Genomic DNA, 57,671 nt, shown 5'->3' with positions numbered 1-57,671 from the left:
TGGGCACGTTCTTGACGCAATTCACGGGCATTGAGTGCAGTAAAATCTTTTTGATGAATGATGACTTGCCCAGCATTTGGACGCTCCAACAAATTGATCAAGCGGATTAACGTACTTTTACCTGCACCACTATAGCCAATAATGCCAAAAATACTGCCTGTTGGAATTTGTAGATTAATTTGATCCAACGCACGCAGTGTTTGACCTTTGAGCTGATAGTGCTTTGAAATGTTTTTAAATTCAATCATATCGTCAAGAAATGTCCATAAATGAAAAAACAGGCAAAGTTCGCTTTGCCTGTTTTGTTTAACGCATTATATTACTATTTTGCTGCTTCAGTGAAATAGCTGACAGGTTTATTTACCGCAACTTTTGTTCCGCCAAAGTGCTGATCAATATATTGCTTCACCGCTTCGGTATGATACAACGCACCTACTTTTTGCAAGATTGGGTCATTTTGACGATCTGCAGCAGTCGCGAGAATATTGACATTCATTTTTGTGCTTTGGTCAATTGGTTCGTAATAAATTGAATCTTTCAGTACGTTCAAACCACCTTCCATTGCAAGGGTGTTGCCCAAGACAATTGCATCGACTTCATCTTTTACACGTACAGCCGTTGCCATTTGAATTGGTTTGATTTGAATTTGCTTAGCATTTTCTACGATGTCTGCAGGCGTGCCTTGAACATTGTCAAAACCATCTTTCAGTTTAACCAAACCAGCCGATTGAAGTAATAACAGTGCACGTGATTCATTGGCACCATCATTTGGAATAGCAATGGTTGCACCTGTTTTGAACTCATCCAACTTTTTCACTTTGCTTGAGTAAATACCCATTGGCTCTAAGTAAGTTGTTGCGACCGGTGCAATTTGATCTTTATTGTTGGCATTAAATGCCACCATATAGGCATAAGATTGGAATGCGTTAAGATCAATTTCTTTATTTGCTACCGCCGTGTTCATTGACACGTAATCGGTGAAGTTTTTCACTTCAAGTTGAATACCTGCTGCTTTGGTTTCAGGTAAGTCGGCAATAAAACGCCAAATATCTGCATCTGAACCAGTCGATGCCATAGTGACAGTGTGTAGAGCAGAAGAATCTTTTTGTGCCGCGTCAGTCGCAGGCGCTTCTTGTTTGCCACAGCCAGCCAAGCCAACTGAAAGACCAAGTACAAGACCAAGGAGCTTTTTCATGAATATATCCCGAGCAAGTTTAAGCAGTGCCTAAAGTTGCCAATGATTGAGAAGAATCAAATCAGCACGATGGATGGAATCGCATGATGATGATTTTGTATGTTTCTCAAATATGTTGTAGGTATTGTTTGAGTACTGAAAAAGTCAGCCCACAGCTCAATCAATAATTTTGAGATGGATGGGCAATTCACTTTTTCAAAAGATGCACCATCATAACAATAAAAAATAATTCTATATAGTGCTGTGTATGTTATGCATATCACTGTTTTTACAACAGAAAGCGAATAAGTCAAAATAAGTTCTTATAAATAAATATATTCTGTAAAGATTAAGGATTTGAACAAGTGTTTAAATATTTAGGTGCTTTAAAATTTATTCTGCAATCGATAGTAAAAAACGAGATATGAAATTGTCGGTATGAAATCGGCTTAGTTACAAGAATCAGAACATGGCTGTAAATACATAAAAGAAGTTATGAATGATTTTTCCAACGATAATATATCGCCCATATATAAGGCAAACAGAGTAACAATGAACCTATCCCTATAAAAACATAAGCCAAATATATTAATCCTGCAAAAATAAAAAGTATTTGCAATGTAAACTCAACGAATATTGAAATTAAAAATTCTTTGAAGCTTTTTATTTTTTGCATGTTTATTGATCTAAAGTATTTTATAAACGTAGATTACCACAATGTACATGAGTTACAACCTGATAAACAAAAAGCTCGTACAGTGACGAGCTTTTTGATGGGCTTAAATTTTTAGACTAAACTAAAAACATTAAGCATTTTCACGCGCAACGGCACGATAGCCAATATCTTTACGATATTGCACACCATCAAAGGTAACTTTTTCGCACAGTTCAAGGGCTTTAGCTTGCGCTTCGCCAATGGTATTACCGAGCGCAGTTACACACAGTACACGACCACCATTGGTCACAATCTCACCATCGGCATTGCTTGCTGTACCTGCGTGGAATACTTTCGCATCTGCCATTTGTGTTTCTAAACCAGAAATCACATCACCTTTGCCTGAAGTTTCAGGGTAACCCGCAGTCGCCAATACAATCCCGACAGTTTTGCGTTCATCCCAGTCTGCTTCGGCAGGTAAGTTGCCAGCAATACCTGCTTCAACCAAATCTACCAAAGATGACTTTAAGCGCATCATAATTGGTTGTGTTTCTGGGTCACCAAAACGGCAGTTAAACTCGATCACTTTTGGTTGACCTTTGTCGTCAATCATTAAGCCTGCGTATAAGAAACCTGTATAAACATGACCGTCTTTTTTCATACCTTCAACAGTAGGACGCATCACTTCATTCATGGTTTTTTCAAATACGTCTGCAGTCACGACAGGGGCAGGAGAGTATGCACCCATACCACCAGTATTTGGACCTTGGTCGCCTTCAAAAATACGCTTGTGGTCTTGTGAAGTTGCCATAGGAAGGATGTTGTCGCCATCAATCATACAAATGAAAGAAGCTTCTTCACCTGCAAGGAATTCTTCAATGACTACACGTGAACCTGCATCACCAAATTTGTTGCCTGCTAGCATGTCATCAATTGCATCAAATGCTTCTTGATTGGTCATCGCCACGATCACGCCTTTACCTGCAGCAAGACCGTCCGCCTTGATCACGATTGGAGCACCATTTTTTTCAACAAATGCTTTTGCCGCATCAACTTCGGTGAATACGTCATAGAATGCAGTTGGAATGTTGTGACGTTTTAAAAAGTGCTTGGCAAAGGCTTTAGAACCTTCAAGCTGTGCAGCAAACTGGGTTGGGCCCCAAATTTTTAAACCCGCTTCACGGCAGGCATCTACTACACCATTGACCAGTGGTGCTTCAGGGCCAACAATGATTAAATCAACAGCATTATTTTTGGCAAAGTCGATGATTGCAGGGTTATTTTGAATATCTAACGCTACATTCTCGCATTTGTTTTCTGTTGCCGTACCTGCATTACCCGGTGCAACGAAGACTTTAGCGACTTTGTCATCTTGTGCGATTTTCCATGCCAACGCATGTTCACGACCGCCGCTACCTAAAACTAAAATATTCATCTAAAAATCCCTCAAAGAATAAAATCCCCCTAGCGAAGCTATGCTTTTCACCCTTGAAAAGGAAGGAGATTGTGCATAAAAACACAGTTCCCTTACGTGAAAAGTCCCCCTTTTATAAAAAAGGGGGATTTCGGAGGATTATTAAATACGACTTCTAATTAATGAGTTTAATTAGTGACGGAAATGACGCATGCCAGTGAAGACCATTGCAATACCAGCTTCATCTGCTGCTGCAATCGTTTCTTCATCACGCATAGAACCACCCGGTTGAATAATGCATTTGATACCAGCTTTAGCTGCGTTATCAATACCATCACGGAATGGGAAGAATGCGTCAGATGCCATTACTGCACCTTCAACCACTAAACCTGCATGTTCTGCTTTAATGGCAGCAATACGAGCAGAGTTTACACGGCTCATTTGACCTGCACCAACACCAATGGTCTGACGGTTTTTTGCATAAACAATTGCGTTCGATTTTACGTATTTCGCAACTTTCCAAGCAAAGATCATGTCGTCAATTTCTTGTTCAGTTGGTGCACGTTTGGTCACAACTTTTAAGTCATCTTTAGTGATCATGCCCAAGTCTTGATCTTGAACCAATAAACCGCCGTTGACACGTTTGTAATCCATTTGTGGAGCGCGTGCATCAATCGCAGGAAGTTCGCCACATACCAGTACACGTACGTTTTTCTTCGCGCCAGTCACTTCAAGTACGCCATCAGCAATGCTTGGTGCAATGATCACTTCAACGAATTGACGGTCTACAATCGCTTGTGCAGTGGCAACGTCTAACTCACGGTTAAACGCAATGATGCCACCAAATGCAGATTCAGGGTCAGTTGCATAAGCAAGGTCATAAGCCGCTTGAATACCGTCTAAAGATACAGCAACACCACATGGGTTCGCGTGTTTTACGATCACACAAGCAGGTTTTGCAAATGATTTCACACATTCAAGTGCGGCATCAGTATCTGCAATGTTGTTATAAGATAATTCTTTACCTTGAAGCTGTTTCGCTGTAGAAACAGAAGCTTCAGTTGCAGCAGGGTCTACATAGAACGCTGCAGATTGATGCGGGTTTTCGCCGTAACGTAAATCTTGCGCTTTGTTCAATTGTGTATTGAATGTACGTGCAAATTGGTCAGCAGTACCTTCTTCTTTACCTACACGTGCACCTAAGTAAGAGGCGATCATGCCGTCATATTGTGCAGTGTGTTCAAATGCTTTCACTGCCAAATCAAAACGAGTTTCGTAAGACAATGCACCGTTGCTTTTCATTTCTGCAATAACAGTCGCATAGTCAGAAGCATTTACTACAATACCTACAGAAGCATGGTTTTTCGCTGCAGCGCGAACCATAGTAGGGCCACCAATGTCGATGTTCTCAATCGCATCTGCAAGTGAACAATTTGGTTTTGCAACAGTCGCAGCAAATGGATAAAGGTTAACAACAACCAAGTCGATGGCATCAATATTGTGTTCTGCCATGACTGCTTCGTCTAGACCACGACGAGCCAAGATACCGCCATGAATTTTTGGGTGTAACGTTTTTACACGACCATCCATCATTTCAGGGAAACCAGTATGCTCTGATACTTCTACGACAGCAATATTGTTGTCTTTAAGCAACTTATAAGTACCGCCAGTAGATAAAATTTCTACCCCAAGAGCAGCAAGGTCTTGTGCAAATTCAACAATACCTGTTTTGTCAGAAACAGAGATTAAAGCGCGTTTAATAGTCATGATCTTCGTCACAGTTTTCAATTACAGATTAAAACAAACTAGCAAAATGCAGGTAAAAAAAATGCCTGCGGAGGTCGCAAGCATTTTATCACTTATTCACTCATTAAACCGTGAGCTTTTAACTTTTTACGTAAAGTACCACGGTTTAGTCCAAGAATTTCAGCAGCGCGTGTTTGGTTACCGCGAGTGTATTCAAGAACAACAGATAAAAGAGGTTTCTCCATTTCTGCTAACACCATGTCATACACTTGTGAAGGTTGTTCACCTTGTAGTTGTGCAAAATAATGGCGAACTGCGCGATCTACGTGAATACGTAAAGCAACATCAGATTGTGCAGTAAAAATAGGAGATTTGCTATTCATGCGAATTAATCCGAAAATCAGATATCACTGGGATAAAGTGATATATCAATGTGGTCTATAAATTAAATGAACTCCGTTTTAGATCCTAAAACGGGAAGTTCTAAAACTGGAACATTTAGCTTGCCACAACTCTAGGCATTGGTCGAAATTTAAGCGTAACAATACATTAATAATTGTTACAGACCAAAATCAAAACAAAAAATCTACTCTGTACGCGATATATAAAAATAAAGCGCATTAGACAGATCTATATTTGTTGTGAATCTTGCGAGGAGTTTGCAGCACAAAGCTTTCGTGGCGCGTATGATACCATTGTATGAGAAAAAGTGAGCAAGAAAACTGCAATTTTTTTAATTTTTTTCGCTATTTTTTCACTATTTTTTTGTGAATTAAGGCTTGATAATTTCTAAAGTATAGGCATCGAAGTCGTTTCGTGATATTGGAACTAAAATGTCAAACTTAAATGGACTGTTTTTAGGAATACGTTGAATGCTCGAAAGACTTTCGACCAAATACTCCTGTGGGGAATAGATGTAAGTCGATAATGTTTGTTGTTTTTCTTTTAAAGTGACTTTGATATTAGGCAAAGCCAAGCTTTTATCATAGTAATTGATCAGCTCACCCGTAAATTGTGTATTCATACGATCTACACGTTTAACCTTCACGCGATTTGCTGAAATTAAGCTATAGCGTTCTTCTAAACTGCTACAGTTAAAAAATTGACAGACTTGGGTAAACACAGAATTCAGTGCAGGGCTGCTGTTTAAAAACTTTGGGTTAAACCACAAAATTTGGAAGATCAACAAGCCAATCAATAAAAGATTAATAATTCCCCAAAGTAAGTAGTAACCATTGCCATGCTTTTTTTCACTTTCAAGATCAGGCGCAGACAACTTCATGGCAGGAATGTTGCCAATCGGTTCAGTACTGAAATAATTGAGGTTATTCAGATAGGTTTTCAGATCAATATTGGAATGTTCAACTTTACGCTGAAAAATATCTAAAATATGTTGCGGTTGCGCAAGTTCAGCAGTTGCCTGCATAAAACTGCGGTTTTGAATGTGATGTAATTGTGATGTGACTGAGTTTTTATTTTGAGGAAAGGCAAATACCAAATGCGAAAGAGCATTAAAGGTATTGTCGCATTTAGGACAACAAACCATCCCTTGCGCAACGGTCAGCTGCGCAACGGATACTTTATAAACAGTTTGGCATTCAGGGCACTTGGTTTGCTTGTCACTCATAACTCAAAAATTACAGTTAGTGGGGATGGCGTTTCCCAGAAATTCGACACCAGTTTTCTTCACGTTTTTCGACTTGTACTATATCAAAAAATTCAGAATAAACACTAGAAACTTCAGCAACTTGCTCTTCAATTACACCTGCAAGTGCGAACTCGCCCTCAGATTTAATTAAAGTTGCAAACTCTGGCGCAAGCATCATTAATGGGCCTGCCAAAATATTGGCAACCAAAATGTCTGCTTTTTCATTGCCAATGGTTTCATTGAACTCTTCTGGAAGTCCAACATATAAGTTTTTAAGTACACCGTTGAGTTCAGCATTTTGTTTGGTCGCTAAAACTGCTTGCGGGTCAATATCAGTCGCATAGACTTTTTTTGCACCGAGCAACAAAGCCGCTACTCCTAAAATACCTGAACCACAACCGTAGTCGATCACGACTTTATCTTTTACATTGGTTTTACCTAACCATTGCAGGCACAGGAACGTACTGGCATGGTTACCTGTACCAAAAGCCAAACCTGGGTCAAGTTTAATATTGACTGCATCTGCCTCAGGTGGTTCTAACCATTCAGGTACAATCCAGAATTTCTCTGCAATCTGGATTGGCTCGTAGTAATCCATCCATGAGCGTTCCCAAACCTGATCTTCCAAAAATTCACTGCGTAAAGGGGCATCTGGCATTTGCGCACGAATAAAGGTTTCTAAGGCTGCAACATCAATTTCTTCACCTTCGTCTTGTGCATAAATACCTGTCACAATGACTTTGTTCCAAAGTGGTGTTTCACCTGGCAGTGGCTCAAGTAAGTCCTGATTTTCCGCATCATCTAAGGTTACGCTGACTGCACCCAATGAACTGAGCAGGGTTTCAGTAAAATCGACTTGCGCTTGATCAACAGTAATATGTATTTGTAACCACTTCACGGAGATAACCTAAAATTTAATGCGAAAGCGCTATTGTAACTGAACTGGTGCAGACGCTGTTATTTTTTATTCGGATTGCGAAAGGGAAAACTCTATACGATTGGAAGTTTCAAATTCGCTTTATGCTTATAGTCGAATAATGTGACAAAAATATAACTCTAAAAAATATAAGTTAAGAATTTGTTTGAACCATCATCGCTCAATCATCCCCAAAACAGTCAAATTGCTGGATTGGGGATGATTGAGAGACTTGTTTAGGATGCAGATTGCTCCGATGCAGGTGTCGGCACAAATTTATTTAGTAATGTGCCTAAAATTGCGGCAAAAATATACATGAAAATAGAATAAACCGCAGCAGGCATGGCAATGGTTGAGCTTGACATAACGGTTAGGGCGATAGTCATTGCAAGGGTACTGTTGTGAATGCCAATTTCAAAGGCGCAGGCTCGGGCTTGTTGGCTATTTACGCCAAAGAAACGCGGGACAAAATAACCAATCAATAAACTGCAGGCACAGAACAGGGCAGTGGCAAGTCCTACATCTGCCAAATAAAGCATGATGTTGTTTCGCTCTTTGGCAATTGCGCCAATAATAATCACAATTAGAAAAACCACAGCAAAAATACGCACAGGTTTGTTTAAGCGGTCTGCCGTTTGAGGGCTAAAATGGCGTACTAACATCCCTAAAGTGACAGGGATAATAATAATTAAAAACACCTGCAATACTTTGGCAAATTGTAAGCCAACTTGTTGCCCATCCTGCATAAAATGCTGAATGGCAAAGTTGACAATCAGTGGTAAGGTAAATGCTGCAATCACGGAATTGACGGCAGTAAGGGTGATGTTTAGGGCAATATCGCCCTTATATAAGTAGCTAAACAAGTTGGCTGTTGGCCCGCCAGGAGATGCTGCCAGTAGCATGAGTCCGACTGCAAGCAATGGTGGTAAATTCAGCAGTTTACAAATAAAAAATGCAATTGCTGTCAGGACGACCAATTGACAAAATAAAGCAATAAACACTGCTTTGGGGTGTTTGCTCACCCGTTTAAAGTCGTTAGGAGTGAGTTCTAAGCCAAGTCCAGCCATGACCACGGCCAAAGCCAGCGGCAAAAATATTGTGATTAATCCTGAATCCATAAACACTCCTTTGTTTTTACATCTACAATAATTTATTTGATATTTAACTGTTTGTTTAATATGTAGTTAATTTTGCTCACGTTTTAAATTGTATTTTTATTGTGGTTTAAACTCTGCTCCTGTTTGTGTTGATGGGCAAGTTTGGCAGATTGTCTAGCTAACATACTCCCTAAAATAAAGCTGAACATATACATAAAAATGGTGTAAATCGCAGAAGGAATGGCAATTTCAGTGCTTTGCAAAACTGATAGTGCAATGGTTAAAGCAACGGCAGTGTTATGAATGCCAATTTCAAAACAACAGGAGCGTGCTTGTTGATCAGGCACACCCGCCAAATACGGCACCAGATAACCAATAAGTAAACTTAAAAAGCAAAATAGTGCAGTTGCGATGCCAATTGCACTGAAATAGTCAAAGACATTGGCGCGTTCGCGGAAAAGCGCATAAAAGAATAAAGCGAAAATGAAATAAATGGACATCAAACGCATAGGTTTGCCCAACTGTAATGCAATTTGTGGCATCGCATTACGCACCGCCATTCCTACACATACAGGCACAATAATCAGTAAAAAAACCTGTGCCATTTTTTCAATAGGCATGCCAATTTGTTGTTGATCGGTCATAAAATATAGAAAAGACAAATTAACAATAAAAGGCAGGGTAAAGGTTGCCATCACAGAGTTCATTGCGGTTAGGGTAATATTTAGGGCAACGTCACCTTTATAGACATAGCTAAATAAGTTCGCAGTAGGCCCCCCTGGTGAGGCAGCAAGCAGCATTAAGCCAATTGCCAATAGCGGTGGCAATTCTAAAAATAAACAAATTGAAAATGCTAAAACAGGCAAAATGACCAATTGTGAAAAAAGCGTTAAAAAAATGACTTTAGGAAATTGATTGACCCGAATAAAGTCTTTAGGCGTGAGTTGTAAGCCTAAGCCCATCATCATCACAGCCAAGGTCAGTGGTAGAAAAAAGGTAAAAAAGCCTGAATCCATAGCACATCCTTTATTTTTTTCTTATGGGTATAATTTTCCCTCTCTTTGCAGTGTAATTGTTTTTTGAGCTTGTGCAATAAACAAAGCAGTCACTTCTTATAAATGACTGCTTTGGTGTTATTTTCATGCTTTCAGTTTGAATGAATACAAGCCGATCTGTTCATGAAAATATAGATTAAGTGATTGATCACATGGCAGCAGGGCGTGGTGGCGTAAAGCCTAAGGCACATTTGCCTTTTAACTCAGTACCATTGACTGTAATGACGGTACTTTGCGCATCTGCCATACAAGAACGGTATAATTCAGGCTCATTGCCTTGTAATTGCACTGCTTTAGATGAACTAAAGAATTGTGGTTCACAGGTACCATTCCAGATAATCCCACGATAAGCAAAGCTTACTGGTGCGCCCTGAGTTTTACCTTTACAGACTTGCTGGAATTTTTGCGCGTTATAGACGGTTTCTACTTTATCATTTGCCTGCACTGCAAATGGACTGAAAAATAAGCCACAAAGCATAGAGGACAGCAAAATTTTCTTATTCATGATGTTTCCCTTTGTTTCTCATATCTGTGCTTTTAGGATAAAAAATAGACAAATTAAAACAACGGTGATCTGGTTAATTTTTAGGTCTAAATGTTTTTATGTACAGTAAAAATGCAAATTTGGATTACAAAATATTAATTTTGTAGCGCGGTTAAGCCAATAAAATCGACTGAATCTGTCAACTTATGCCACAAGTTTTGCTATAATATTCCGTCTTTATTTTTTATCTCTCATTGACCATTATGCACTATCCTAAAGTTTACGATGTCATTGTTATTGGTGGCGGTCACGCAGGCACCGAAGCGGCGCTTGCAGCAGCACGTATGGGTCGTCAAACCTTACTCTTAACTCATAACATTGAGACTTTAGGGCAGATGAGCTGTAACCCTGCAATTGGCGGGATTGGTAAGTCACATTTGGTACGTGAGATTGATGCCTTAGGCGGCGCAATGGCATTGGCTGCCGATAAAAGCGGGATTCAATTCCGTATTTTAAACTCGCGTAAAGGTGCTGCTGTTCGTGCAACACGTGCGCAGGCAGACCGAGTTCGCTTTAAAGCTGCGATTCGCGCCACTTTAGAAAACCAAGCCAATTTAGATATTTTCCAACAAGCAGCCGATGACCTGATTGTAGAAGGCGATACTGTAAAAGGTGTAGTCACTCAAATGGGGATTCGTTTTGATGCGAAAACCGTGGTATTGACCACAGGTACATTCTTGGGTGGTGTGATTCACATCGGTTTAGAAAAATCGAGCGGTGGTCGTGCAGGCGATCCTCCATCAATTGCTTTGGCGGCACGTTTACGTGAATTAAATTTGCCTGTAGGGCGTTTAAAAACAGGTACGCCACCACGTATTGATGCACGCTCAGTCGATTTTTCGGTCATGATTCCGCAGCCAGGTGATTTCCCATCACCAACCATGTCATTCATGGGTGATGTGTCGATGCACCCTGAACAAGTGAACTGCTATATCACCCATACCAATGAACGTACTCACGAAATTATTCGTGGTGGTTTAGATCGTTCACCGATGTATACAGGTGTGATTGAAGGTGTTGGCCCACGTTACTGCCCATCGATTGAAGATAAAATTCACCGTTTTTCTGATAAAGACTCGCATCAGGTATTTTTGGAGCCTGAAGGTTTAGATACACATGAATTGTATCCAAACGGGATTTCAACCTCTTTACCGTTTGATGTGCAGTTCGAGTTAGTTCGTTCAATTCGTGGTATGGAAAATGCGCATATTTTGCGTCCAGGTTATGCGATTGAATATGATTACTTCAATCCACAAGCCTTGAAATTCACTTTGGAAACCAAAGCCATTAATAACTTGTATTTTGCAGGTCAAATTAATGGTACGACTGGCTATGAAGAAGCGGGTGCGCAAGGTATGTTAGCTGGTTTGAATGCGGCACGTCGCGCTTGGGATCAGGAACAATGGACACCAAAACGTGACGAAGCTTATATTGGTGTATTGGTTGATGATTTGATCACGCTAGGTACCAAAGAACCGTACCGCATGTTTACCTCACGTGCGGAATACCGTTTGATGTTGCGTGAAGATAATGCCGATCAGCGTTTGACGCCAATTGGTCGTGAGCTTGGTTTGGTGGATGACACTCGTTGGGCAGCTTACTGTGAAAAAATGGAAGCAGTAGAACGTGAAACAGGGCGTTTACAACATTTGTGGGCTGCACCAAACAACCCAATGGGTAAAAAATTTGTTGAAATGACAGGTGCAGATTTATCCAAAGAATGTTCTGCGATTGATCTGTTAAAACGTCCAAATATCAGTTTTGCGCAAATCGCAGAATTAACGGGTTCAGACGTTTCTGCACAAGTGGGCGATCAAATTGAAATTGCAGTGAAATATGCAGGTTATATCAACCGTCAGCATGAAGATGTCGCACAATTAAAACGCTTGGAAGAAACCAAAATCCCTGCCGATTTTGATTATGATGCAGTGTCAGGTTTATCGCGTGAAATCACGCTAAAATTGAAGCATGTTTTGCCTGAAACTTTGGCACAAGCCAGTCGTATTCCAGGTGTGACACCTGCCGCAGTTCAATTGGTGATGATCACCATTCGTAAAAATGCACAGTCACGTAAATCTGCTTAAGGTTTGATGGATTGATGAAGAAGCCCACAATTTAAATTGCGGGCTTTTTTATGCGCCAAAGTAAATCAGATGCTAAGCAAAGAAGAAGTTGCGTATAAGAATAAATCTGATTTCGACTGCATATCTTATGATTTCACAGCTAGATCAGGAGCATTTAAAGTGACACTTATCAACACAGATAGGAGCAAAATATGACTTTAAAAACCATTCGTTATAATACAGCCGAGCTAGCATGCCTACGTTGTATGATGCCGAGTCAATTTTAATTTTAACTTCAATCAGCAATCACAATAATTTGATTTAAAAGAGAACGATAATGCTATCGCCCCAATATATTTGGGGCTTTTTTATTCCTGAGTTTGATGCACCACATTGGCAACTTCTACAGGTTCAATCTGAATTAGCTTTTTACCAAAACTACGCAACCACCAAACCAATTGTGAGGTAAACGGCACAGTGGCAGTCACCAACACATTACCATTTTCCAGTGTTTCCATAGTTTGATCTTTGCTTAATTGGCTTTCATCGAAGTATATGGCATCAGCTTTTTGCATGGTAAGTTTGAGCTGAATATTTTCAGTAGCTTTACTGAAATCGACTCTAAAACCTAATTCGCCAGATTCAATATAGGCATCAATATCAAAATTAACAGGATGCAAGGCGCGTGAATCTAAAACTTTGGCTGCTTTAAAACGATGCAGGGCAAAGGTTTGAATGTCGGTTTTGTCAAATCGAGTACAGATTAAATAAATCACCGCACCTTTTTGCACCAAAGCCAAAGGATTCAGCACATAAGTTTTTTCTTCGCCTGAATTGCTGCGTGATTGATAAATACATTCTAGTTGTTTGTCTTGGAGCAAGCCTTCATATATCGCCTGTTGTGCATTGCGGTCTACGACTGGTGGAATTAAAGGTTGTGTTGCAGGCACAATTCGCACACGATTAATCCATTGGCGGACATTGTTTTGGGTCGATAGACTGCGTCGTGCCAAATCAAACCATGGGTTCATTTCTTCAATCAAACTTGGCGGCAGCAGATGTTTTAAATGTTCCTCGACCATCATAAACGTTACCGCTTGAGAGCTGGTCATGTGCGGTAAACTTTGAATCGGTGCATCTGAACGCCAGCGCCAACCTTGTGGTACGGTACCATTACTTTCAATTGGAAAGCGCTGAGAAATTTGATTTAAGTCACGTTGAATCGTACGCAAACTAATGTCGATACCTTCACGTTGCAGGACATCGTGTAATTCACGTGTGCCCATCCATTTACCTGTAGAAAGGCGCGATAAAATTTGCCATTGGCGATATAAACTATTCGATGTTTCTTTTTCTTGTATAGACATATTCAATATTTACTAGGTCAATTCATACGGATGAAAACTTGTTCTTCCACACAATAAGAAAACTCGGAATGATTAGCAAGTTTTTTACTGAAAAAGGGCAAAATATAACCGCAGATTTTGCAGTAAATATCACAAAATTTGGACGGGCAAAGTTAATCAAATAATAGAAGTGAATCAGAAACTATGACCTCAAGCCATACTTGGATCAATTAGAAAAGCAAGATTGAATAGTTGTGTTTAAGTGAAAACCTGTCATTGTTTTGTATGGTAGATACAGGTTTATGTAAATAAAAGCGGTCTGAGTGGATGAGTGCTGTAGGTTAATTGGGCAAGGCGATTGAGGTGCTTTATCGCGATGAATTATCAACAGACCTTAGAGTTAGGAGGATGAAACAACCGTGAATTTATCTAGCAGCGATGCGCGAGAAATTTTTTGGTTAGCCCGATATTTAACCCGTATTCAATATGTATGTCAGCAATTTCCATTTAAACAAAATGATGCTGCTTTGACTTATGCACATGCCTTTTGTTTGCCTGCATTTGATGCAGCTTCTTTAAATGAATTGATTTTAAACGAAGAACAGCCTGCTTCATTTGCGATGCAGTTTGAGCAAACACGGACAAAAATTCAAAACTTGGCACAGGTGTTTTCTAAAGCTACTTATGTTGAATTACAGCAATGTATTCAAAATGCGTGCGATAACGCGAGTTATATTTGTGATGTGGTACAAGACTGCGAAGCACTATTAGATGCAGAACCACAGCAGATATATTTATTTTTCCAATTGGGGCAAAAAATTGAACAATTAGACCGACAAATTCGGTTAAAACAATCGACTGAAAAGACTTTGTCGCAATTGGAAATGATTGTGCAATGCCTAAAAGATTTAGGTTGGACGTCGTTTGTAGACGCATGGCAACAGCTGAAACAGCAACCCGATACCATGCATTTTTATCACTTTAGTGATCATATTCAGCACTTACTTTCGGTGGATTAAGCAGAACTTGTCATGTCAAATTAATCGACAACAATATTATTTTAAGCTCTGTGTAGTTAAAAAAATAGTGGAAGCTGAAGCTCCCATTATGTCTTAACTTATTACTGGCTTTGAACAGCTATCAAATTCAATAGCTTTGACTCGTGCAGTACTTTCGGCTCGGTTACTTAGTCGCGTTCAACCGCAAGTGCAACACCCATACCACCGCCTACGCAAAGCGTTGCGATGCCTTTTTTCGCATCACGGCGTTGCATTTCGTGTAGTAACGTCACGAGGATACGGCAACCTGAAGCACCAATCGGGTGACCGAGGGCAATTGCGCCACCATTCACGTTTACTTTATCTAGGTCTAAGCCTAATTCTTTGGCAACACCTAGTGCTTGTGCGGCAAAGGCTTCGTTGGCTTCAATTAAATCGACCTGATCTAAGCTCCAGCCTGCTTTATTCAGGGTTTTCTTTACCGCTTCAACAGGGCCAAGACCCATAATTTCAGGCTCAATACCCGACATTGCATAGGCTTTAATACGTGCTAAAGGTTGTAGACCTAAGGCTGCAGCTTTGTCTGCACTCATCATCAACACTGCTGCTGCACCATCGTTGATACCAGAAGCATTACCTGCGGTTACGCTGCCATCTTTTTTGAACGCAGGGCGCAATTTATTCAAGCTTTCAAGGGTGGTATTGGCTTTGATGTATTCATCTTCAGCAAATACAATTGGGTCGCCTTTACGCTGTGGAATGCTTACAGCTGCAATTTCATCTTTAAATTTACCAGCCGCTTGTGCTGCAGCCGCGCGTTGTTGTGAAGTCAGTGCCAATTGGTCTTGTTCTTCACGGTTTAAACCAAGCTTTTCTACAATATTTTCTGCAGTAATACCCATGTGATATTGGTTATAGGCATCGGTTAAACCATCAGCCACCATACTGTCGATCAACTGGGCATTCCCCATTTTTTGACCGTTACGCAACTGCATATAGTGTGCGCTTTGTGACATTGATTCTTGACCACCAGCAACTACAATTTCTGCTTCATCACACTGAATCGCTTGTGCAGCCAAATGTACGGCACGTAAACCTGAACCACACACCACGTTAAGCGTTGATGCAGGTACTTGTACAGGAATACCTGCAGCAATTGCGGCTTGACGTGCAGGGTTTTGTCCTACACCTGTAGTGAGTACGTTACCCATAATCACCTGATCGACTTGTTCAGGCTGTACTTTAGCACTGTCTAAGACTGCACGAATTGCTGTTTGCCCCAATTGTGGTGCAGATAAAGAAGCGAGACTACCTAAAAAGCTACCAATTGCAGTACGTTTTGCAGCAACAATGACAACATCTTTCATTTTATATCCTTAAATTTTATGTTTACGTTTCTGTGGATGCACATGATATATAGCATGTGCATTGCTGATGTTATATGACTGATTAAAATAAATTTACCAAAACATAGCGACCTGGTGCTGCTTCTATCATTGGATATTGCGCATTACCTAAGGCGCGGGCAGGGACTTGTTCGCCTGCATACGGTGTGACCCAAGCCTGCCAGCGTAGCCACCAAGACTCAGGATGATACTCTGCACCATCTAGCCATTGCTTGGTATTTTCAAACTTGGCAGAGTTGGTATAGCAGCCGTATTTATTACGACTTGGCGGATTCACAATGCCTGCCACGTGTCCAGATTCACCAAGTACCAGTGTAGATTCACCGCCTAAGTAATCTGCACCACGGAAGCTTGTATCCCAAAGTGCGATATGATCTTCCTGCGTTGCAATAAAGAAGCTTGGTGTTTTGACACGAGAAAGGTTGAGTCCAACACCGTTTACTTTCACTGCGTTTGGTGAAATCAATTCATTATTCAAATACAAATTACGCAATAAGAAATTATGAATTTTGGCAGGAATATTGGTGCCGTCGCTGTTCCAATACAAAATATCGAAATCTGAAGGCTCTTTGCCTTTTAAATAGTTCTCGATGTAGTAGTTCCAGTACAGGGTATTTTCACGTAACAAACTGAACGTAACTGCCAATTGGCGACCATCAAAATAACCGAATTGATTATTTAAGGTTTCTAAACCATTAATCACAGGTTCATTAATAAATACGCCTAAGCTGCCTGGGTTTTCAAAGTCGATAATGGTTGCCATATACGTGGCAGATTTCACATGACTTTTCAGGCGTTTTGCCACGTAATAAGCCTGCGTTGCAGCAAGTAAAGTACCACCAATACAATAGCCGATACAGTTGGCTTCTTTTTCTCCTGTAATTTCTTCAATAACACGCAAAGCTTCAACCGCACCTGCGGTGATCAGATCAGCGAAAGTGAGTTCTTTTTGTTCAGCATTTGGGTTACGCCAAGACATTAAAAAGACCGTATGACCTTGCTGACGTAACCAGTTCACCAATGAGTTTTGTTCGCGTAAATCCAGCACATAATATTTATTAATAAATGGCGGCACGATTAGAATCGGGGTTTGATATACATTTTCTGTCGTTGCTTCATATTGCAACAACTGGAAAATTTCATTTTCAAAGACCACTGCGCCTGGTGTATAGGCTAAATCTTTACCCAAGCTAAAAGAGTCACTATTGACTATGCGAATAGATAAATATTTTCCGCTATTGACCACATCATCATGGAAAATTTGCATACCACGGACAAGGTTTTCGCCTTGTTCGGTAATGGTTTGCTGAATCACTTCAGGGTTAGTCCAAAGAAAATTGCTTGGTGATAAAGCATTAATCATTTGACGGGTAAAAAAGTGAATGCGGTAACGCACTTTGTCTGGAATGCCTTCTACGACATCCACCATATTTTGTACCAGTTGGCTAAACAGCAAATAAGACTGCGATAACAGGTCAAAATTGGGTTGTTCTTGCCATAATGGGCTGTTAAAACGACGATCACCACTTTCAGGTTGAATGAATGGTTCGATGTCTTTTGCCACACTGCGCATCATCACATTTTGGTAGATTTGCATTTGACCTTGCCACCAGCTCCATTGCATTTCCATCAAGCGTGCTGGATTTTTAGACAAAGCTTCAAAGAACATAGACATATCTTCTTTGTTGAGCTGTGTTAAGGCGTCATTAATAGGGCTTTGCCCATAATAAAATTCTTGTAGTTTTTTCCAGATATCATCGTGGCTAGAGAAAAATTGTAATATATTTTCTTTGAATTGAAATGAGTTCTGTTTCATTTCATCGCTCCATAGCACATGGCTTTTAGCAATCAAATTGAGTGCAAGGCTGAAACTAAAACGGGGAAATTTTCACACTTCCCCGTAACATTCGTCCTGATAACGCATGGTTTTCAGAGCAGTGTTTATTTATTATTTGGCATTGAATCGCTGACTAACTTTTCAAATTCTGCTTTGACTTCTGAAGTCAGTGTTGCTAATTTTTTGCCATCTTCAATCATTTGCTGACTGAGTTTGTTCATAGTTTCTAATTGCTTGGTGGTGCAGTTCACCATGCTTTGCATGTCTTTCACTTCGCTATTGGCAAACATTTGTGCTAAACCAATGTTGGCATAGTTGCGTGCTGCTTCTAATTGTAGGTTGGTTAAGTTAGCAAAATTTTTTGCAACTATACTGTTGAATTTGGTGTACGGTTCAAACACGTTTTTGTATTGAGCATTCATGTTTGAAAATAAGTCGCCGTATAGCATGGGTGTCACTCCAGTAAATAAACTTGTAGATTAAAATGAGGTGTTACACGCTTAGTGCATGTATAAGCCGCCGTTGATTGATAAGGTTTCGCCTGTTACGTATGCAGCATGATCACTCACTAAATACATAACTGCTGCCGCAATTTCGGTAGGGGCGGCAAGACGTTGCAGAGGAATTTGTGCTTCAATGCTTTTAATTACTTCTTCGCGCATGGCTGTGACCATCGGGGTTGCGGTATAACCTGGTGCAACGACGTTCACGCAGATATTTGAACGTGCGCCTTCTTGCGCCAAAGCTTTGCTAAAGCCGATGATGCCTGCCTTAGTTGCAGAGTAGTTGGCTTGACCAAATTGACCTTTTAAACCGTTCACCGAACTAATGTTCACAATGCGACCAGACTTTTGTTCTAACATTTTGTTAAATACAGGCTGAGTCACGGTAAAAAGTGTTTTTAAGTTGGTTTCAATCACTTCAGACCACTGCGTATAGCTCATTTTTTTGAAAGTTGCATCGCGGGTAATACCAGCATTGTTGACCAACACATCTACACGACCTTCAGCATCAATTGCTTCTTGAATGGCTGCTGTAGCCGCTTCATGCTCATTTAAGTTGGTTAAAACAAAGCGCACATCACTTTCTGTAAAGCCTTCGTCTTTAAGCCATTGCTTTTCGCGATCTTCTTCTCTTGGTACAACCGTTGCAATAATTTTATAGCCTGCTGTAACCAGTTGACGGCAAATCTCACTGCCAATACCACCTAATGCACCCGTCACTAAAGCTACTTTTTGTTCAGACATATTCTTTTCCTAAGCAGAATAAGGTTATAAAAATTAAGGAGTTTTTCCTCTTTATTCTTGTTTAGAAATTAAGCGTTTTATATTTCAAAGAGGCTGCAGTTTGATGATGCTTTGAAGTCAAAAGTAAACAAATATTGGTAATAGATTATTTTCTTATCATGTGGATGCTTTTATAAATGGCTTAAATAGTCGTGAAGTCATTGATTCATCGTAGCGCGCAGCACAAACTTCTGAGAACTGGTGAAATGTGATTAATCCATGAATTTGAAGCGATGTGGCAGTTTAAAGACAGTGCGCGAGCATATTGTTTTTTCTTGAGATTTTGAGTGTGATTTTCAGCTAAATATTTGGATGACTGTAAAGCGCTAAATGCAAATGTGGGTGACCACAAATTTTTATCAATATGAATGGAAATACAGTGAATTTAAGAAAATAAAAAGCGAAAAGAAAAATATAAGAAAGAAAAAGAGAATGGCTTAGACGATTGCATGCAGCAAAACTGCTACATGCAACAGATCGAAAAAAGAAAGTTAAATGCTGGTTGCCTTGCGCTGTGGACGAGGGCTTAAACGACACAACAACTCATAGCCAATCGTACCATTGGCTGTGGCAACATCATCCACCAAACGGTGTTTGCCCCATAGTTCAACTTGTGTGCCTAATTCAACGTCTAAACCTGTGACATCAATGGCAATCATATCCATAGACACACGACCAAGTACAGGCGTTAATTTTGTACCAATCGCAACAAAATTTGGCTGCACAAATGTACGTGGATAACCATCGCCATAGCCAATTGAAACAATCGCAATTTGCATGGCTTGTTCTGCAGTAAAGGTTGAACCGTAGCCGACGTGTTCGCCTGCATCAATTTCATTTAGTGCGATCACTTCTGCGCTTAAAGTCATCACAGGCTTTAAGTCGAGTGTATGCACATTATGTGCGGCAAAAGGCGTTGCACCGTAAAGCATAATGCCTGGGCGTACATAATCAAAATGCAATTCGGGATAACGATAGATTGCAGCAGAGTTACAGCAAGAAGCAAGAATAGGGCTGCAATTGTCTTTGACATGCAAAAATTGCGCGACTTGTTGATCATTTAAAGCATGATCACCATCGGCATTGGCAAAATGCATGGTCAACACACAGGTAAAACCTTCGGCTTTGAGCATGTGAATCACATCAATAATTTCAGGAATTTTAAAACCTAAACGATTCATGCCGCTGTTGAGTTTGACCCAGACTTTTAAGCCTTGTGCGATATAATCAGCTTTATGTTGTAGTAGCCAATCGAGCTGTGCTTGATGATGCACTACACATTCCAATTTGTGTGCCAACACACTTTGCATTTCATCGGCAGAAAAAACACCTTCAATCAGGGTGATGGGCTGCGTATATCCCAATTCACGAATTTCTAAGGCTTCTTCAACGCAAGCGACACCAAAGGCATCGCTGTCTTTTAAAGCTGCTAAGCAGTCTTTTACACCATGTCCGTAAGCATTGGCCTTGACCATGCTAACAATTTTTGCTGTTGGGGCAAGTTGTTTGACACGGTTTAAATTATATTGCAGTGCCTGACTGTCAATATAAACTGTTGCTTGGCGCACCCTCGTTACTCCTTGGGAATGACAATTGGTAATTTGTGTTAGATACACTGTGGAGTGATAAATAAATACTAAAAATAGTTCTATTTAAAAATATTCACTATTGTAGACCTATCAACCTCAAATAGACATGAACATTTAAGTTTTTGATCATAAATTAATTTAAGATCGAAAAATCTATTAGGTTATTGATTGCAAATATTTTGTAAAAGTTTCAGACTTTATTTTTCATATAAAACTATACGTTCTAAAAGCTATTATGGCGTTAGATGCTCTCACTTAGGAAAATTCTGAACTGTACGAGTTATGGCAAGACTCAGAAGATTGTGGAGAGTGGGTTCGTAATTTAAATGAACTCAAAGAGAGATTAAACAATGCATTTTAAACTTGGATATGTTGAATAAATGATGAAAATATTTTGTTATCTGGGATGGAGTACTTTATTTTTTTGTCAGTCAGTTATGGCTTGTATGCCACATTCACCCAATGACGTTTTTATTGCCCGTTACCAAGGTTCACTGGCAGTACAGGAGAGTTCAGACTTCATTTTTGAACTCAGTTCAGGTCAATTTATTTTTCGCTCAATACTAGATGAGGTTAAATATAAAAAGCCTACTCAATGGTACAGTGGATTTTCAGGTAAAAGTACAGCTAAAAACCAATTAATTATTGGTTTAGCTTATGCACCAGATGGTGCTAAACCCCAGCAATATCAAGTAGTTTCATTTGCAACATTAAACTGTAAGAATGACCAGCTTGTTTTATCTAAACCGATTGTCCCATTTTTAGCTTGGAATAAGCAGACCTCAAATTGTTCTACAGTCGATAGATCAGAGGTTGGGATTTTAGATGGTTTTATAGACTATGATCAGACACATTATTTGGCGCAACTGCAACAAAAGTATCCGACATGCAAGCAATTAAATAAAGCATTTCCATCACTTGAAATGGAAGAAAATAGTCAAGATTATAATTTACTCTCAAGTTGGAAACTATGGTGGGCAAAGTTAATAAGTCAGATTAAAACATGGTTTTAATAAAAAAGAGCAATGCAAGCATTACTCTTCATCATCATACTGAGCATAATACTCAGGAGATAAGTTACTAAAACGCGTATATTGCCCTTCAAAAGCAAGACGTACCGTACCAATTGGGCCGTTACGCTGTTTACCAATAATAATTTCGGCAGTACCTGCTTCTTTAGATTCTTTATTGTAAACTTCGTCGCGGTAAATAAACATGATTAAATCCGCATCCTGCTCAATTGCACCAGATTCACGCAAGTCAGACATCACAGGGCGTTTATTAGGTCGGTTCTCTAATGAGCGGTTGAGCTGTGACAAAGCAATCACAGGGCAGTTCATCTCTTTGGCCAAGGCTTTTAAGCTACGTGAAATTTCTGAGATTTCGCCGACACGGTTATCGCCCATGCCTGGAACTTTCATTAACTGCAAGTAATCGACCATGATGCAGCCAATTTTACCGCCATGTTGTTTGGCAATGCGTCGTGCACGTGCACGTACTTCCGTAGGTGGTAGGGCAGATGAGTCATCAATATACAAATGCTTTTCTTGCAGTTGTAAAATCGTGCCTGTGACTTTTGACCATTCATCGCCACTGAGTTTACCTGAACGTAAGTTCCCTTGATGCACTTTGCCGTATGCAGAAATTAAACGCATTGCGATTGAGTCTGCAGGCATTTCCATAGAGTAGACAAGGGCAGGCAAATCATTGTTAAACAAAACACTTTCGACCAAGTTCATGGCAAAGGTGGTTTTACCCATAGATGGACGCGCAGCGACAATAATCAAGTCACCCGCTTGCATGCCCGAAGTTTTATTATCTAACTCCACAAAGCCTGTGGTTAAGCCTGTGATGTTACCTTCCATTTTAGAAAGTTCATCAAGTTTGTCGAATACATCGGCAACCACGCTCGAAATGGCTTTTGGGCCTTGTGCTTTGGCATTGTTATTATGTTGTTCGGCAATTTGGAAAATATTGGTTTCGGCCAAGTCTAAAATTTCACTTACGCTACGACCTTTGGTGTCATAGGCATTTTGTAAAATTTCAGAACTGACTTTAATCATGTTTCTGAGGGTCGAGAATTCTTTAATTTTCGTGGCATAGGTTTCTAGGTTATAAAAACTAGAAGGCGAGTCTGCCATGAGCTGCATTAAGTATTCTTCCCCGCCTGCAGCTTCAAGTAAATTTTGTTTAATCAGCCAGTCATTCACCAATACGGCATCATAAGGTGAGTTTTCTTTAGACAAAGAATCAATGGCGCGGAAAATATATTTGTGGCGTGTCGCGTAAAAATCAGATTCTTGTAGCACATCACCCACTTGTTCAAAAGATTCGGCCACAGTCATTAACGCAGCCAAAACAGCTTGTTCGATGGCTAAGTTATGCGGTGGGGTACGAAACTCTTTAAGCGGGCTGTTCTCATTTGGTTTTAGATCAGACTTTGCAGTATGTTGCTTTGCGCTAGCAGTCGCCTGTGACATATAAATCCCTGATTTTTAAAACAGTAAATGCTGAATAATGCACGGGGATAGAATTTGAAACTCATATTCTTTCCACTTCCCGATGATACGCCCTCTAGAAAAAAAAGCGAGTAGATTTTGGCGAAGGATAAGTCAAAGCGTGCATGATGATTTAGGAAAATTGTACTAATCGTATATTCTAAAGACAAAAAAAGAGCATGCGATTAGGCATGCTCTTTTCTTTTGCAGCAAATTACTCAGATACGATAGTAACGAGAACTTCAGCAACAACATCATGGTGCAATTGGATTGCGATGTTGAATTCACCAGTGTGACGAAGCGCACCGTTTGGTAAACGAACTTCTGCACGGTCAACTTCAAGACCAGCATTCGTTAACGCGTCAGCGATGTCACGAGTACCGATAGAACCGAAAAGTTTACCTTCATCACCAGCTTTAGCAGTGATTACGATGTTAACTTCGTTCAATTGGTCAGCACGTGCTTGAGCAGCAGCTAAAATTTCAGCTTCTTGCTTCTCAAGTTCAGCACGACGAGCTTCAAATGCAGCAGTGTTTGCTTCAGTTGCAGCAACTGCTTTACCTTGAGGGATCAAGTAGTTACGGCCGTAACCAGCTTTAACTGAAACTTTATCGCCTAATTTACCAAGGTTCTTAATGCGTTGTAATAAGATAATATCCACAGCTCAACCTCACTTATGATTGTCAGTGTAAGGGATCAACGCTAAGTAGCGAGCTTGTTTAATAGCAAGCGCTAATTGACGTTGGTAACGAGCTTTAGTACCTGTAATACGGCTAGGAACAATCTTGCCATTTTCAGTGATGTACTGTTTTAGTGTATCGATATCTTTGTAGTCGATGTACGTAACGTTCTCAGCTGTAAAGCGGCAGAACTTGCGACGACGGTAAAAACGTGCCATTGATGTTCTCCTTAAGCTTCAGCAGAGTCTTGGTTAGCGTGTTGTGCTTCTTCACGTTGAGCTTTACGCGCACGTTTTTCTTCAGCACTCTTAGCCAATAATGACTCTTCAGTGATAGCGTTTTCACGACGGATGATCAAGCTACGAAGGATCGCGTCGTTATAACGGAACAATTCTTCTAACTCGTCAAGCGTAGTTTGACCACATTCAACGTTCATAAGAATGTAGTGCGCTTTGTGAATTTTGTTAATTGGGTAAGCCAATTGACGACGGCCCCAATCTTCTAAACGGTGAATTTGACCTTCAGCTTCTTTGATGTGAGTTAGGTAACGTTCTACCATACCCACAACTTGATCGCTTTGGTCTGGGTGTACCAAAAGTACGATTTCGTAGTGACGCATTGTCAGCTCCTTACGGTTTATGCAGCCCCTGACTAAATTGAGCCAGAAGCAAGGAGTCACAACCGAAGTTGTGTCGCAAAATTGCGAAGCGTGAATTTTAGAGCTTTTACCAAGTAAATACAAGGCTTGGTCTAAGAAAAGATCGGCTTGGGCAAAAAGGGAATGTAATATTTTGCATCTATGATTGGAATTTAAATTTTATACTTTGTATTTGTATGTCACTAACTTTTAGAGTGTTTAATTCGAAAATTATTAAGGACGAATAAATCAAAGACAGATAAATTGTTATTATTTAAATATTGAAGTGTGGAGAGGGTAGGCAGGCACTCCATTAAAAGATAGAGCTAAACTCTATCTTTTAAAAAAGTATGATTTGCGTGCTTGGTGCGGTTGCTGTAAAGCTAAAACATAAACTCACAACAGTAATTAAAATAACCGAAAATAGGAAAAAGCGTTTTGCCCATAATTGATCATTTTCTGCTTTGAAGCCAATGACGCCAATATAGAACCAATAAATACAAAGTGTATTCAAAATAACCAGATATAGCCAGTTTGCATAACCAAATACAAACAGTCCATTCATGGCAACGGTAAATAACACCACATAAATTAGTGATTCAATTTTCGTTCGTAAAATTGAACGAGCAACTGGCAAAATTGGAATCCCCGCATTTTTGTAATCATCAAAACGGTAAATTGCAATCGCCCAAGAGTGGGGCATTTGCCAAAGTGCATAACCTAAAAAGATAAGTAGTGCAGCTAAGTCAAATTGATTTGCAACAGCTGTATAACCAATGACAGGTGGGCTTGCGCCTGAAATACTGCCAATAATGGTTTGATGAATTGTTGTGCGTTTGGTCCATAGACTGTAAAAGCCGACATAAACCACGAAACCAATCAGTGCAAAAAGAAAAGCGTATGCGTTAACTCCAAACCATAAAATGCTAAAACCAATTAAGCCCAATACAACCGAATAAATCAGCGCAATTGGAACAGAAACAGTTTTTTTCACTAATGCACGGTTTTGTGTGCGTTGCATTTTTTGGTCGATGTCTTGGTCAATAATATTGTTGACCACACATCCTGAGGCGACAACAAGTGTTGTACCAAGCAGAGTAAGCAGTAGGAGAAGGAAATCTACAGAACCTTGGGCAGCTACAAAGTAGCCACCCAAAGTGGTAATGAAATTACCAAAGAGAATTCCTGGCTTTGTCAGGAATAAATACTTTTTCAGCATGACAACCAGTTTAGATCATCATGTTGTAGTGTAGGTAGTTCATGATCCATACAGAACCAACCAAAAGGATGGCAATGGTCAGAATGGTATACACGAATGCAATCACGTTCCAACGTTGCTCTGAAGAAGAATTCATATGCAAGAAATAAATTAATTGAATAAGAATCTGAGCAACTGCTGTAATCGAAATAACAGTGATCAAAATACCACGGCCAAAACCACCTGCCATTACCATACCAAAAGGAATAATGGTAAGAATAACAGATAGGATAAAGCCAATCGTATATTGCTTAGTGTTACCGTGTGATGCACCAGCAGAGTTGTGATCGTGACTCATTAGAGAACTCCCATCAAGTAAACTACGCTGAATACACAGATCCAAACGATGTCAAGGAAGTGCCAGAACAAGCTTAGGCAAGCTAAACGACGCATGTTAGGAAGAGTCAAACCATATTTCTTGATTTGAATCATTAACACGATCATCCAAACTAAACCTGAAGTTACGTGAATACCGTGCGTACCAACCAAAGTAAAGAACGCAGATAAGAACGCACTTACACTTGGACCATGACCAGCATGAACTAAATGGTTGAACTCATAAAGTTCCATACCAATAAAGATCGCACCGAAAATCCAGGTAATACCTAACCAAGTTAAAACCTTAGCAACATCTTTCTTGTAAGCAGCTAAAACGGCAAAACCGAAAGTTACAGAAGAAATCAACAGGGCAAAAGTTTCTGTTAAAACGAAGCCTAATGACTCGCCAAACAAATCTTGAGCTGTTGGAGTGCCTACTGGAACGTGGCTACTTAATACAGCGAACGCGATGAAGAGTGTACCGAAAATTACAAGGTCACTCATCAAGTAGGTCCAGAAACCAAAGACGGTGATGTCGGTATCATCGTGGTGATGATGCTCATCGTGTCCGTGGTTGTCGTGATGAAGTACTTCAGCCATGTCTTAGTCCTTCTTCAAGTGTTTTTCAAGGATCGCATAGCGTTCGTTTTCAATACGCTCAACTTCAGCAGCAGGAACATAGTAGTCCACTTTCTTCGTGAAAGAACTCACGATGAAGCTGATGATTGCAGCGATAAAGGTAACGAATACTAACCACCAAATATGCCAGATTAACGCGAAGCCCATTACTGTAATAAACATTGCAATAATGAAACCAGCTGCACGGTTGGTTGGCATGTGGATGTCTTCATACTTCGTTGGACGCGCGTATGCAACACCATTTTCTTTGTCAGTCCAGAAAGTATCAATACCATTGATCTTTGGAAGGTGAGCAAAGTTATAGAACGGTGCTGGAGAAGAAGTCGCCCATTCAAGCGTACGACCATCCCATGGATCGCCTGTAAGGTCTAAACGTTGGTTGCGTTGTAAGAAACCAACCACGATCTGCATAACGAAGCAGAATAAACCGATAGCAATTAACACAGAACCGAAGAACGCGATTGACAAGTACGGATCCCATTCAGGGTTGTCATAAGTATTCAAACGACGTGTCATACCCATGAAACCAAGGATATACAACGGCATGAATGCAAAGTAGAAACCGAAGAACCAGAACCAGAATGCTGCTTTACCCCAAGTCTCATTCAGTCTCCAACCAAACATTTTTGGCCAGTAGAAAATGATACCTGCGAACATCGCGAATACAACACCACCAATAATTACGTTATGGAAGTGAGCAATCAAGAATAAAGAGTTGTGTACAAGGAAGTCCGCTGGTGGAACTGCCATTAATACACCTGTTAAACCACCGATACCGAAAGTCACAAGGAAGCCAAGTGTCCATAGCATTGGGGTAGTGTAGGTAATACGACCCTTGTACATAGTGAATAACCAAGAGAAGATTTTCACACCAGTAGGAATCGCAATAATCATGGTCATGATACCGAAGAACGCGTTAACGTTGGCACCTGCACCCATGGTAAAGAAGTGGTGAACCCATACAACAAGTGATAACACACCAATTGCAACGGTTGCGTACACCATTGATTTGTAACCGAACAAAGTTTTGCGCGCAAAAGTCGCAGTTACTTCAGAGTAAATACCAAATGCTGGTAATACTAAGATATATACTTCTGGGTGACCCCATGTCCAAATCAAGTTTACATACAACATTGGGCTACCACCCATGTCGTTGGTAAAGAAGTGGAAACCGAAGTAACGGTCAAGCGTTAACATCGCAATTGTCGCAGTTAAAACTGGGAAAGTTGCAATGATAAGTACCGCAGTAACTAATGATGTCCAAGTGAAAATAGGCATGTCCATAAGTTTCATGCCAGGCGCACGCATTTTGATGATGGTAACGAAGAAGTTAACACCCGTTAATAGCGTACCTAGACCAGAAACCTGTAGTGCCCAAATATAGTAGTCAACACCAACACCTGGAGAGTATTCGATACCAGATAGAGGAGGATAAGCCATCCAACCTGTAGCAGCGAATTCACCTAATGCAAGTGAAACCATCATTAAACCTGCAGCACCAGCGAATAACCAGAAGCTTAAAGAGTTTAATAACGGGAAGGCTACGTCACGAGCACCAATCTGTAATGGTACAGAGATGTTCATTAAGCCAACAACAAGACCCATTGCCACGAAGAAGATCATGATCACACCGTGTGCGGTGAAAATCTGGTCATAGTGTTCTGGGTGTAAATAGCCTTCACCACCACCTTTCGCAAGGAACTGTTGAAGACGCATCATGATCGCATCTGCGAAGCCACGAAGTAACATGACTACAGATACAAAGATATACATGATACCAATTTTTTTATGGTCTACAGATGTGAACCATTCGTTCCACAAGTAGCCCCATTTTTTGAAGTAGGTAATACCAGCAATCGCTGCAAGACCACCTAAGATCATCGCTGCAACAGTTACCAATACGATTGGATCGTAAGGAATTGCATCTGGACCTAACTTACCTAATAAGCTCATGTCTTATTCCCCTTGAGAAGCAGTCGCATGTTCAACTGCTACATGAGTTTCAGAAGCAGGCGCTTCACCAGCCACTACAGGAGCTGAATGGTCAGCACCATGGTAGTTACTCATATAGTTATTGATCACTGATTCAAACAAGCCTTGCTCAACAGAAGAGTAATAAGTCACAGGATGTGGCTGAGTCTTATATGGACCTTCTTTTAAAGCCGTTGCAGCAAGTTTTTTCTCTAATTCAGTTTTGGCGTTACGAACCATTGCATCAATTTGTTTCTGTGAACGGTTACCGTCACGTAAAGAAGCAAATTCAGCTTGATCTAAAACTGTTTTTTGAACAGCTTGAGGATTGATAGTCGTACCTTGACCTGCTTTAACAGCTGTTACCCATTGCTCAAAATCAGCTTGAGTTACAGAGTGAGCTTTAAAGCGCATTTGCGAGAAACCATAACCTGAGTAGTTAGATGAGAAACCACGGAATTCGCCCGTGTTGTCTGCTAAAACGTTCAAGTGAGTTTGCATACCCGCCATTGCATAAATCTGACCAGATAATGCAGGGATAAAGAACGAGTTCATTGTGAAGTTAGATGTTAAACGTAAGCTTACAGGCGTTTGCTCTGGGAAGCGTAATTCGTTAACAGTAGCAATGTTCTGTTCTGGGTAGATGAAGATCCATTTAAATTGTTCAGCAATAACTTGAACAGTTAAAGGAGCTTTTTCGGATTCTAGCGGACGGTAAGGGTCGTACTTGTGGGAACCCCACCAAGTTAACCAAGCTAAAATACAAATAATAATAACAGGTATACCCCATACTACAATTTCAATTGCAGTAGAGTGTGACCATGTTGGTTGATAGTCTGCGTCTTTATTCGATGCGCGATATTTCCAACCGAACCACAATGCCATAATTGCAGATGGAATAACCACCAATAGCATTAGGTAAATCGCAGTCATCATCAGGTTACTTTGACCTGCTGCAACTGGACCTTTTGAGTTCAGAAGTACTAAATCACCGCCACACCCAGTTAAGAGTGCAGCCATCGTAGATAAAGACAATACAGCTAAAATCGTTTGTCTCATTTTACAACCTCGGTGAAGAGTCCCATTCCCTAATTTAATATGGGATAGCGATTAAAGTGTCGCATGATTAAAAAGACATCAAAAAAGATGAAAAAGTCTTCTTAATCATCGGACACCGCTACGTTGTAGGGCATTATGCCTGATATCGACAAACTAAGCTACACATAAAGCGGCTTTAAGTGGAGGGAATGAAAACCAATTTTTATACTCGGAATTATTTGTGTTAATTTTAATTTATTTTTATTTATCAATATTATAAGAAAAAAGGGATGATCAATCATCCCTGAATAAATAAAATCAAATTATTGCTTTACGACTTTGGTTTTGGCGAGTTTATCGTGCAAAGCCTGTCGTTTTGCACCAAATGCAAAGCCATAATCTAAAATTGTGATGAAGGGCATAAACATCATATTCAAAATAATGAAAATGATAGAGCGAATAGTAAACACACGCATTAGGCTGACTTTTTCATCGGTTTCAGCATCGACAATCTTAATTTTAGTCAGACGTTTGCCAATACTTTGTCCAGTTTTAGCCAGCAGGAAGGCTTGTATGCCCAGCATAATCAATAAATAAATTGCCACCGCTTGCCAAGCTTGCATTGGAATGAGCTGAAAGAGTTCAGTTTGCAATTGCATGGCTTGATCAGACGTTGTCGCTGCCTGCATTTTTTGTTGTAAACCAGACAATTGTTCAAACTGGTCCGCATTTAAGAAAAAAGAGGGAAGTGCTGCTGCAGGCAACCATAACAACATGTCTATAATTTTGGCTAAAGCACGTTGGTTAATGCTCGCCAATTCATTTTTTGTTGCCTGTGTTCTTGAATTTGATGATGCTGAGCTTGGTCGTGATGTGTTTGTAGCCGTGTAATCTGTATTTTGAAAAGGTGAATGTTCAGGGGCAGGTGGTGTGCTGACGTAGCCTTGTGGTTCATATACAAGTTTACCTTGGGTGAGTTCACCTAAAGCTTTCCATTCGCTCATGCCTTGGTGCCAAGCCAAATCTGTCAGCAACACTTGTTGGCTGGCGAGCATTTGGTTGAGCTGCTCTAAGGTGTATGGCCCAGCTTGTTGATTATTTCGTGCCAAGTAAATTTGCATAAATATAAAATCTCAAAAAATGAATTTGAAAAAAAACCCACGCAGGTGCATGGGTTTTCTTTTAACACGTTTTACTACGCTTGTTGAGCTTTTTCTTCAGAAAGGAAGAACCAAGTGTCTAAAACTGAGTCTGGGTTTAAAGATACAGATTCAATACCTTGTTCCATTAACCAACGTGCAAGGTCAGGGTGATCTGAAGGGCCTTGACCACAGATACCGACATATTTACCTGCTTTACGGCATGCGTGAATTGCCATAGAAAGTAATGCTTTCACTGCAGGGTCACGTTCATCGAACAGGTGAGAAACAATGCCTGAGTCACGGTCTAAACCAAGTGTTAACTGAGTTAAGTCATTTGAGCCGATAGAGAAACCATCGAAATGCTCAAGGAATTGTTCAGCCAACAATGCGTTGGTTGGTAATTCACACATCATGATCACTTTCAGACCATTTTCACCACGTTTTAAACCATTCAGCGCAAGCAATTCGATCACACGTTTTGCTTCAGCAACAGTACGTACAAATGGAATCATAATTTGTACGTTGGTTAAGCCCATTTCGTCACGTACTTTTTTCAAGGCACGACATTCAAGCTCGAAGCAGTCACGGAAATTGTCAGACACATAACGACTTGCACCACGGAAGCCCAACATTGGGTTTTCTTCTTCTGGCTCATATAACTTACCACCAATTAAGTTTGCGTATTCGTTTGATTTGAAGTCAGACATACGCACAATCACTGGTTTGTCAGCGAATGCAGCAGCAAGGGTAGAAATACCTTCAACCAATTTTTCTACATAGAATTCGATTGGCGATGAATAGCCCGCAGTACGCGCCATAACTGCTGCACGTGTTTCACGTGGTAAGCTGTCAATATTAAGCAATGCTTTAGGATGCACACCAATCATACGGTTGATGATGAATTCTAAACGTGCAAGACCAATCCCTTCGTTTGGAATTTGAGCAAAGTCAAATGCGCGGTCTGGGTTACCAACGTTCATCATGATTTTGAACGGAAGTTTAGGCATAGATTCGATTGAGTTCTTTTGAACTTCAAAATCTAAAGCACCTTCATAAATGAAACCTGTGTCGCCTTCGGCGCAAGAAACTGTAACTTCCTGACCATCAGTCAAAACTTCAGTTGCATTACCACAACCTACAATTGCAGGTACGCCTAATTCACGGGCAATAATTGCAGCGTGACAAGTACGACCACCGCGGTTAGTGACAATTGCAGCAGCACGTTTCATCACTGGTTCCCAGTCTGGATCAGTCATGTCTGAAACAAGAACGTCACCTTCCTGAACTTTATCCATTTCTTTAATAGACGTTACAACGCGGACTCTACCAGAACCGATACGCTGACCAATTGAACGACCTTCACAAATGACCGTACCTTTTTGTTTCAATAGGTAGCGTTCCATAGTACCGACGTTTTCACGGCTTTTTACAGTTTCAGGACGTGCTTGAACGATGTAGATTTGACCGTCATCACCATCTTTTGCCCATTCAATATCCATAGGCGCTTGATAATGTTCTTCAATAATTAACGCTTGTTTCGCTAATTCTTGTAGTTCGTGATCATTTAAAGAGAACTGTTGGCGATCTTGTTTTTCAACATCGACCACAACTACAGATTTACCAGCCGCGCCTTCTTCACCATAAATCATTTTTTGGTGTTTAGAGCCAAGGTTACGACGTAAAACTGAGTGTTTGCCTGCTTTTAATAAAGGCTTAGAAATATAGAATTCATCTGGGTTAACTGCACCCTGAACCACCATTTCACCCAAACCATAAGAAGCAGTAATGAATACAGCATCACGGAAACCAGATTCTGTATCTAGGGTAAACATTACACCAGCAGCGCCAGTTTCTGAACGTACCATACGTTGTACGCCTGCAGACAAAGCAACGACATCGTGGTCAAAGTTTTGGTGTACACGGTAAGAAATCGCGCGGTCGTTGTACAAAGATGCAAAAACTTCTTTAATGGCAATTAATACGTTGTCAATGCCACGGATGTTTAGGAATGTTTCTTGCTGACCTGCGAAAGATGCGTCTGGTAGATCTTCTGCAGTTGCAGATGAACGAACGGCAACCGCGATGTTTGGGTTGCCGTTAGAGAGTGCTTCAAAAGCAACTCGGATTTCTTGTTCTAGTGATGCAGTAAGCGGAGTGTCGACAATCCATTGACGAATTTTTGCACCAGTTTCAGCAAGCGCATTCACGTCATCTACATTGAGTGTTTTTAGCTCTGCTTGAATTTTAGCGTTTAGGCCACTTTGCTCGAGAAATTCACGATAAGCAGCAGCTGTTGTTGCAAAGCCACCTGGTACCGATACACCAGCATTAGATAAGTGGCTGATCATTTCGCCCAAAGATGAGTTTTTCCCACCCACGAGCTCAACATCGTGTTTCCCTAATTTTTCCAGACCAATTACGCGCGCTTCCAAAGTTGTTACTCCACTTTTGCAGTATTAATCACTATCTTGTCATGAAATTATAATAAATCTACTTAGCAATTTGGTTTTACTAAGCGACAGTCATGTAAGATCGGTTTACTATAAAGATTATATAGCACTAAGACAAATGTTTAAGGAGAATTTTAATGTCAGATGGTAAACAAATTAAGCGGAGTGTTTTTTTTATTTCCGATGGAACTGCAATTACGGCTGAAACCCTTGGACATTCACTCTTAGCGCAATTTCCAAATGTGGACTTTGATATTCATATTCATCCTTATATTACGTCTGAAGAAGCGGCTATGAATGTGGTGGCAGAGATTAATGCCCGAGCACAAATTGATGGTCAATTACCTTTGGTGTTTGATACCTTGGTTGACCAATATGTGCGTGACATTATCAACACTGCCAAAGCAATTAATTTAGATGTATTTGAAGGCTTAATTAGTAAGCTTTCTGAAGAGTTAGGAACACCACCAACCACTTTGGTCGGGCAGACGCATGCCGTAACAGATTCTGAATCTTACAAGGCACGTATTGATGCGGTGCATTTTGCCTTAGATAACGATGATGGCGCACGTACACGCCATTACGACAAGGCCGATCTGATTCTGATTGGGGTGTCGCGTTCGGGTAAAACGCCAACTTCCATCTACCTTTCTTTACAGTTCGGGATTCGTGTGGCGAACTATCCATTGACTGAAGAAGACCTCGATGACAACCGTTTGCCAGCCGTATTAAAGCCGCATAAACATAAGTTATTTGGCTTGATGATTGATGCTGAACGCCTTGTGGCAATTCGTACTGAACGTAAAGCCAATAGCCGTTATGCAAGTTTTAATCAATGCCAAATGGAATTGCGTGCGATTGAAGGTATTTATATTTCAGAAGGGATTAAATATTTAAATGTTTCAGAAATGTCGATTGAAGAAATTTCAACACGTGTTTTACAAATGACAGGTTTAAAACGTCGTATTGGTTAATGAAACTATATGTATTAAAAAAGCCAAAATTTTATTTTGGCTCTTTTTTATTGGATTTAAATAGAATAAAAATCAAGCTACTATTTATTTAAATGATAATGCTTTTAGTGTGACTTAAAATGTAGTGATAATGGTATCAATTGGATGTTCTTGTCCATCAATACTATGCACGCTATGTGCACAGACTTTGACAATTGGCCAAGTAATCAAATGGCAATTTTCGCGTTGTAAAGCTGAATAATAATGATCAGATTTAAAATAGCGTTGATGTGTATCTGCAATGTTTGGTGTGAGTTGACGTTTAAGCCACGTGTCTTTGACTTGAGTATCTAAAAAGCGTAAAGCCAAAATATTTTTGACGCGGTTATTAAACAAACGTCGATTTTTAAACACCAAAGGATGGCTAATTAGGCGATGGATGCCACGTTCTGTACTTGGTAGGACAAAATGCGGTGCAATTTGAAAGACTTGAACAGATGTTGCTTGCTGACAAATTCTATCGAGTTGTGCCACGCTGTCCTGATTTGCACCAATAACTGCAACGCGTAAACCTGTGAAGTCATGCTGTTTGATTTCAGTTGCAGGAATGCATTCGCCTTGGAATTCTTGAAAATCTGCCAAGCAGTTTTGAAAAGCGTGTCTATGTACGTCGTGTTTAGGACTGACCATGCTGAATCTCTTGATATATTCATTTTATAAATTAGAACATTTACTCTATTTTGTTGGGGCAGTACTGTTTGGTAAAGTCTTTTGTGCAGGCGAGCCAGTCATTCCTAAAGATTGAAAATTAATTCAACTGAGATTACTGAGATTTAAGCGAAAGAGAACAAGAAAACGGATTTAAGTTATTTATTTTAAATGTTTTTAATTGATGAAACCTTGTAGCTCAATAGAACTACAAGGTCGGAGCTAATTAAGTATCTAACTTCATTTGCATGAGCAAATCAAAGTTATGTAAGCGTTTTTCTGTGTCATAGATGTCACAGGTAAAAATAAACTCATCGACATCATACTTCGCCAATAAGTTTTCCAATCCTGCTTTGACAGTCGCCTTTGAGCCAATTTGCGCCATGGCATAAAAACTATCAACTGACATTTTTTCTGCAGGTGACCATAAGCCATCCATACTTTCGACTGGAGCTTTGAGTTTTAGGCTTTGTCCACGCATTAAACCTAAAACACGCTGATAGGCACTAGTCGCCAAAAATTCTGCTTCTTGGTCGGTATCTGCAACCACTGTTGGCACACCCATAGACACATAAGGCCGCTCTAAATATTCTGAAGGCTCAAAATTGTCACGATATAACTGAATGGCTTGAGCAAGCATACGCGGGGCGAAGTGTGAGGCAAATGAGTAGGGTAGTCCTAATTTTGCAGCAAGTTGTGCGCTAAATAAACTTGAACCAAGCAACCATACAGGAACGTGTGTCCCTTGTCCTGGCGTAGCAACAATACGTTGTTGTGGTTCAGCATCTTTAAAGTAATGCAAAATTTCTAAAACATCTTGCGGAAATTGATCTTCAGTTTCCTGTCGCCCACGACGCAGCGCACGCATGGTCACTTGATCTGTGCCTGGTGCGCGACCTAAACCGAGTTCAATACGGTTAGGATATAAAGTCGCTAAAGTTCCAAACTGTTCAGCGACCACTAACGGTGCGTGGTTGGGGAGCATAATACCGCCAGAACCGAGTTTAATTTTTTGCGTATTTGCTAATAAATAACCCAAAAGAACTGCGGTTGCTGAGCTGGCAATGCCATCCATATTATGATGTTCCGCCAACCACAAACGGTCATAGCCGAGTTGTTCTGCGTGTCGTGCTAATTCAAGTGCATGATGCAGTGAAAACTGTACTGATTGATCATCACGTACAGGTGCGAGTTCAAGAATGGCAAATTTTGTGTCTTGCAGGGAACGCATCATTTATTCCAGCTTGATTAAAGAGAGTTTTATCATACGATGCTGCACTGATTTTGTATATCGAAAATTTTCGATATATGGGCGAGTCATGAGATATTGCCATTTAACAACGCGCGACATTCATCCAAAAAGCACGCTTTATAAAAAAACATTTATCCAAGCAAGTAGTCAGCAAACAAAAAGCACCCGAAGGTGCTGATTGTTAGAAGTATCGTGAGAAATTAACGACGTTTACCATTTTTATAGTGACCTAAATGTAAGCCATTGTCTTTGCGGTAACGGTCATTATAACGGTAGTCATTGTAGCGATAGCCACGGCTATCATAGCGGCGGTCATAACGATCATCACGACGGTCTTCACTAACTTTTTGACCTAATACTGCACCACCTGCAGAGCCGAGTCCTGCACCGACATAGCCACCATTGTTGCCTGCCATATTGCGACCAACGCTATATCCACCTGCACCGCCCAAGGCAGCACCAATCATGGCACCGTTACGGTCACGTTTATTGGCAGAAGCTGCAGCACCGCCCGCACCACCAATGGCTGAACCAATCATCGCGCCTGTTTGTCCACCCATTTGTTGACCAATTGCTGCTCCGACAGCACCACCCAAGGCAGAACTTACGGCAACACGTGTATCGTTTGCATGCGCAGTACTCATAAGCAAGGCAGAACTTGCGATAACGCTACCCAATAAAATACGATTAAGTTTCATGCGGATGCTCCAAATATTGATTAATATGTTTTGTAATGAAGATATAGAAACAGATGGCAAAGATCGTGAAGGGCAATGAGGTAAATCTGCAAAGTTTGGTAAAGACTTTGTAATTGCACTGCTAAATTTCTTCATATTGATTATGGTCGTTTTTTTGAACTGATATATGAAGAAAAATTAATCCTATAAAAAAGCATCAAACCTGTGTTGATGCTTTTTTGCTGCTCTATGCCTATCGTTCAAGATTAACGACGGTTGCGTTTTTTCTTCCATTTACGTTCTTGATAGCGGTCATATTCTTTATCTTTCGAGATTTTATTGCCGAGTGCTGCACCACCTGCTGCACCTAAAGCTGAACCAATATAACCACCATTGGTACCGCCCATATTTTTACCTACGGTATAACCCGCACCACCACCCAAAGCACCACCAATTGCAGATTCAGTACGATGACGCTTATCACTCGCCACGGCTGCACCACCAGCACCGCCTAAGGCAGCGCCTAGTGTTGCACCCGTAGTACCACCCATATTTTTACCAATAGCTGTACCTGCAACACTGCCTAAAGCACTGGCTGCGGCAACGCGCGTAGTATTGTCTGCATAAACGTTGGCACTGAGCATTGAAGCTGTGGCTAAAGCTGCTGTCATTAACATTGCATTAAGTTTCATGTTGAACTCCATGTCCATTTATAGGACTTATTTATGATCAATTTTGATGGGCTCAATTTAACAAAGCGCCGCTTTTAAAATGTGGAGAGTGCAGACGAGATTGGTGTTCTTTGGTGTGGGCTTTGTATGAGTTTGATTAAAATTGCTAAAAAAATGTCCAAATGCGGATGCTAATTGCGGTACTTGGTGAGTTGTACATTCACCGCAATGCACAGCATCATCAAGCAGAAATACTGCTAGAACATCTGCAGATAGGCATTTCAAACATCGTACAGACTTAATAATGATGTTATTTGGGTGGTAGAATCGGTAAACTATGCGCAATTTTTTATTTCGCTGTGCTGCGTGTTGCATGTAACAGCCTTTGCATTGAGATTTTTTAAACAATGAAAGAATCGTTACGTTTACGATTAGATCAGCTTTCTGACCGCCATGAAGAATTGACTGCTTTGTTGGCAGATGTTGAAGTGATTTCAGATAACAAGCGTTTTCGTCAATTATCACGTGAACACAGTGATTTAGACGAAATTACGGCAGTGTGGTCACAATACACACAAGCCGAAGCCGATATTGAAACAGCCGAAGCAATGTTGTCTGATCCTGACTTTAAGGAAATGGCGCAAGAAGAAATTAAAGACAATAAAGCGCTGATTCAGCAACTTGAAGCTGACTTAAATATTTTAATGATTCCAAAAGACCCGAATGATGCCAACTCGGCTTATTTGGAGATTCGCGCAGGGACAGGTGGCGATGAAGCCGCGATTTTCTCGGGTGACTTATTCCGCATGTATAGCAAATATGCCGAAAGTCAGGGCTGGAGAATCGAAATTTTATCTGAAAATGAAGGTGAACACGGCGGATATAAAGAAGTCATTTGCTTGGTGAATGGCGAAGGCGTGTATGGCCGTTTGAAGTTTGAAAGTGGTGCGCATCGTGTGCAACGTGTTCCTGCGACTGAATCGCAAGGTCGTGTGCATACATCAGCGTGTACTGTGGCAATTTTACCTGAAGTAGATGTAGACACCACGGTAGATATTAACCCTGCCGATTTGCGTATCGATACCTATCGTGCTTCGGGTGCGGGTGGTCAGCACGTTAACAAAACCGACTCTGCAGTGCGTATAACCCACATTCCGACGGGTACTGTGGTGGAATGTCAGGAAGAGCGTTCACAGCATAAAAACAAAGCGAAAGCGATGGCGTTGTTGGCATCACGTTTGGAAAATGCCAAACGTGCTGCAGCAGATGCAGCAACTTCAGAAATGCGTCGTGATTTGGTGGGTTCGGGTGACCGTTCTGAGCGTATTCGTACCTATAACTATCCGCAAGGACGTATGACAGATCATCGTATTAACCTGACTTTATATAAGTTGGATGCGGTGATGGAAGGTGATTTAACTGAACTACTAGATAGTCTGCATCGTGAATATCAGGCAGATCAGTTGGCGATGCTTGCTCAGCAAAACGGTGGTTAATGAATATTGCACAAGCCTTGGCGCTACGTGGTGAAGTCGATAGCTATGAGCGTCAAGAAAATATTTGGTTGTTAGAGCATTATTTAGGACTCAGTGCGCTTGAATTAAAATATCGTGCAGATCAGGAATTGAGTGCCGCGCAAGAGCAGATGTATGTGCAGGCTTTGGCACGTATAGCAGCAGGCGAGCCTTTGGCGTATATCACAGGTTCACAGCCATTTTGGACACTGGATTTAAAAGTCACGCACGATACTTTGGTGCCACGTCCTGATACCGAGGTTTTGGTCGAAACTGTGTTGGCTTTGTCATTACAACGTGATGCTGTAATTGTCGATTTAGGCACAGGTACAGGGGCGATTGCTTTGGCTTTAGCATCTGAACGTCCAGATTGGCAGGTAACCGCAACCGATATTTACCTGCCAACGCTTGCAGTTGCTCAAGAAAATGCAAGCAAGCATGCTTTAAATCAGGTGCAATTTGCCTGTGGTGCATGGTTTGAGGCATTGGGTTCAGCAGCCGAGCCACGTTTTGATTTAATTGTATCTAATCCGCCGTATATAGATGCTAATGATGCACACATGTCTGCTTTGGCAGCAGAGCCTGAACGTGCATTGGTGGCAGCAGATCAGGGTTTGGCAGATATTCTGCAGATTATTTCGCAGGGTAAGCACTGGCTGAAAGCAAATGGATGGATTGCACTAGAGCATGGCTATGACCAAGCTTTAGCAGTGCAAGCGATTTTTGCAGAACACGGTTTTTCTGACATTCGTACAGTCAAAGATTATGCAGGCAATGATCGGGTGACTTTAGCACAATGGCTTGCTGGCTGATGTGTTATATCAGTTAAAAATCTTGTGAGATCTATTTATCAGCTTGCAAACATAGACGAATGATTAGCAAAGTTTAAGTGCAAGACCAATTTATGAGCCTCAACTCAACTGATGTCAGCTTAGGTTGCCTTTCACTGCCAAAATTGCAGGTGGCAGTTCTTCGCCAAGTGAACTCAGCATTTCCCGTTCAATTAATCGCACCATGGAGTTGAGCGGTAAATCATTGTCTTGCAGGCCAAAAGGTTCTTCAAGTTGTTCGCTGAGAGCATCTAAACCTAAGAATAAATAGGCAATTAAACCCACCAAAATTGGTGTCCAGATTCCTAAACTTGCTTCTAAACTAAAAGGCAGAATAAAGCAGAAGCAATACACAGTGCGGTGCAACAAGACTGAATAAGAAAAAGGCAAGGGTGTGCTGAGAATTCGATCGCAACCTGCTTGCACATTACCCAATTCAACAATATGTTGATTCAAGCCTTGATAAATAATATCGGAAATTTCACCTGTTTTCAGTGCGCTGACTAACTCTTTTTGAATGCTTTCTAAAATAAACTGTGCGGCATTAATATGCGGAAATAATGCTTCATAATCTGCAGATGTGAGGTTGACTTTGTTTTGATAAAAATCGATAGGTTGGTTTTGATTGCGTAAACGGTTACGCAATAAATTACTAAACAACATGACCCGATACATCAAGACCCGACGCTGTTGATCTGGCAGTACGTATGAGTCACGTGAAATATGCCGTGATGTTGCAATTAACGTCCCCCACAATTTTCGACCTTCCCACCAACGTTCATAACTGGCGTTATTTCTAAAACTGAGGAAAATAGACAAAATAATACCGAAAATGGTAAAGCCAATGGCTGGTACGCTCGGCACTTGAAAAAAGTGGTGAGAAGACAAATACACTAAGACCGTAGAAAGGAAGACCACAATTGCAAGTGCAGGTAAGACCGTGGGTAAAATTGTCCCATACCATGCAAACAGTAGGGTAAAACTGTTGTTTTTATTGCGAATAATCATCTTGATGCATCCTTGAAGCTGTCCTTAGTGTTTCATAGACAAACAACGCTTGGCAAGATGATAGCTAGCTTTTGATTCAAAAAGCAGCAAGCGGCTTAAAGTCAATTTTTCTTATTTATTATTGCAACAGCCAATAAAAAAGTGATGCCATGAAGACATCACTTTTTAAATACTTTCAGCAACTGAATGCTCAAAGTTTTAGCTTACATCGGGTAATCTTGCAAACAGTCTGGAATTTCAACTTGTGCCAAACTGTCTGTTTCTAAAGCTAAACATAGTGCAACAATTTTAGCGGTATCGCACAGGTGTTCATCTTTGAGTGCTAAACCTGCTTGTAAAGATTGTAAATCTTCTTGGCAAATATCTAGGGCTTGTGCTGCTTCAAGTGCATCTTCACGTTTGAAAAACGCAGACATGACATTGCGTAACTGTTCTTCTGAGGTATTTAGAATACTTTGATTGAGTAATTCATCTAATTGGTCAGAAGCTTGGTTGAGGGAGTGAGAGAAATTTTGAACTAGATTGTGTTCAAGTACATCCATCATCTTAAGCATGGGGAAACCTCCAAAGATGCTCGTACATTTAATATTACAGGGGGAGTATGACAGCCGAATTGCATAAAATTTATGCTTTAAATTGATTGAAAAGTAAACTAAATTTAATACTTTGACAATGCAGTGCCGATGAACGTCCAGTTCACTGCTCAACCTTGAAATCACAGCGATGAGTTTTCTTTTATAATTAAGTTGTTTGTAAAATACACAAAATAGTGGCTGAGTAGTAGGTGATAAGTCACGCAATTATGAGCTTTCAATTATGAGCTTTCGGTATATTGTCGATATGCACCAGGATTGACCCCAGTCCATTTTTTAAAGGCACGATGAAAAGCGCTAGGATCATGGAAATTTAATTGATCGCTAATTTCCTGAAGTGATTGTTGGGTTTTGCTCAACAATTCAATTGCCGTATCTCGACGGATTTCATTTTTTAATTGCTGATAGCTGGTGCCTTCCTGCTTTAAACGCCGTTGGAACGTCGCTTCAGACATATTGAAATGTTGGGTTAATTCGTTCAGTTCTAACCACTCACTCGGCGGCAATCGCATTAATTGTTTACGGATTTTATGACTCAGCGCATGTGGGTTTTTATAACGCACCAAAAGGTTAAAAGGTGTTTGTTTTAAAAAGCGTTTCCAACTTTTTTTATCCTGCTTGATTTTTAAATCAAGATGTTTTGCCTCAAAATAAATCTTATGCGCTGTACACGCATATTCAATTTCATCACAGAAACGGACACGATAATCAGCATCATCCTGCGGGGCAGCACATTTGAGTTGCATGTTTAAAATAGCGATACGTTGTCCTGTCAGCCAGCACATCAAGCCATGAATCAGCATTAAATAAGTGGCATAACTAAACATCGGTTTCACTTGATCTTTATCGTGAATGGTTAAGATTGCATATTCACCATCTACGTTTAATTCACCTGAAAAATCATCCAGTATTAAATTAAAGAAATTTAAAATGTCCTGTAATGCGGCCTTTAAATGCTCTGCTTGGTACACCCATTTAGACAAGAGTTGATAACTGCCACGACGCATAGCATGGCTGTCCATGCCAAAAAATTCATCGTTCATGGCATCTGCCAGTGCAATCCACAATTGACCATATTGCAGAATTGACACCCTCGCTTTGTTGGAATGTAACAGCTCTGCAGGAATACCCGCCGTCTGCAAAATCGCATGCGTATCCATACCGCGTTGCTGTGCAGTATGCAAAGCTTCATGGACTAAAGCAATTGAAATTGTACCTTTGCTGTAAGTGAGCTGAGTTGCATTCATGGGATGGCGTGGTATTCCATTTACAAGTTGAGTGTTCAAATACATCATAGTCGATGCAGGGTTTGGAAATTGTACTCTAGCTTGAGTGTGATTAATCTGTTTCTTAAGTTGTATCAACCTGAAAATTTATAAGGAAAATAAAATGAAAATTCAAGGAAAAGTCTGTGTGGTCACGGGTGGTGCATCGGGTTTAGGCGCTGCGACTGCACAACATTTAGTTGCGCAAGGTGCAAAAGTTATTTTGGTTGATATGAATCAAGAACTTGGGCAGCAGCTTCAACAGCAATTGGGCGAAAATGCAGACTTCGTAGCTGTAGACGTGACCGATGAAAACCAAGTACAGCAGCTTTTTAACCATATTGAGCAAAAATACGGACAGTTAAATGGCTTGGTGAATTGTGCAGGCATTGCACCGTCTGCCAAAGTCTTGGGACGTGATGGTTTGCATGATTTGGCAATGTTCCAAAAAGTGCTGAATATTAATGTCACGGGCAGTTTTAATATGATCCGTTTTGCGGCACAACTGATGGCGAAATATGACTTAGCCGCCGATGAAGAAGAGCGTGGTGTGATTGTGAATACTGCTTCGGTTGCAGCATTTGATGGGCAGATTGGACAAAGTGCGTATTCTGCATCGAAAGGTGCAATTGTGGGGATGACGCTGCCTTTGGCACGTGAATTGGCACGTGAAGCCATTCGGGTGATGACGATTGCCCCCGGTATTATGGAAACCCCGATGCTGAAAGCATTTCCACAGCATGTGCAAGATGCTTTAGGGCAAATGGTGCCATTTCCACCACGTTTGGCAAAGCCTGAAGAATTTGCGCAATTGGTGGGTCATATTTTTGAAAATGGTTATTTAAACGGTGAAGTGATTCGTTTGGATGGCGCAATTCGTATGCAACCGAAATAAGTTATGACGATGCTATATCCATAAAATAGCCTAAGCAAAAATTCAAGTATTGAAAAACTGGATACTAAAAAACCGTTGCAATACAGCACAAGGATGTTGCGCGCATTCCTGACAAAAACAACATCTACCATATAAACAGAGGGTCACCATGATTTTAAGCCATGAACAAAAAATGATTCAGGATATGCTGCGCAGTTATGCACAGGAAAAGCTTAAACCAACTGCAGCGGCACGTGATAAAACTGCTGAATTCCCTGCAAAGGAGTTAAAAGAACTGGGTGAGCTAGGTGCTTTGGGCATGACCGTTGCAGAAGAATGGGGCGGTGCAGGTTTAGATTATGTATCTCTCGTTTTAGCCTTAGAAGAAATTGCTGCGGGTGATGGTGCAATTTCAACGATTGTGAGTGTGCAAAACTCATTGCCATGCGGAATTACACAACGCTACGGCACAGAGGCGCAAAAACAAAAATATTTAACTAAACTGGCAACAGGCGAATGGTTAGGCTGCTTTTGTTTAACTGAACCACAAGTCGGCTCTGATGCCAGCGCGATTGAATGTAAAGCTGAAAAAGATGGCGAGGATTGGGTTTTAAATGGCACCAAGCAGTTTATCACCACAGGCAAATATGCAGATGTTGCTTTAGTTTTTGCTGTAACGGACAAAACTGCGGGTAAAAAAGGCATTTCCTGCTTTTTAGTCCCGACGAACACACCAGGTTATATCGTGGCACGTTTAGAAGACAAAATGGGACAGCACTGTTCCGATACCGCCACCATCGTGTTGGAAAACTGCCGTATTCCTGCAGAAAACCTATTGGGGCAAGAAGGTGAAGGCTACAAAATTGCACTCTCTAATTTAGAGTCGGGGCGTATTGGTATTGCCGCGCAATCGGTGGGTATGGCGCGAGCAGCTTTAGATGCAGCCGTGGACTATGCCAATGAGCGTAAAGCTTTTGGAGTTGAAATTGTGCAACATCAGGCAGTCGCGTTTCGCTTGGCAGATATGGCAACACAGATTGAAGCTGCACGACAGCTTATTCTACATGCCGCAAGCCTCAAAGATGCAGGCTTACCGTGTTTAAAAGAAGCATCTATGGCCAAGCTTTTTGCTTCAACCATGGCAGAGCGTGTGTGTTCAGATGCGATTCAAATACATGGGGGCTATGGCTATGTATCTGATTTCCCAGTTGAACGTATTTACCGCGATGTGCGCGTTAGCCAAATTTATGAAGGTGCATCCGATATTCAGCGTTTGGTGATTGCACGTGAAGTGACTAAGCGTTAAAGCTGAGTATCTAAAACTTTAGTCGGTGTCCAAAGCTTGCAAGGTTATTGCAGGATGTGGAAATTGAGAAAATGTTCAAATCATGTTTAGCTAACTTGATTGAAAAATACGCGAAAATCATGTCGTGATTGCGTTGCATGATCGACTTCAACACAGCAAACCTAATTTAAATTTTAAAGAGCGATTCAATCCTAACTTGTAAAAACGGTTAAAACAATAACGCATATTGCTGCAAATGAATTGCAGTGTCATCAGTTTAAGACGGAGCTTAAAAGAATGAAAACTTTGCAAGAGGCATATCAACAGTTTGATATTGAGCAACTGATTCAAACCCAATTGGCAGGAACGCCAACGGCACTTAATGCCTATGAAGAATGTTGCGGACGCTATACGGGTACTCAACAAACTGCCTTAATTTGGGAAGGCAAACACGGTCAAACTGCATCGTGGACATTTGATCAACTGGCAGAAGCATCTGGAAAATTGGCAAATTATTTTACTCAACTGGGCTTAAAAGCAGGTGATTGTATTGCAGGATTATTGCCGCGTACGCCTGAATTGTTAATTACGGTTTTTGCCACATGGCGCATTGGGGCAGTGTATCAGCCTTTATTTACAGCCTTTGAATCTAAAGCGATTGAGCACCGTATTCAAACTGCAAAGACGCAGCTCATTGTGACCAATACTGAGCAGCGTCCAAAACTAAATGCCTTGTCTAATGTGAAAATTTTAACTGTGGACGCAGCAAATCAAGCTCAAAACCATGATACAGATTTTTGGCAAGTTCTAAGCACTCAAGACACTTACTTTGAAACCGTGTATCGCAGTTTTGAAGATGATTTTCTGATGATGTTTACATCAGGCACTACGGGTTTAGCTAAATCTGTACCTGTGCCTTTAAAAGCCATTGTGGCATTTAAAGGTTATATGCAGCATGCAGTCGATTTAAGAGCAGAAGATTCATTTTGGAATTTAGCCGACCCTGGTTGGGCTTATGGCTTGTATTACGGTATTACAGGGCCACTGAGTTTGGGGCATAGCATTATTATGGATGAACGTCCATTTAGTGTTGATCATGCACTGGAAATTATCCGTAAATATCAGGTGAGTAATTTAACAGGTTCACCAACCGCATTTAGAATGTTCTTTGGTTTTAAAGAAAAGTTTGATGGTGATATTCAACGACATCTGCGTGTGGTTAGCAGTGCAGGCGAGCCGCTCACACCAGAAGTGATTCATTGGTTTAAGCATGATTTACAAGTCAATATTTATGATCAATATGGACAAACCGAATTGGGGATGGTGATTGCCAATCATCATGCACTGGAACATCAGAAAAAAGTAGGTTCTGCGGGTTATGCTATTCCCGGACATCGTTTCGCGGTTTTAAATGCACAGCATCAGGAAGTCGCTCACGGCGAAATTGGCACACTTGCACTGGATGAATCACAATCGCCTTTAATGTGGTTCAAAGGTTACGATGGGGATGACCGTAAATCATTTGTGGGACAGTATTATTTAACGGGTGATACGGTACGTTTAAATGAATTTGGTGGGATTGATTTTATTGGTCGTGCAGACGATGTCATTACAACTTCGGGTTATCGTGTCGGGCCTTTTGATGTAGAAAGTACTTTGCTTGAATGTGAGGAAGTGCTTGAATCCGCAGTAATTGGTAAGCCAGACCCAGAGCGTACAGAAGTGGTAAAAGCCTTTGTGGTGTTAAAAAATCAATATCAACCAAGCACTGCATTGCAGGAAAAGCTGCAACAGTATGTGCGTTCACGCTTATCGAAACATGCCTATCCTAAAGAAATTGAATTTGTCAGCAGTTTGCCTAAAACATCCAGTGGAAAAATTCAGCGTAATTTATTGAAGCAACAAGAAATTGCAAAACAAAATGCTTTTAAAAAAGTGAGCTAAATTCAGCCAATAGGCCCTGTTAATTATTGCGCCATAAGAAAAACGCCATTCATACAGATTGGCGTTTTTTAAATCTGTATTCTTTATTTAAACCACCCGATTATGCAAGCACGAACTCAATCGATAGAAAATGTGTGCATCATATTGGTGATGTGATATTTTCAACTTTATGCTGACACAATGAACAAGGCTGCATGTACTTCGATTACGATAAAAGCATGTAGGCAGCGCAATACATATTGGGGGAGAACATCATGGTAACAGCTCATTTAAATTTCACGCAGCCGTCAAAGCGGATATTTACGAAGTCGATATGGATGGGCGCAGCTTTACTGTTGTGTGCCTCTGGCAGTTATGCACAAAACTGGAACCCAGCGCCAACTGCTGAAAGTACAGCCTATTCCAGCTATCCAGCAGCAAAAACGCCACAAAAAAATTATGCAGTCTTTGCCGAATACGCCAATTTTGAAGCAGATTTTGACAGTGGCGATACAGTAGAACTAGATGGTTTTGCTTTGGGTGTTTCCACCACGCCACATCGCTCAGGTTTTTATGGCAGATTGGAATTCTTAAAAAACAATGAATACGATTTGGATTATTATGAATTCAATATGGGCGGGAATTTAAACCTGATCAGCTATCATGGTTTTTATTTCAATACATACGCAGGTCTAGGTTATAGCGGCGCAAGTTCAAAGCTGCTTGCCAATGATGTCAATTTTGTCACTTTACCTGTGGGCGTAGAAGTCGGTTTGAACTTTGTTCCTGATTTCTCGATTTACGCCACTGCCGGTTATAAATGGTTATATGACAGCACCTCGAATACCACCTGTAAAGATGGGACAACCTCAGACAAAGTCGGGAATACGGCATGTTACTGGAATGGTGGAATTGCCTATTATAATGAATATATAGGCGATGCCGATGGCGTTACTTATAACGTAGGCATGCGGATGCACTTTTAAGCAAGTCGTTGCACATCTCCATCTGTTCAAATACGCAACAATTCAACCGCCGTCATGGCGGTTTGCTTTGAATACCCGTTATACTTGGCGTTTTGGTTTTGCAGAATAGGGCATTTTCTTGGAAAGCATATTCGATACTCAGTTGGAATTGAGCGATGCAGAAATGCATCTATATAGCCGACAAATTTTATTGGATGGCTGGGATATTGAAGCCCAAGAAAAATTAAAACTGGCCAACGTACTTGTTGTGGGGTGTGGCGGGATTGGCTGTTTAAGCGCAGAATTACTTGCACGTGCAGGCGTGGGAAAAATCACTCTGATTGATGCTGATGTGATTGAAACCAGTAATTTGCAACGACAAATCGCCTATACCCCCGCAGATTTAGGCTTTTATAAGGCCGAAATTCTCGCAAAAAGATTAATGCAAATTAATCCTTATATCGAGATTGTTTGTTTAACCACGCTGTTAGATGCGCAAAATGCAGGCACTTTAGTTGCCCAACAAGACCTAGTTTTAGATGGTTGTGATAATTTCAGTACCCGATATTTGGTCAATCAATATTGCCGACAATTGAATGTACCTTTACTCAGTGCCTCTGCCATTGGTTTTCAAGGGCAAATGTTCATGGTCGAAGGTGATTCTGCTTGCTATGAATGTCTGTTCCCGAAAGAACAACATGCCAATGAAAGTTTGCGCTGTGCCGACAGTGGCGTATTGGCAACCACTCCCAACGTCATGGCCAGTTTACAAGCGCATCATGCCTTATTGTACTTGGGTTTAGGCAACACCGCGCTGAAACAAAAGCTATTACTTTGGGATGGTTTAAGCATGAAACAACGCTTATTGTCGTTTGATCAAGACCACAACTGTCCAGTTTGTCAGGCAAGATAGCCTTTTTACTTGGCAATTTTTTGTTAAACTCTCACTACTTTAATATGACTCAGACATGATGAAAAATAATATCTGGTTAGATGGTTTACGTTCAGTTGCTCGCATGGGTGAAACTGCCGTAGTGGCAGCCAAAGCAGGCATTAAATATGCCACTGAAAAGCCAAGTAATGCCAAACTCATGCGCGAAACATTTGAATCTTTAGGTTCAACCTACATTAAACTTGGGCAGTTTATTGCCAGTACACCGTCATTGTTCCCACGTGAATATGTCGAAGAATTTCAAGGTTGTTTAGACCAAACTCCAACTTTACCGTTTAGCTATGTACAGCAAGTATTGGCATCTGAATTTGCAGGGCGCAATTTAGATGAAATATTTGCCTCAATAGATGAAAAGCCTTTAGCTTCAGCATCTATCGCACAAGTACATGCTGCAAAATTGGTGAGTGGCGAAGATGTAGTGATTAAAGTGCAAAAACCGGGTGTAGAAACCATTCTCTATACCGATTTAAACGTCTTGCACTGGGCGACTAAACTGCTCGAAAAAGCTGTACCTAAAGTCAAATTTGCGTCATTGGCCGATATTGTCGAAGAAATCAAAACCCGTATGGTGCGTGAAGTCGACTTTATTGAAGAAGCACGTAACCTAGATGATTTTATTAATTATCTGAATTTAACCCAAAATACGAAAGCCACTGCACCTAAGGTCTATCATCAATATTCCACCCGTCGCGTATTGACCATGCAGCGTTTGTATGGCGTACCTTTGACCGATTTTGACGTGGTGAAACAAGTATCTAACGACCCATCGCAAGTGTTGATTACTGCCATGAATACATGGTTTGGTAGCTTGATGATGTGTAACAGTTTCCATGCCGATTTACACGCAGGCAACCTGATGTTGCTTGAAGATGGGCGTGTCGGCTTTATTGATTTTGGTATTGTTGGACAGCTGAATCCTGAAGTGTGGACTGCATGTATGGCTTTTATGGATGCTCTACAAAATACCAACTACACGCTTATGGCTGAAAATATGCTCAAAATGGGCATGACCGACAAGCAAATTGATACTCAGGTTTTGGCAGCAGATTTAGAGCGTTTATTTAGTGGCGTATTGCTGGCCGATCCTCAAGAGTTGCTGACTTCTAACCCTGCCGATTTAAATGACATTATGCTCGATATGGTTGCTGTGGGTGAGCGTCATGGGATTCGTTTCCCGCGTGACTTTGCTTTACTGTTCAAGCAAATGCTGTACTTTGACCGTTTCATGCGCGTTTTAGCACCTTATACCGATATTTATGCCGATCAACGATTGCAGATGGTACAAAGCATTGATCCGAATTTGTTGTTAAAGCATTAATTATCCATATTGGTCGAATCAAGCTTTCTGGTTGCATATTTTAAAGCCACCAATCTTTTTTATAAGTTTTACGTGGCTTTAAAATACGGCAAATATCCCTTTCAATAGACAGAGATAGAAGGATTTAAAATGAAATATAGAGTGTGGTCATGGACGCAATTATCATTGAAGGCTTAAAGGTAGAGACAGTGGTCGGCTGTTTTGCATGGGAGCGTCAGATTCAACAGCCTTTGATGTTGGATTTAATTATTGCAACCAATTTAGATCAGGCTGCCACTTCAGATGAGTTACAGGACACTCTAAATTATGCTGAAATCTGCAGCATTTCTGCACAGGTCATTCAAAATGCTGCGCCTAAATTAATCGAACATGCAGCAAAATTGGTGCTCGATGCACTTTTTACTACCTTTGCAGCAATTGAATCTATTACCATCACGATTCGTAAACCTGCCATTATTCCAGAAGCCCATTCTGTAGGAATTCGTCTTGAACGCCACCGACACGATTTTTGCCCTCGCTCTGGCGAGTAACTGTGAAGCTTCACGCCAGTTTAAACAGGCCTATCAGCAAATTGCTGCCTTGGGTGAAACACAGTTTTCGCAAATTTATCTCATTCCTTGCCGTGATGGGATCGGTGCAGATTACTGGAATTCTGCTTGCTTAATCAAAAGTCGTTTGAGCTATGCGCAGTTGAATGTCATTCTCAAGGAAATGGAAGTTGCAGCAGGGCGTGTGCGTCCATCGCACGATATCCCACTGGATATTGATATTATTGCGTGGGGAGCAGACTTAGCCCACATGCAATTAAATCCGAAAAAACTGCCTTTGGCTTTAGATGTTAAAATTCCAATGTGGGAAATTTGGCAAGATGAAGCGTTTATACATCCTGAGCATTATTATCCAGTGGTGCGTTGTGACGAATAAATCAGGAAATTAAAGTCATTAATACGTGATCAATCTTAAACATTTGGGCAGAGATGCATGATCTTAGATTGCTGACATCAGCATGTCATATTCTGTGGGTATTTTTGTATAAAAAACCATCGAAAACCATATCGTTGCTGTATACATACAGGCTACAGTCAGAAAACTATCCACAAAATCTGCGGATAAATCTTAGGATAACTTAAAATCGGCTCTTTCTCTGTTATTTCTTGATTGTTTTAATCGAGATGTTTTCTATTTCATTGACATATAAAACGCCCACAATCGTGAGCGTTTAAGTGTCATCAATTCATTAAATATAATAACTGGTCTTGGTCATCAGCTTGGAAATAGCGGTCATGGTCAAGCGTACAGGCACAGGTAAATCTACACCACCTGCATTAAGCGCTGTATCGCGATGGTGTAATTCATCTTCATTCATTTGCACCAAAATTTTACGTGAACGGTCATCTTGTTCAGGTAGCTGACTAATATGATGCTGTAAATGCAAGCTCACTTGACGCTCGGTTTCTGCCACAAAGCCCAAACTGTATTTATCGCCTGCAATGCCTGCAATTGCCCCCATTCCGAATGAAAGACCGTACCATACAGGGTTGAGCAGGCTGGTATGGCTATCTAATTCTTTTAGACGGTCTTCACACCATGCCAAATGGTCTTGCTCCTCAATAGCAGCCTGTTCCATTTCACGACGTACATTGGGTAATTTGGCGGTTAAGGCCTGACCGTGATACAAGGCTTGGGCACATACTTCGCCACTGTGGTTAACACGCATTAACCCAGCAACATGACGCGCTTCACTCACAGCCAATTTGGTTTCAACCGCATTGCCTGGGTTTTCGCGTTGTGCCGAAGTTGTACCTGGCACTAAGCTGCGCAAGGCTTGGTCAAATGAGTGAATAAACTTGTCTATACCTGTGTACTGACGCATGAACTAATCCTCCAACGAGTCTTGTGCAGTATCTAACATTGGCTTGAGCTTTAACAAGAGCCAAATCGTGAAAATGGCACTTAAAACCGCTGTGATACTAAATAGAATTTTTAAATCAATTTTTAAAACACTTAAGATTAAAATCGAGAAAACCGCAGACGACACCATAAAAATGGCATTTAAAATATTATTGGCGGCAACCACACGTGCACGGTGTGAGCGAGGGGAATTGGCCTGCATCATGGCATATAAGGGTACAATGTAAAAACCGCCACTAATCCCCAATAAAGTAACTGCAAGCATCACGTGATAATAGCTCCAGCCTTGCTGAAACACGGCTGATAAGCCAAGTAGTTCACCTGTTTGAGGCGGTACAAAGGCCAATGCACCTGCTAAATAAAAAGCGAAAATGGTTAGACCTACTGCACCAATTGGAACCATTTTTATATTGACTTCTGAGCCACCTAATTTGCGGCACAGCAAAGAACCTGCACCAATGCCAACTGAAAATAGGGTGAGTAATAAACTCACCACGTTTTCAGAAGCATGTAGATTCTGCTGAGTCAGTTGTGGAATTTGGGTCAAATAAGTTGCCCCATAAAACCAATACCAAGAGTTTCCAAGTAAGATCAAAAAAATCATCGGCAGGCTTTTGGCATATTTTAAAGTCTGGAAACTGGTACGGAAAAAATTCCAGTCAATTTCAATCTCGGGTGCAGTCACACGCTGGGTTAATACAAAACGACTGGATGCATAGCCAATCAGTGCAATTACAATGACTGTCAGGCTAATCCACAGTAAATTTCCCGCAGAAACAGAAATGACAGCACCACCTAAAATCATGCCCAGTAAAATGGCAATTGAAGTCCCTGACTGGAAAATAGCATTACCCGACATCAGTTCATGCGGTTTGAGCACTTCGGGCAAAATGGCATATTTAATTGGGCCAAAGAAAGTCGATTGAGCGCCCATTAAAAATAAAGCAATCAATAGCAACCATAAATTGCCCAACAAGAAACCTGCAGTACCAATGAGCATGATGATAATTTCGAGCAATTTAATGGCACGTACCAGTTGCGCTCGCTCGTATTTGTCTGCCAGTTGTCCGGCAGTCGCTGAAAAAATGAAATAAGGCAAAATAAACAGTAAAGCAGCTAAGTTATTTAGCGTACTGACATTTGCAGACTGCTGACTAATCCAGCCATAGGTAAAGACCAAAAGCAGCGCTTGTTTATAAACATTATCATTGAGTGCGCCAAAAAACTGAGTGAGAAACATCGGCAAAAAGCGCCGACTTTTCATTAACTGTTCATTTTTTTCCATGCGTGATTAACTTCGTTTAGTTTTATTAAGAAATGTGACCGCTTGATATAATAGTACAGAAAATCATGTATGATGTTTCAAGTCTTTTCACTGATGAAAAAATCAAATAAATTGGTGTTTGCACGCGCGTTCATTGGGGTTTTTCCATAAAAATTAAATCAGTTTAGAGTTGTTTATGCCTGTCAATACAAACTTTAAAAAATCAGTACTTTGTTCCAGTATGCACGCTATTTTGTGTTGGAATATGCCAAAAAATATCGGGCTTGGTCTGTTTTTGGGTTTTGTTGCATCTTCAAGTTTTGCTGAAAGTATTCCAGCGGCAAATACAGTGCAACAAGCAACAGGTGAAATTAATACTGCAACGATCCAAACACCTGTGGCAGAAGAAGCACAGAGCCTCGAAGCCGAAATTAAGCAACTGGCTGCAGCACAAGGTAAAGATAGCGCCGAAGAGTTACAAAAAATAGAAGAAGCAATGCAGCAGGTGCAAGCGCCAGAAGTTGATAGTTTGCAAATGTTGCAACAGCAACAACAAGCTGGTATGACATTTCCCGAATTTCAACCTATTGAATTTGAAGACCTGGAAGATTTACCTGTCGCACCTGTAGATCAAAATCTTGCTAATGAAATTTTTCAGGTGGCAGAACAAGCCAAGCAAGAAGCGATGCTAGATCGTAATGGTCAGGTTCCTGAAACCTTGGTGCAAGATGCAACACAAGAGGAGTTGCTACAAATTAACCAAGCACCCGTTAATGTAGATGCATTAATGTCGAGCATTCAGGCAGACAGCAAAATTGTAGTCGAAGCTAACCCAGCAGACAGTACCATGACCGAATTGGGCTGGATGACACAGGCTGAAAATGCAGATCAACCGGGTTTTTTCAGACGGCTATTACATAAAGTCCGCCCACCGCGTGAACTCAATACTGCCAAAGTGCCAAGGATTAGTGCCGATGTTGTGATTAGCGCAAACAGTGCTCAAAATGGAACACAAAACGCCATTGGAGAAGTTTCACCAGAAGCTTATCGCACAGCGGTAGATAATTTAAGTGCCAACATTAAGGCAAAACTCTCAAGTTTTACCCAAGAATCGTTTGCAGACTTTCCAGCGGCCTTGCCACAGTTGCGCACCTTATCCAATCAGGCAGCGCAGGCGGTGGGGTTTTACAATGCCGAATTTAAATTTGAAAAACTTAGTGACAGTCGCGTACGTGTAAATGTAGTGCCTAATCCACCTGTGGCGATTAAACAACAAAATATAGAGTTTACGGGCGAAGGGCAATACGAGGCACAATTTCAGGTCATTGGCGTATTGCCAGATCAAGAAGTAGATGACGTGTTCAATCATGGTTTGTACGAGCAAACCAAAAAGCGAATTACCGATGCTGCCACAGACAATGGATATTTCGACAGTTATTGGCGTTTGCATGATGTTAAAGTCGCACAGCCGCAAAATACAGCAGATATAAATTTACGCTATGAAACGGGCGAGCGTTACAAACTTGGTGCAGTGGAATTCCGTATGAGCGATCCAAATCAGGAATTCCCGCTTGATATGGACATCTTACAAAGTATGGTGACTTGGCAGGAAAATGCTGACTATACCTTTTGGCGTGTCAATGGTTTAGCCAACAACTTAACCAACTCACGTTATTTTAACTACACTTTGGTTGATACAATTCGTCCTGATCCTGTAGAGCATCCTTTAGAATTGCCATCTGATATTCAGGCCTTGGTCGATCAGCAAAAGCTGTCTTTGGGTGATGCTACGGTTACAGATAAAAAGCAGGTGGCTTCTTCGCAAGAAGTTACACAGTCTGTGGTGAATGAAGCGGAATTTGCGGGTACAGAAGAAGGACCTGCCAATGAAAACCTACGCACCCTGCAAGTTCAACAAGAAAATAAGCAAACTGAAGAAGAGCGCTTAAAAGAACAAGCGCGTATAGATAAAAAAATTCCTGTCATTGTGACCTTAAATGCAGACCGTTTAAACAGTGCTGAAGTTGGCGCAGGTTATGGTACAGACACGGGTGTTCGTTTACGTGGGCAGTATCGCCGTGCCATTGTTAATAAACGTGGTCATTCATTCGATGCTAACTTGGAGCTGTCTGAAATTCGTCAAGCCATAGATGGGCGCTATAACATTCCGTATAACCATCCATTAAATGACTATGTGGCCTTGGTTGGTGGTTATGAGCGTGAAGAGCGTGATGATGTTGCACAAGGCAGTGGCTTATTAATCGAATCTGCGGTTGCAGGTGCAGACCGTGTGATTAAAAACCCAATGGGAAGTTGGCAGCATACCTTTGGCCTGCGCTACCGTTTAGACCGCTTAACTGAAACAGGCGATGTATTTTTAGATAATGTCCCTGATGCCTTTATTGCTAATGGAGATGTTGAGCAGCAATCGTTATTGCTTGGCTATGAAATTTCCAGAACAGACAGCAACCGACGAGTAAACCCAAGCAAGGGGTTTAGACAAATTTATAAAGTAGAACTGGGCAGTGAATCATTACTTAGTGATGCTGATTTAGCCATATTTAATGCAGGTTGGCGCTTTATTTATTCCATGGGTGAAAATGATAATCACCAGTTTGTGGGGCGTAGTGACTTAGGTTATATCTACACCGAAGACTTTAATAAAGTACCTTATAACTTGCGTTACTTTACGGGGGGCGACCAGAGTCTGCGTGGCTTTGACTATAAATCTTTAGCACCACAGATTGATGGCTTTAAAATTGGTGGTCAGGCTTTGGCTGTAGGCTCTTTGGAATATAACTATCAATTTAAAGAGGGCTGGCGTGCTGCGGTATTTAGTGACTTTGGTAATGCCTACGATACAGATTTTAGTAATGACATCGAATATAGCGTAGGCTTGGGTGTGCGTTGGGCATCTCCAATTGGTCCAATTCGGATAGATGTGGCATCGGGTATTTCAGATGACAACCATCCAATCCGTCTACATTTTTTTATTGGCTCTCAACTATAAATTTAAGACTTAGAGAACATTATGGCTGAAGTTGAACAGCAACCAGAAACCCCAGAGATGCTGCCCAAAAAGCGTCGAATACTCAGGAGTGTTTTACTGTCACTACTGTTTATGCTGATTCTATTGGTATCTGCTTTGGTGGTGATGTTCTCAACAGACCGTGGTTCTAAGTTTTTACTTGATAGTGTCTTGCAACGTCAGGAAATTATTCATTATGAATATGAAGGTGGTAATTTATGGCGCGGTATTATTCTGCGCAATATCATCGTCAGCTTAAAACCTGTGGATGTCAAAATTGACCGTGCCGATGTCATTCTTGGTTGGCGTGCTATTTTAGATAAAGAAATTCATTTAAATCGTGCCGACGTGCGTAATCTGCGAATTTATCCTAAAGGCCCACCGAGTGACGATCCATTCAAATTCAATGAAATTCGCTTACCTTTTGTTTTGCGTTTAGATACTGCCGATGTCGATCATTTATTAATTCAAACTGCTTCTGGCACTCAGGTCGATTTTTACGACATTCATTTAAATAACGCTTTATGGTCTGGGACAGAGCTCAAATTTGAAGACTCGCACATGGACATGGGCTATTTGAATGTGCGTAATGCAACAGGCGATATGAAGTTTGAGGGCAAATATCCACTAAACGTGACGGGCGACCTAAATCTGCCATCCTTGCACAATAGTTTGAATATCCATGATATTAAAGTCGTGGCGAAAGGCACTTTAGATACCATTCAAGCTGGTGTGGCAACCAATACGCCTGATTTATTAACAGGTTGGGTCGTGTTACACCCGATGCGCAAGCAAGTGCCAATGTTTGGTGAACTGCAATTTAAACAATATCACTGGCCTATTTTGACGGAACAGCAGTTGTTTACCCAAGCAGGTGCAGCCAAATTTAAAGGGGATATTAAACGTCTGGATATTGATATTGCGACCGACTTAAGTGGGAAGAATATCCCACAAGGGCAATATACAGGCTTGATGTACACCGACTTGGTTAATCAGCTCAACATTAGCAATTTAAATGCACAACTTATGCAAGGTGCTGCCAATGTTGCAGGCGTAGTGAGTTGGAAAGATCGAGTGAGTTGGGACTTAACTGGGCGTTTGGACAAAATTAATCCGAAAGACCCTCTAATTCCTCAAGTGGTCAAAGACTTTTTACCGCCAAGCCTAGATGCCAATTTGACTTCTAAAGGTCATTTGGAAAAAGGGACGCATTTAACTGCACAAGTTGATTTTGACCGATTTGAAACATGGAACTTAAAATTAGATCAAAACCCT

52 protein-coding genes (2 of these 52 running past the window's edge) are annotated in these 57,671 nt (G+C 40.9%); 16 read left to right on the top strand and 36 right to left on the bottom strand.

The genetic code is table 11. The annotated features are described in order from the left end of the window. The 10 genes from FTV28_RS04650 to FTV28_RS04605 all read right to left on the bottom strand — a co-directional run. Nucleotides 1–248: the start of a methionine ABC transporter ATP-binding protein gene (locus FTV28_RS04650; protein ID WP_179989553.1), read on the bottom strand. Its footprint begins 778 nt before the window's first position; the window shows 248 of its 1,026 coding nt (coding positions 1–248); the start codon lies at nt 246–248; its stop codon lies off the left edge, out of view. A 74-nt stretch (nt 249–322) separates the two neighbouring features. Then, nucleotides 323–1,195 carry a MetQ/NlpA family ABC transporter substrate-binding protein gene (locus FTV28_RS04645; RefSeq protein ID WP_096900915.1) on the bottom strand — a complete coding sequence of 291 codons (873 nt, stop codon included), beginning with the start codon at nt 1,193–1,195 and terminating at the stop codon, nt 323–325. A gap of 785 nt (nt 1,196–1,980) precedes the next feature. Then, nucleotides 1,981–3,264, bottom strand: coding sequence for a phosphoribosylamine--glycine ligase (purD, locus tag FTV28_RS04640; RefSeq protein WP_179989552.1), 1,284 nt, complete (start codon nt 3,262–3,264; stop codon nt 1,981–1,983). Nucleotides 3,265–3,435: 171 nt separating this feature from the next. Further along, on the bottom strand, nt 3,436–5,010 hold the full coding sequence (purH, locus tag FTV28_RS04635) for a bifunctional phosphoribosylaminoimidazolecarboxamide formyltransferase/IMP cyclohydrolase (protein ID WP_004973127.1): 1,575 nt from the start codon (nt 5,008–5,010) through the stop codon (nt 3,436–3,438). Nucleotides 5,011–5,102: 92 nt separating this feature from the next. Then, nucleotides 5,103–5,372, bottom strand: a complete 270-nt coding sequence (gene fis / locus FTV28_RS04630) for a DNA-binding transcriptional regulator Fis (RefSeq protein WP_001086304.1) — start codon at nt 5,370–5,372, stop codon at nt 5,103–5,105. Between the two features lie 389 nt (nt 5,373–5,761). Next, entirely contained in the window at nt 5,762–6,616 is an 855-nt protein-coding gene (locus tag FTV28_RS04625; RefSeq protein WP_004973129.1) for a DUF3426 domain-containing protein, read from the bottom strand. 16 nt (nt 6,617–6,632) lie between these two features. Continuing rightward, nucleotides 6,633–7,535, bottom strand: a complete 903-nt coding sequence (gene prmA / locus FTV28_RS04620; protein ID WP_004973131.1) for a 50S ribosomal protein L11 methyltransferase — start codon at nt 7,533–7,535, stop codon at nt 6,633–6,635. Between the two features lie 254 nt (nt 7,536–7,789). Next, the gene (locus FTV28_RS04615; RefSeq protein WP_004973133.1) at nt 7,790–8,671 is read right to left on the bottom strand and encodes a bile acid:sodium symporter family protein; all 882 of its coding nucleotides are present in this window, start codon (nt 8,669–8,671) and stop codon (nt 7,790–7,792) included. 83 nt (nt 8,672–8,754) lie between these two features. Continuing rightward, nucleotides 8,755–9,666, bottom strand: coding sequence for a bile acid:sodium symporter family protein (locus FTV28_RS04610; RefSeq protein WP_179989550.1), 912 nt, complete (start codon nt 9,664–9,666; stop codon nt 8,755–8,757). Between the two features lie 187 nt (nt 9,667–9,853). After that, on the bottom strand, nt 9,854–10,210 hold the full coding sequence (locus tag FTV28_RS04605; RefSeq protein WP_004973135.1) for a hypothetical protein: 357 nt from the start codon (nt 10,208–10,210) through the stop codon (nt 9,854–9,856). 242 nt (nt 10,211–10,452) lie between these two features. Here FTV28_RS04605 and mnmG point away from each other — a divergent pair, with 242 nt between their 5' ends. After that, nucleotides 10,453–12,333, top strand: a complete 1,881-nt coding sequence (gene mnmG / locus FTV28_RS04600) for a tRNA uridine-5-carboxymethylaminomethyl(34) synthesis enzyme MnmG (protein WP_179989548.1) — start codon at nt 10,453–10,455, stop codon at nt 12,331–12,333. Nucleotides 12,334–12,680: 347 nt separating this feature from the next. Here mnmG and FTV28_RS13500 read toward each other — a convergent pair whose 3' ends face one another. Then, nucleotides 12,681–13,679: a YafY family protein gene (locus tag FTV28_RS13500; RefSeq protein WP_218944911.1), complete on the bottom strand. Its 999-nt coding sequence runs from the start codon at nt 13,677–13,679 to the stop codon at nt 12,681–12,683. Between the two features lie 398 nt (nt 13,680–14,077). Between FTV28_RS13500 and FTV28_RS04590 the strand changes: the two genes are divergently transcribed. Continuing rightward, the gene (locus FTV28_RS04590) at nt 14,078–14,677 is read left to right on the top strand and encodes a hypothetical protein (RefSeq protein ID WP_004973138.1); all 600 of its coding nucleotides are present in this window, start codon (nt 14,078–14,080) and stop codon (nt 14,675–14,677) included. A 167-nt stretch (nt 14,678–14,844) separates the two neighbouring features. Here FTV28_RS04590 and FTV28_RS04585 read toward each other — a convergent pair whose 3' ends face one another. From FTV28_RS04585 to alr, 5 genes are all read right to left on the bottom strand, one after another. Next, nucleotides 14,845–16,023 (bottom strand): acetyl-CoA C-acetyltransferase, encoded by a 1,179-nt coding sequence (locus tag FTV28_RS04585; RefSeq protein ID WP_179988648.1) that lies wholly within the window; start codon nt 16,021–16,023, stop codon nt 14,845–14,847. Nucleotides 16,024–16,105: 82 nt separating this feature from the next. Continuing rightward, a complete protein-coding gene (locus FTV28_RS04580; RefSeq protein WP_167846072.1) occupies nt 16,106–17,878 on the bottom strand; it encodes a class I poly(R)-hydroxyalkanoic acid synthase in 1,773 nt (590 codons plus the stop codon). Between the two features lie 125 nt (nt 17,879–18,003). Further along, on the bottom strand, nt 18,004–18,348 hold the full coding sequence (locus tag FTV28_RS04575) for a phasin family protein (RefSeq protein ID WP_004973142.1): 345 nt from the start codon (nt 18,346–18,348) through the stop codon (nt 18,004–18,006). Nucleotides 18,349–18,399: 51 nt separating this feature from the next. After that, nucleotides 18,400–19,146, bottom strand: coding sequence for a beta-ketoacyl-ACP reductase (locus FTV28_RS04570; RefSeq protein WP_004973144.1), 747 nt, complete (start codon nt 19,144–19,146; stop codon nt 18,400–18,402). Between the two features lie 530 nt (nt 19,147–19,676). Then, nucleotides 19,677–20,753, bottom strand: coding sequence for an alanine racemase (alr, locus tag FTV28_RS04565; RefSeq protein WP_179989546.1), 1,077 nt, complete (start codon nt 20,751–20,753; stop codon nt 19,677–19,679). A 467-nt stretch (nt 20,754–21,220) separates the two neighbouring features. Between alr and FTV28_RS04560 the strand changes: the two genes are divergently transcribed. Beyond that, nucleotides 21,221–21,787, top strand: a complete 567-nt coding sequence (locus FTV28_RS04560) for a hypothetical protein (protein ID WP_026438364.1) — start codon at nt 21,221–21,223, stop codon at nt 21,785–21,787. 21 nt (nt 21,788–21,808) lie between these two features. Here the strand turns inward: FTV28_RS04560 and dnaB are convergent, their stop codons facing one another. The 11 genes from dnaB to ppsA form a co-directional block, all read right to left on the bottom strand. Beyond that, entirely contained in the window at nt 21,809–23,254 is a 1,446-nt protein-coding gene (gene dnaB / locus FTV28_RS04555) for a replicative DNA helicase (RefSeq protein WP_004973149.1), read from the bottom strand. Between the two features lie 232 nt (nt 23,255–23,486). After that, on the bottom strand, nt 23,487–23,933 hold the full coding sequence (gene rplI, locus FTV28_RS04550; protein ID WP_004973150.1) for a 50S ribosomal protein L9: 447 nt from the start codon (nt 23,931–23,933) through the stop codon (nt 23,487–23,489). A gap of 9 nt (nt 23,934–23,942) precedes the next feature. Further along, the gene (gene rpsR / locus FTV28_RS04545) at nt 23,943–24,170 is read right to left on the bottom strand and encodes a 30S ribosomal protein S18 (protein WP_004719336.1); all 228 of its coding nucleotides are present in this window, start codon (nt 24,168–24,170) and stop codon (nt 23,943–23,945) included. Between the two features lie 11 nt (nt 24,171–24,181). Next, entirely contained in the window at nt 24,182–24,571 is a 390-nt protein-coding gene (gene rpsF / locus FTV28_RS04540; RefSeq protein ID WP_004973153.1) for a 30S ribosomal protein S6, read from the bottom strand. 358 nt (nt 24,572–24,929) lie between these two features. Then, nucleotides 24,930–25,808: a heme o synthase gene (gene cyoE / locus FTV28_RS04535; protein WP_179989544.1), complete on the bottom strand. Its 879-nt coding sequence runs from the start codon at nt 25,806–25,808 to the stop codon at nt 24,930–24,932. 10 nt (nt 25,809–25,818) lie between these two features. Next, nucleotides 25,819–26,145, bottom strand: coding sequence for a cytochrome o ubiquinol oxidase subunit IV (locus FTV28_RS04530; RefSeq protein ID WP_004973158.1), 327 nt, complete (start codon nt 26,143–26,145; stop codon nt 25,819–25,821). Continuing rightward, nucleotides 26,145–26,765 (bottom strand): cytochrome o ubiquinol oxidase subunit III, encoded by a 621-nt coding sequence (gene cyoC / locus FTV28_RS04525; RefSeq protein WP_168417472.1) that lies wholly within the window; start codon nt 26,763–26,765, stop codon nt 26,145–26,147. The genes FTV28_RS04530 and cyoC overlap by 1 nt, the downstream gene beginning before the upstream one ends. 3 nt (nt 26,766–26,768) lie before the next feature. Beyond that, nucleotides 26,769–28,757 carry a cytochrome o ubiquinol oxidase subunit I gene (gene cyoB, locus FTV28_RS04520; RefSeq protein ID WP_179989542.1) on the bottom strand — a complete coding sequence of 663 codons (1,989 nt, stop codon included), beginning with the start codon at nt 28,755–28,757 and terminating at the stop codon, nt 26,769–26,771. Between the two features lie 3 nt (nt 28,758–28,760). Continuing rightward, complete coding sequence (gene cyoA, locus FTV28_RS04515) at nt 28,761–29,834, bottom strand: ubiquinol oxidase subunit II (protein WP_004973169.1); 1,074 nt, start codon at nt 29,832–29,834, stop codon at nt 28,761–28,763. A gap of 302 nt (nt 29,835–30,136) precedes the next feature. After that, a complete protein-coding gene (locus FTV28_RS04510) occupies nt 30,137–30,934 on the bottom strand; it encodes an RDD family protein (RefSeq protein ID WP_004973172.1) in 798 nt (265 codons plus the stop codon). Nucleotides 30,935–31,008: 74 nt separating this feature from the next. Beyond that, the gene (gene ppsA / locus FTV28_RS04505; RefSeq protein ID WP_004973175.1) at nt 31,009–33,387 is read right to left on the bottom strand and encodes a phosphoenolpyruvate synthase; all 2,379 of its coding nucleotides are present in this window, start codon (nt 33,385–33,387) and stop codon (nt 31,009–31,011) included. A gap of 155 nt (nt 33,388–33,542) precedes the next feature. Here ppsA and FTV28_RS04500 point away from each other — a divergent pair, with 155 nt between their 5' ends. Continuing rightward, nucleotides 33,543–34,379 (top strand): pyruvate, water dikinase regulatory protein, encoded by an 837-nt coding sequence (locus FTV28_RS04500; RefSeq protein ID WP_004973178.1) that lies wholly within the window; start codon nt 33,543–33,545, stop codon nt 34,377–34,379. A gap of 114 nt (nt 34,380–34,493) precedes the next feature. Here the strand turns inward: FTV28_RS04500 and FTV28_RS04495 are convergent, their stop codons facing one another. The 4 genes from FTV28_RS04495 to FTV28_RS04480 all read right to left on the bottom strand — a co-directional run bounded on the left by FTV28_RS04495 (nt 34,494) and on the right by FTV28_RS04480 (nt 37,687). Next, on the bottom strand, nt 34,494–35,048 hold the full coding sequence (locus tag FTV28_RS04495; RefSeq protein WP_179989540.1) for a flavoprotein: 555 nt from the start codon (nt 35,046–35,048) through the stop codon (nt 34,494–34,496). A 244-nt stretch (nt 35,049–35,292) separates the two neighbouring features. Further along, nucleotides 35,293–36,297, bottom strand: coding sequence for an LLM class flavin-dependent oxidoreductase (locus tag FTV28_RS04490; protein ID WP_004973182.1), 1,005 nt, complete (start codon nt 36,295–36,297; stop codon nt 35,293–35,295). 221 nt (nt 36,298–36,518) lie between these two features. Next, the gene (locus FTV28_RS04485) at nt 36,519–37,016 is read right to left on the bottom strand and encodes a hypothetical protein (protein WP_004973185.1); all 498 of its coding nucleotides are present in this window, start codon (nt 37,014–37,016) and stop codon (nt 36,519–36,521) included. A 245-nt stretch (nt 37,017–37,261) separates the two neighbouring features. Further along, the gene (locus tag FTV28_RS04480; RefSeq protein WP_004973189.1) at nt 37,262–37,687 is read right to left on the bottom strand and encodes a glycine zipper 2TM domain-containing protein; all 426 of its coding nucleotides are present in this window, start codon (nt 37,685–37,687) and stop codon (nt 37,262–37,264) included. 386 nt (nt 37,688–38,073) lie between these two features. Here FTV28_RS04480 and prfA point away from each other — a divergent pair, with 386 nt between their 5' ends. Further along, nucleotides 38,074–39,162, top strand: coding sequence for a peptide chain release factor 1 (gene prfA, locus FTV28_RS04475; RefSeq protein ID WP_004973192.1), 1,089 nt, complete (start codon nt 38,074–38,076; stop codon nt 39,160–39,162). Then, nucleotides 39,162–39,992 carry a peptide chain release factor N(5)-glutamine methyltransferase gene (prmC, locus tag FTV28_RS04470; RefSeq protein ID WP_179989538.1) on the top strand — a complete coding sequence of 277 codons (831 nt, stop codon included), beginning with the start codon at nt 39,162–39,164 and terminating at the stop codon, nt 39,990–39,992. The genes prfA and prmC overlap by 1 nt, the downstream gene beginning before the upstream one ends. A gap of 114 nt (nt 39,993–40,106) precedes the next feature. Here prmC and FTV28_RS04465 read toward each other — a convergent pair whose 3' ends face one another. The 3 genes from FTV28_RS04465 to FTV28_RS04455 form a co-directional block, all read right to left on the bottom strand. After that, nucleotides 40,107–41,018 (bottom strand): bestrophin family protein, encoded by a 912-nt coding sequence (locus FTV28_RS04465; protein ID WP_004973196.1) that lies wholly within the window; start codon nt 41,016–41,018, stop codon nt 40,107–40,109. 203 nt (nt 41,019–41,221) lie between these two features. Then, nucleotides 41,222–41,572 (bottom strand): hypothetical protein, encoded by a 351-nt coding sequence (locus tag FTV28_RS04460; protein ID WP_104852119.1) that lies wholly within the window; start codon nt 41,570–41,572, stop codon nt 41,222–41,224. A gap of 260 nt (nt 41,573–41,832) precedes the next feature. Continuing rightward, nucleotides 41,833–42,858 (bottom strand): AraC family transcriptional regulator, encoded by a 1,026-nt coding sequence (locus FTV28_RS04455; protein ID WP_178865887.1) that lies wholly within the window; start codon nt 42,856–42,858, stop codon nt 41,833–41,835. A 142-nt stretch (nt 42,859–43,000) separates the two neighbouring features. On the opposite strand from FTV28_RS04455, the gene FTV28_RS04450 reads away from it, so the two are divergent. From FTV28_RS04450 to FTV28_RS04415, 8 genes are all read left to right on the top strand, one after another. After that, a complete protein-coding gene (locus FTV28_RS04450) occupies nt 43,001–43,771 on the top strand; it encodes a 3-hydroxyacyl-CoA dehydrogenase (RefSeq protein ID WP_004973201.1) in 771 nt (256 codons plus the stop codon). A 148-nt stretch (nt 43,772–43,919) separates the two neighbouring features. Next, nucleotides 43,920–45,056, top strand: a complete 1,137-nt coding sequence (locus tag FTV28_RS04445; RefSeq protein ID WP_004973203.1) for an acyl-CoA dehydrogenase family protein — start codon at nt 43,920–43,922, stop codon at nt 45,054–45,056. Between the two features lie 276 nt (nt 45,057–45,332). Next, complete coding sequence (locus FTV28_RS04440; protein WP_131260808.1) at nt 45,333–46,979, top strand: AMP-binding protein; 1,647 nt, start codon at nt 45,333–45,335, stop codon at nt 46,977–46,979. A gap of 254 nt (nt 46,980–47,233) precedes the next feature. Continuing rightward, nucleotides 47,234–47,944 (top strand): hypothetical protein, encoded by a 711-nt coding sequence (locus FTV28_RS04435; RefSeq protein ID WP_004973205.1) that lies wholly within the window; start codon nt 47,234–47,236, stop codon nt 47,942–47,944. A gap of 163 nt (nt 47,945–48,107) precedes the next feature. Continuing rightward, a complete protein-coding gene (locus FTV28_RS04430; protein WP_096900943.1) occupies nt 48,108–48,836 on the top strand; it encodes a HesA/MoeB/ThiF family protein in 729 nt (242 codons plus the stop codon). Nucleotides 48,837–48,894: 58 nt separating this feature from the next. Then, nucleotides 48,895–50,193, top strand: a complete 1,299-nt coding sequence (locus tag FTV28_RS04425) for an AarF/ABC1/UbiB kinase family protein (RefSeq protein ID WP_026438367.1) — start codon at nt 48,895–48,897, stop codon at nt 50,191–50,193. Nucleotides 50,194–50,342: 149 nt separating this feature from the next. Further along, complete coding sequence (gene folB / locus FTV28_RS04420) at nt 50,343–50,723, top strand: dihydroneopterin aldolase (RefSeq protein WP_168417451.1); 381 nt, start codon at nt 50,343–50,345, stop codon at nt 50,721–50,723. Next, nucleotides 50,680–51,117 carry a 2-amino-4-hydroxy-6-hydroxymethyldihydropteridine diphosphokinase gene (locus FTV28_RS04415; RefSeq protein WP_168417450.1) on the top strand — a complete coding sequence of 146 codons (438 nt, stop codon included), beginning with the start codon at nt 50,680–50,682 and terminating at the stop codon, nt 51,115–51,117. The genes folB and FTV28_RS04415 overlap by 44 nt, the downstream gene beginning before the upstream one ends. A 313-nt stretch (nt 51,118–51,430) precedes the next feature. On the opposite strand, the gene coq7 is transcribed toward FTV28_RS04415, so the two are convergent. Together coq7 and FTV28_RS04405 are read right to left on the bottom strand one after the other, a co-directional pair. Further along, a complete protein-coding gene (gene coq7 / locus FTV28_RS04410) occupies nt 51,431–52,066 on the bottom strand; it encodes a 2-polyprenyl-3-methyl-6-methoxy-1,4-benzoquinone monooxygenase (RefSeq protein ID WP_168526484.1) in 636 nt (211 codons plus the stop codon). 3 nt (nt 52,067–52,069) lie between these two features. Further along, nucleotides 52,070–53,389 (bottom strand): MFS transporter, encoded by a 1,320-nt coding sequence (locus tag FTV28_RS04405; protein ID WP_179989536.1) that lies wholly within the window; start codon nt 53,387–53,389, stop codon nt 52,070–52,072. Between the two features lie 175 nt (nt 53,390–53,564). Here FTV28_RS04405 and FTV28_RS04400 point away from each other — a divergent pair, with 175 nt between their 5' ends. Then, on the top strand, nt 53,565–56,378 hold the full coding sequence (locus tag FTV28_RS04400; protein ID WP_179989534.1) for an autotransporter assembly complex family protein: 2,814 nt from the start codon (nt 53,565–53,567) through the stop codon (nt 56,376–56,378). 21 nt (nt 56,379–56,399) lie between these two features. Further along, nucleotides 56,400–57,671, top strand: the 5' portion of a protein-coding gene (locus FTV28_RS04395) for a translocation/assembly module TamB domain-containing protein (RefSeq protein ID WP_179989532.1). Its footprint extends 3,240 nt past the window's final position; the window shows 1,272 of its 4,512 coding nt (coding positions 1–1,272); the start codon lies at nt 56,400–56,402; the stop codon falls past the right edge of the window.

Origin of the sequence: Acinetobacter sp. YH12252 (genome assembly GCF_013417365.1) — a bacterium.
GTDB classification, from domain to species: Bacteria; Pseudomonadota; Gammaproteobacteria; order Pseudomonadales; family Moraxellaceae; genus Acinetobacter; species Acinetobacter towneri.
The sequence above is the reverse complement of the archived record's forward strand: the minus strand, read 5'-3'. Positions and strand labels throughout refer to the sequence as shown.

What these genes read in the sequence shown, in the direction of transcription:
- FTV28_RS04645 (WP_096900915.1), bottom strand. Translation starts at nt 1,195, where the DNA reads ATGAAAAAGCTCCTTGGTCTTGTACTTGGTCTTTCAGTTGGCTTGGCT.
- purD (WP_179989552.1), bottom strand. Translation starts at nt 3,264, where the DNA reads ATGAATATTTTAGTTTTAGGTAGCGGCGGTCGTGAACATGCGTTGGCA.
- purH (WP_004973127.1), bottom strand. Translation starts at nt 5,010, where the DNA reads ATGACTATTAAACGCGCTTTAATCTCTGTTTCTGACAAAACAGGTATT.
- fis (WP_001086304.1), bottom strand. Translation starts at nt 5,372, where the DNA reads ATGAATAGCAAATCTCCTATTTTTACTGCACAATCTGATGTTGCTTTA.
- FTV28_RS04625 (WP_004973129.1), bottom strand. Translation starts at nt 6,616, where the DNA reads ATGAGTGACAAGCAAACCAAGTGCCCTGAATGCCAAACTGTTTATAAA.
- FTV28_RS04615 (WP_004973133.1), bottom strand. Translation starts at nt 8,671, where the DNA reads ATGGATTCAGGATTAATCACAATATTTTTGCCGCTGGCTTTGGCCGTG.
- FTV28_RS04610 (WP_179989550.1), bottom strand. Translation starts at nt 9,666, where the DNA reads ATGGATTCAGGCTTTTTTACCTTTTTTCTACCACTGACCTTGGCTGTG.
- FTV28_RS04605 (WP_004973135.1), bottom strand. Translation starts at nt 10,210, where the DNA reads ATGAATAAGAAAATTTTGCTGTCCTCTATGCTTTGTGGCTTATTTTTC.
- mnmG (WP_179989548.1), top strand. Translation starts at nt 10,453, where the DNA reads ATGCACTATCCTAAAGTTTACGATGTCATTGTTATTGGTGGCGGTCAC.
- FTV28_RS13500 (WP_218944911.1), bottom strand. Translation starts at nt 13,679, where the DNA reads ATGTCTATACAAGAAAAAGAAACATCGAATAGTTTATATCGCCAATGG.
- FTV28_RS04585 (WP_179988648.1), bottom strand. Translation starts at nt 16,023, where the DNA reads ATGAAAGATGTTGTCATTGTTGCTGCAAAACGTACTGCAATTGGTAGC.
- FTV28_RS04580 (WP_167846072.1), bottom strand. Translation starts at nt 17,878, where the DNA reads ATGAAACAGAACTCATTTCAATTCAAAGAAAATATATTACAATTTTTC.
- FTV28_RS04575 (WP_004973142.1), bottom strand. Translation starts at nt 18,348, where the DNA reads ATGCTATACGGCGACTTATTTTCAAACATGAATGCTCAATACAAAAAC.
- FTV28_RS04570 (WP_004973144.1), bottom strand. Translation starts at nt 19,146, where the DNA reads ATGTCTGAACAAAAAGTAGCTTTAGTGACGGGTGCATTAGGTGGTATT.
- FTV28_RS04560 (WP_026438364.1), top strand. Translation starts at nt 21,221, where the DNA reads ATGCCACATTCACCCAATGACGTTTTTATTGCCCGTTACCAAGGTTCA.
- dnaB (WP_004973149.1), bottom strand. Translation starts at nt 23,254, where the DNA reads ATGTCACAGGCGACTGCTAGCGCAAAGCAACATACTGCAAAGTCTGAT.
- rpsR (WP_004719336.1), bottom strand. Translation starts at nt 24,170, where the DNA reads ATGGCACGTTTTTACCGTCGTCGCAAGTTCTGCCGCTTTACAGCTGAG.
- rpsF (WP_004973153.1), bottom strand. Translation starts at nt 24,571, where the DNA reads ATGCGTCACTACGAAATCGTACTTTTGGTACACCCAGACCAAAGCGAT.
- cyoE (WP_179989544.1), bottom strand. Translation starts at nt 25,808, where the DNA reads ATGCTGAAAAAGTATTTATTCCTGACAAAGCCAGGAATTCTCTTTGGT.
- FTV28_RS04530 (WP_004973158.1), bottom strand. Translation starts at nt 26,145, where the DNA reads ATGAGTCACGATCACAACTCTGCTGGTGCATCACACGGTAACACTAAG.
- cyoC (WP_168417472.1), bottom strand. Translation starts at nt 26,765, where the DNA reads ATGGCTGAAGTACTTCATCACGACAACCACGGACACGATGAGCATCAT.
- cyoB (WP_179989542.1), bottom strand. Translation starts at nt 28,757, where the DNA reads ATGAGCTTATTAGGTAAGTTAGGTCCAGATGCAATTCCTTACGATCCA.
- cyoA (WP_004973169.1), bottom strand. Translation starts at nt 29,834, where the DNA reads ATGAGACAAACGATTTTAGCTGTATTGTCTTTATCTACGATGGCTGCA.
- FTV28_RS04510 (WP_004973172.1), bottom strand. Translation starts at nt 30,934, where the DNA reads ATGCAAATTTACTTGGCACGAAATAATCAACAAGCTGGGCCATACACC.
- FTV28_RS04500 (WP_004973178.1), top strand. Translation starts at nt 33,543, where the DNA reads ATGTCAGATGGTAAACAAATTAAGCGGAGTGTTTTTTTTATTTCCGAT.
- FTV28_RS04495 (WP_179989540.1), bottom strand. Translation starts at nt 35,048, where the DNA reads ATGGTCAGTCCTAAACACGACGTACATAGACACGCTTTTCAAAACTGC.
- FTV28_RS04490 (WP_004973182.1), bottom strand. Translation starts at nt 36,297, where the DNA reads ATGCGTTCCCTGCAAGACACAAAATTTGCCATTCTTGAACTCGCACCT.
- FTV28_RS04485 (WP_004973185.1), bottom strand. Translation starts at nt 37,016, where the DNA reads ATGAAACTTAATCGTATTTTATTGGGTAGCGTTATCGCAAGTTCTGCC.
- FTV28_RS04480 (WP_004973189.1), bottom strand. Translation starts at nt 37,687, where the DNA reads ATGAAACTTAATGCAATGTTAATGACAGCAGCTTTAGCCACAGCTTCA.
- prfA (WP_004973192.1), top strand. Translation starts at nt 38,074, where the DNA reads ATGAAAGAATCGTTACGTTTACGATTAGATCAGCTTTCTGACCGCCAT.
- prmC (WP_179989538.1), top strand. Translation starts at nt 39,162, where the DNA reads ATGAATATTGCACAAGCCTTGGCGCTACGTGGTGAAGTCGATAGCTAT.
- FTV28_RS04465 (WP_004973196.1), bottom strand. Translation starts at nt 41,018, where the DNA reads ATGATTATTCGCAATAAAAACAACAGTTTTACCCTACTGTTTGCATGG.
- FTV28_RS04460 (WP_104852119.1), bottom strand. Translation starts at nt 41,572, where the DNA reads ATGCTTAAGATGATGGATGTACTTGAACACAATCTAGTTCAAAATTTC.
- FTV28_RS04455 (WP_178865887.1), bottom strand. Translation starts at nt 42,858, where the DNA reads ATGAATGCAACTCAGCTCACTTACAGCAAAGGTACAATTTCAATTGCT.
- FTV28_RS04450 (WP_004973201.1), top strand. Translation starts at nt 43,001, where the DNA reads ATGAAAATTCAAGGAAAAGTCTGTGTGGTCACGGGTGGTGCATCGGGT.
- FTV28_RS04445 (WP_004973203.1), top strand. Translation starts at nt 43,920, where the DNA reads ATGATTTTAAGCCATGAACAAAAAATGATTCAGGATATGCTGCGCAGT.
- FTV28_RS04440 (WP_131260808.1), top strand. Translation starts at nt 45,333, where the DNA reads ATGAAAACTTTGCAAGAGGCATATCAACAGTTTGATATTGAGCAACTG.
- FTV28_RS04435 (WP_004973205.1), top strand. Translation starts at nt 47,234, where the DNA reads ATGGTAACAGCTCATTTAAATTTCACGCAGCCGTCAAAGCGGATATTT.
- FTV28_RS04430 (WP_096900943.1), top strand. Translation starts at nt 48,108, where the DNA reads ATGCATCTATATAGCCGACAAATTTTATTGGATGGCTGGGATATTGAA.
- FTV28_RS04425 (WP_026438367.1), top strand. Translation starts at nt 48,895, where the DNA reads ATGAAAAATAATATCTGGTTAGATGGTTTACGTTCAGTTGCTCGCATG.
- folB (WP_168417451.1), top strand. Translation starts at nt 50,343, where the DNA reads ATGGACGCAATTATCATTGAAGGCTTAAAGGTAGAGACAGTGGTCGGC.
- coq7 (WP_168526484.1), bottom strand. Translation starts at nt 52,066, where the DNA reads ATGCGTCAGTACACAGGTATAGACAAGTTTATTCACTCATTTGACCAA.
- FTV28_RS04405 (WP_179989536.1), bottom strand. Translation starts at nt 53,389, where the DNA reads ATGGAAAAAAATGAACAGTTAATGAAAAGTCGGCGCTTTTTGCCGATG.
- FTV28_RS04400 (WP_179989534.1), top strand. Translation starts at nt 53,565, where the DNA reads ATGCCTGTCAATACAAACTTTAAAAAATCAGTACTTTGTTCCAGTATG.